This window comes from Providencia sp. PROV122, assembly GCF_028482365.1.
GTDB classification, from domain to species: domain Bacteria; phylum Pseudomonadota; class Gammaproteobacteria; order Enterobacterales; family Enterobacteriaceae; genus Providencia; species Providencia stuartii.
The window spans coordinates 115,344-173,014 of record NZ_JAMPQI010000011.1 but is presented as its reverse complement, the minus strand read 5'-3'; the positions used below and the strand labels follow the sequence as shown (position 1 = coordinate 173,014).

The following is a 57,671-nucleotide window of genomic DNA, read 5'->3' as shown; positions in this document are numbered from 1 at the left end:
TAACTTCTGTTATCTGTTTTTTTAAATGTTCTCTACCTATTTCAGGTGTTAGTTTTTGATGGAATCTATGCTTGTAATTTCCACTTTCGGTTCTAGGCATATCGCTCTTGATTGTTTCAAACACGCCATCAGGTAAAACCTCATAAATATATTTATTCGTAAGTTTTCCTACAAATTGTGGTTTTTTCTTAATATTATTTGGCGTATATGAATAATTCCAAAGTCTGAATATTTCTTTATAAAATTCATCAGTAAAAGTTAATTGCCATTTTAAAATTTCTTCTGAAACATATGCTTTTAGGATTCGTTGAAGCTCATTTCGCTCTCTATCATATTGATAGCCAGTTGCTTCATCTATTAATGATATTATCCCGACTTTCGCAAAAGAACGAATTAGCATTTCACATTGTTCAGCTATTATCGATTGTCTAGGGGATAAATCGATTTCTTTTCTTGCTTGCATGAATGCATCACAGATATCAACGAGTATGCTGGCTTCATAACCGTTTATTTTTTTATCGCCTTCGTAGCATTCAATCGGAGCAAAGTGGTCCTCTGATTTATCCTTATAAAGGAATGGGATAAGTGATTTTTGATTCAAATATCGCTGTAATCTGGTCCCAGCAACTTGATAAGTTTTATCATCATCAACGAGTTTTAATGCTCGTTGCATTTCTCTTCCAGATAAAATACGAGTGCCATCTTTCAATACATAACATGAGATGTCAAAACCCGCTAAGTCTAGTGTACCTCTATATAGTATTTCTTTTGATTTATGCATGGCTTTCTCTTTATAAGTTTTCAGGAAGGGTAATCCGATTACCAAAACCCCCGTGCTGTACTACGGGGGGAATCTAGTTGAAACAACAGCATCTTATAGATTTTCTATCATCTCAATAGCAACATTAGACTGGCTTATATATTACAATTCAAGAGTTAAATTTAACGTAAGGTAAAATTTGAAATAAAGAGGCAAATTATCAAAAGAATCAGTTAAATAATCTGTGGTTTAGTATTTGAGATACTTCATTTGCTATTAAATAACGTATTAACTTATTGATAATACAGTGATACTGTTTATCAATTCAGTATTGACTATCTTATGGTTAACTGATGATTTTTGTTTAGGTGAATAGAAGATGAAAGCGATATCCATAGTTAACCAAGTGGGGCAGAAAATTACATTAGGTGAAAAACGTTAGAAATTAGAAAGTGGCAATCAAACATAGATACAGAAGAATTGTTAATCGTCGAAAATTCACGTTATCTGGAGAGTGATATGGCAGCAGCTTGCACATCATATTATGAATTAGGTTGATTAGCATGGAAGCTAACAGATATCAGAGCAATTGCAGAACCCATAGAAGTCATTGCAAAACAGAAGATTTATGAAGTCGAACTGATTTTAGAACCAAAAAAGAACCAACATGATTAACCAGCCAGAACGCTGGATTTCTTCATTTCACATTTAGGTTCGCATAATGTGTATTATGTTAAATAGAGTATGGGGAGCTAATAACTTTATAAATAGCCTCATTATCACTATCATTACCTCCTGATTTACTATGCGAAATAGCTACTGGTAGTTTAACCAGTGCTCCTAGTATTAGTGTATGCTTATATATATTTTTACTACCCTACCACGTAAATACGTTTGCCGGTAATATTGTTATTGGTGGTGGCGGAATTCATTGCGTAACCATGCAACAACCCGATTTCACAGCATTTATTACGAATAAACAAAGATATGACACAATTTAATACAAAAAGAGCCTCATTAGATACGTTATCTCCCGAAGATATCTGTGCTGTAATGAAATTTGAAGATGGTGACCCGAATGAAAACCCATGGGTTTTAGGAAAACCACCTACACTTAAAATTGAGATCCGTGACTATGATCCTATTTGGGCAACACTTTTTATACAAGAAAAAGCACGTATCCAAGCCGCACTAGGCGAAGCAGCACTACATATTGACCATATTGGCTCAACTGCGGTTCCAAATCTAGCAGCTAAACCTATTATTGATATTGACCTAATCGTTGAGGATCCTACTGCTGAGAACCGTTATATCCCTCAACTAACTGCCTTGGGGTATGTTCATACAATTCGCGAACCAATTTCTTTGTGAAATCTTCCTGCACATTTCCGTCTTTATAACGAAGTTCGACTTCTGAATACAGTACACGGCCATCCGGTGTAACTGGCGGCTCAGTGATCGACATTTTATGAGAAACGTAATCACCTGATGTCATACCATGAATTGTCATAACACCATCTTTAACCGTAATGGTAGTTTTCACCATTACGGACGGAAAAATGTGTTTATTTTTCTGTTCAATTGCAATGTGATTAAATTACTGATTGGCATTCCATATATACCATCAATTTCCATCAGACTATTCAGATGACATTGGTTGTATGAGCCATTGTAATAGTTGGTTAATGAAACATACGGAACTATTTCACCGATATTATCAGTTGTATTAACTTTTGAATGTGATGAAGAGTAATTACCAAATACTCCAACTAAACCACGACCATTAAATACCTTAACGTCCGCAGCTAATGTTGGCAAAGTTATACTTGTCAAAATGATTGCTAATAAAATCTTTTTCATCATATTACCCTAATGTCATAGAAACCGCTATGATCAACTCCTAAGATTATTATCATATCTTTACGCCCTCAATAATCTCTATGTATACTTTTAAAATAAATTGAATCCCATTTTCCAAGTAATCAATTATATAAGATTGATTACTACTGTATTGATATACGTTTAACCACAATGCTACATTATCTTTCAAACGATAATCCGTATGGTTAAATTATGAAAAACTATCGTCGTCTTTTTGTAGATTATCTCAATGCGGCAAAGTCAATATATGCATCTAAGTTACATATATTGACATAAATGGTTTAGCGGATAATTAATACCATCAAGGATTTTATCTCGATATTCAACACACTTTTCTTTAGGATTAATCACAGTATTAAATTTACCGTCATAATTATTGATGAACTATAATTAATTTTAAAATTAACTTACGATAAGCTTAACGCATAATAACCGAAAGTTCTACGGAACCACGTGCTAAACCGGTTATCCCTGCCCCCTTTGAATATAACTCATATTCAAGAGTTTTCGTTATATTGACATTGTTTTCATTTGCTTTAATACGACCAAGCTCGACCATAGTCTGGTCTAAACGTATCGGTAATTTAGCCCCATTGTGGTGAACAAATAATTTTACATACGCAGCAGCTCGATTACTTGAATTAATTAAATTAACGTCGTAATTATTCCCTGAATAGTACTCGGGTTTAACGTTAGCAGATATTCCAATATATGCATCAACTTGATCCTTAAATTGACTACAACTTATGGCTATCGGACGTTGAACAGATGCTAATAGAGTACCTGCTGCTGCATTCGAATCTTGAATACCAAAATTAATTTTATTCGGGGTCTGCAAGCTGCATGTTAGCCCAGAAACAGTGACATTGATGGGATCCGCTTTATCTACTAATTTTACCCATGACCCTTCATTAAGATTACGCCAGTCTTTGATCGAGGTGCCTATATTATCTTTTAAATAATACGTACCACTTTTTTGATTCCCAGTACCATATACTAGCAAGCGACCTGTTAGGAAAACCTCATGTTCGATAATAGTTTCTGGCGTTGTTTGATAAGGTTCAAAAATACAATTCCGATACCATGGAAATTGATTTGTACCTGAACCCCAGCCATTGAAATGCCCTGTTACTATATCGAATGGGGCAGGCCGAGGATAAATTAATCCCTTTCTTCGCTCATCTGTAAAAGTAAACTCAGGCACTAGCATTAGATCATTACTAATTGGTATTCCGTAAATACCATCAATTTGCATTAGAGCGGCTTGATAGCAAAGGTTATATGAACCATTGAAAGAATTGGTTAATGTAACATAGAAATAAGAATCTCCAACGTTACCGTATGTTACCATTTTGTTTTTTGCAGTGTAATTCCCAAACACTCCAACTAAGCCACGCCCATTGAACACCTTAACGTTTGCGGCTAATGATGACATTGTTATACTTGTCAAAATGATTGCGAATAAAATTTTTTTCATCATATTACTCAAATTAGTTATTGGCATGTAACAGTTAAATTACGCAGCGACGAGTAGGTGTTTTCAGTCGACTTACTCATATCAAATGGAACTTGACATTGCTCAGAGTTTGCTCTTCCCCATACTACTGATAATGTCCCTTTTTCAGGTAACCCGCTTATATATACACGACCATTTTCACCAACAATTCCTGATATTAAACTAGAACTATCTTGTTCTGATTGTTGTAGTGATGCTACAGCTCCCATTGGAATAGTTTTTGGACCCGTTAAGGTGAGCATCGCCTGATACCCTTTCAAGGTATTAAACTGAGTTTTAACTAAAGCGCCTTTTGTTGGATACACATTAACGGATGTTTCTTTACTTTCAACATCTGTTGGTAATGTATTAATATCTAGATTAATAATATTTTGGCTGTATTCCATCATATTAGGCACAATAGCGTAACCCCGAGAGTCAATAACGGCCATCCCATTATTGATACTTGTTCCCGCAGCATCTGGCGCATACACTACAGCAGCAGAATTACCAATGAACTGACCCAATGTAACCCCACCAGGGTGAATGACGGCAGCACCATTTCCATTCGCGTAAGTTAGCTGACTTTCGCGACTATAACTGTATCCGCCTCCCACATATCCTTTACTTCCTTGATAACCGACGTTAACCGAACTGGATAATTTTTGGTCTCGGTTATCACCACTTTCGCTTAATTGGTAAGTAAACTTATTATCTAGTAACTGCCCATTAACACCAAGCTGTTGGTAGGTTCTTCCGCTATTGTCGTGGCTTATCTGGAAGCTGCTACTAATATTTTCAATATTTTTATTATTTGAAAACAGACTAAATGGCACGCTAACGTTGAAGCTAATTTGGCGGTTTTCAGGCCAGTTTCCGTCACCTTGTGTACGGCTAATACTGTAATCAATACCATAAGATAAACCTTTATAGAAACCGCTATAACCAATCCCTAAGGTCGTTATCGTATCTTTACGTCCCCAATAATCACTACGCATACCTCTAAAATAAATTGAACCCCATTTACCAAGAGATTGGTTTATATAAGATTGAAAGCTACTACGTTGACGTCCGTTTAACCACGGTGCAACATTATCTTTCAAACGATAACCTGCATGGTTAAAGTCTGAAAAGCTATAATAGTCTTTTGTTGAGTACCTCAACGCGGTCAAGTCAATAGATGTACCAAAATCAGATAAGTTCTTTGAGTAACGAAGTCTGAAGGATTGACCTTGCTTATCTTCATTTCTAATTGTGGCATAGGCATGGGTAGCATCGATTGACATGGCACCAAATGAACCTAATGAGAAACCTGTACCAACAATACCAGTCCAGTAATGATTAGCCCCTAAAAAACCGGTATACAATGTGACCGCTTTGGGTAATCCGTATATGAGTGTCCCCATCAAGAAATTACTTTTTTTATTACCATCGGTTATGCCACCATTGTATTGACCCGCCGCAACTTCATATTTAAATGTTCCAGCTCGTTGCATTACGGGCAATGATGAGAATGCTTGAGTGAATACTCGAACAGAGCCATCTTCCTCATGAATTGAAACCTCCAAGTCCCCAGCTGTACCTGTTGGATAAAGGTCATTAATCACAAATGGTCCTGGTGCAACGTATGTTTGGTATATGGTATTACCATTTTGGCTTATAGTTATGCGGGAATTAGATGATGCAACGCCTCTAATTTGTGGCGCAAATCCCCTATCACCTCGTGCTAACATCTGCTCATTGGATAATAAACGAACCCCTTTTACTGGGACACTGTCAAGTACATCATTGAGTGTGCTCGTTTCACCCATTACAATTTCAGAACTTAAGTGCTGAATATCCCTTGAAACGGTTGTGTTATTAAAATCACTTTGGTGATTACGTACCGTCTTACCGTCAAATTTATTTTCATTTTCAAGGTAAAAATATTGGGAACGTAAACGCCACGCACCAAGATTTAATCCACCTGTAATGTTGGCAAAAATAGAGTTATTTTTTGTTTTACCGCCAATTCCACCCGTAAATTCTTGTCGGCTCCCACTGACTTGATAGTTTAATATCAAGCCAGGTAAACCTTGGTCAAGAAGCTCTATCGGTACAGCACCTCTAGCCTTCTGGTTCATAGAGATTTGCGGGATATTTAAATTTAGTGTTAATTTTGAAACATCGAATTGAACTTGTGCATTTTCTATTACCGATGATAGAGAGGTAATTTTGTGAGTCGCAGGCATTCCTTTCAATATAGAATTACCTTGAATATTTACGCCGAACTCCTCTAACATAGCGGGAGTAAATTCAGGAACAATGTTACCTTCACCATCTTGTGTGAAATATATTTCCTTCTGGCCTATCTCCTCTTTATTTATTTTCATAGTAACTATGTAACGGCCAGGAGCTACTGTATCAGAACGTGCAAATACAGATAAATCGATACTATCTTTATCTGTTCCTGCCGGCAGGTTTAAAAGTGCGGGATCAAAATAAGGCTCAGCACTAGTTACCCCCCCAAACAGACAAAACATAAGCGCTATTGAGATAGGTTTTAAGATAAATATTCTGTTGTTCATAATATACTCTCATCCAATACGCCAGTGCTCAGTTTTGTTATTAATCCATATTCATTTAAAGCTTGCCAAGTAACCTCACCAGAAACAGATTGAGGTAATTCAATTTGGTTTTCACTAAATGGAGGAATACTGTCATCAATTAATTTCATTGGCACTTTATATGAACCAATAGTTAATGAGGTCAATGTTATTGAAAGAGCTGACGGGTTTTTGATCGTCAGTTTATTTTTATTTATAGAAAAACGCATTTTTTCCACTTCCTTGTCAATCCGTAATTCTTCAATTGCTTTAGGTCGATAAAGCATTTTTAAATAGAGTGTTGGAGTAACAATAAACTCCGAGGTGTTCTTATCTGATACTTCTGGAATAATTCTTAATGAAACATAAAATACACTTTCTCTATCTTTTGCTAAATTGCCATCAGCAACCCGTTGTATTTTCCAACTATAGCGAACGCCACTATCTAAACGATGTAATGGCGGTGTGATTAAAAAAATATCTGATTCTTTATTAATCAGTGGCTTCAACGTTTTTTCATTTGCAGCAATGATTTGAGACTGGACGAGTATTGCCTCGCTATTCGCATTCTCCAACATGGTTGAAACACCATTTTTTTCCGATTCTTTATAAACTATACGTTCAGGTGAAAATAACAAACCATTCATGATATCGGTATTTGCGAAAGACGATCCCATATAATAAACAAAAGAAACAATTAAAATAATGATTTTTTTAACTATTGACATGTTTTCCTCTCGCCTAATATTAGTGAAGCCGTATTATCTTCACTATCACCACCATAATCATTAACTGCTTTCCATACTATTTTGCTCGACTGATTTACTTCACCAGTATTGTTTATTAAGTATCTGCTTTTTGGTGGAATTATTACTCCAGATATTTTCGGATACTGTTTATTATTTATTTTTAGAGAGCTTAATGTTATATGATATGGAGATGGATTTTCTATACATACATTCTTTTTATGTAAATAAAACTGTAGCCCTTTAATTGCATCTTCACTTGATTGTGTTAATCCATTGGGGCGATAAAATAGTTTTATAACTAAACGTGTACCTATCGATAACCTTGCCACCTGTTCTTCATTATTGTTAGTTGTAACACCTGGTATACCAATAACACTAAAATAAAATAAGGATTCTTTATCTTTAGGCAGTTGAGTTATCTTTTCTTCAGGCAAAATTTTCATTGCCTGCTGACTATTTGGATTCAATCGATATAGTGGTGGTGTAACTAAAAATACGCCTGATTCTTTCTGCCCAATAGGCGTATCAAACACCCCTGATTGAACTAAATATACACTGTCACTATCGTTTTTTAAGGTAATGGATTCTTGCGTTGAATCACCATTCCAAATAATTCTTGTTTGTTCTAATAGTAGCCCTGCATAAGCATTAGAAGATAAGTCTGTTAATAAAATTAAAGTACCAACCAAACAAAATAATGAAAATATAATTCTACGCATATTATATATCCTAGATTAGCTAGTCAGTGAGTACGGTGAATATCATTGACGCTTTAAAACTACCTTTTGTTATTTGATTCGTATCGTTACATTCACCGCAAGATAATGCTGTTGTCACTGTAAAGGTATCACCGATAGCATTACTAGAGTTAAGCCGGAAAAGAACATCACCATCTGTTTTCGCAATGTTATTAACTAATAACTTAATACCGACACCTTTTGAGGTTCCACTTTCTTTGAATAAAGGTTTTCCATTGAAAATTTCTGTTTGTCCAGATACAAAAATTTTGCTTTTAGATAAATCGCTAACATTTGTACATTTTGCTAGCTTCAAAGTTATATCTCGATTTAACTTTGTGGTTTCACCAGAATCGTTTTTGACAATATCAACTGGTGAAACTTTTTTGTAATCAATCACAGCTTCTGAAACATCAACTTCACAAGTCTTTTTATAAAAAGTCGCTTCAAAATCGACAGCAACAGTATTCACTTGTGCTAATACTGATTGGCAGAATACAATCGATACAAAAGATAAAATTAACCGCAGCACATTGGTATCCTCTTTTTTGAATTATGGCATTACAACGGTTAATAAAATTGATGCTTTTGCAGAACCCGCTGTAACGGTGCTATTGTCTGCTTGACGTACAAATCCGATGGTCATTGGTAAAGAACCTTTTGTACTTCCAGCAGGTAAATAAAAGCTTTCATTATTTTTTAAGGTTTTTCCCTTAGAGTAGAACCCTACCAACTCTGACACTTCGCCATTTTTCAGCATAAAACCAACCCCTTTTGCTCCAGCAGGGTTCTCTGTTAAAAATAGATTAGGGTCATTTGATACATCACCTGTTACCATTACTTCGGGCATCACCGTTGTTTCATAATCTCGACATTGGTATGAAAGTTTTATTGGCGTAATATCTACAGCATCATTTAATCTAAAATCTCCGACAACAGGACGACGAGTCATTTCGATATTTGATGGCGTTACCTCAATGTCACATTCACCAATACTTTGTATATCTGCAAGTATTTCTAGTTTATTTCCTGCAAAAGATTGCATTGTAGAAGCCATTAATAAACATGCGACTAAGGTGGATAATTTATGGTTTCGTATGTTCAACATAGCCCCCTAAATCATTAATAGTTACCCAAGTGATTGGGCCTGTATTCACAGTTGTCGGATAAATTATATTGCTAAAAGGCGCCACCATCGTGTTGTTCTTTTTAGCTGAAATATCTATATGCTTATTACCAACTTTTAAAGATGCTAATGTAATATAATAAGGAGAGTTGTTTGTGACTTGCACACCGCCTTGAACTGCTGAAAACGTCAAACTTTCTTGCGCTTTATCAGAAGTCTGAACTAACCCAGTTGGGCGATAAAATACTTTAATCACATTTTCTATTGCAATTTTTACATCACCTTTCATATTTGAAACATCCAACTCTGAATTTTTTTCACTGCGTGCGATTGCTCTTGCATGTAAGTAATAAATTGATTCACGATCTTTCGGTAAATTCATTGAGCTAGAGGTTTCAGTAATACGAACATCTCGCTGTTGTCCCGGCTTCAAATAGAGCATAGGAGGAAGAATATCAAATACCTTCTCTTGGGTAGAATCACTAGGTGTTTTCGTTAAATATACCTGAACCAGATATTCTTCGTTCTCTGTACTATTGCGAACAGTTACCGGAATAGATTGGCTATTTTGTGGAAAAACAATTCGAGTAGTATTAAGGCCTACCCCAGCAGCTGATAGTCCTGTAATTTCAAGACCAAATATCATCATTCCAATTATTGAGTATCTGATAGTTGACATCAAATTCATAATTTATCTCCAATAGTCATTCTATTAAGTAACAAGTAATAAATGAGATGGCCATTTCTGCCATCTCATTTAAATAATTATTATTCGTAGCTTACAGAGAATGTAATTGGAGCATCAATGCGTTGTGAAGCAGGAGTTCCTACTGTTGAATATAAGCCAACGTTCATTGCGATTGAAGCAGAAGAACCTTGAGCTAATCCAGTCACAGAAGTTAAATCAACACTTGTGTTAGGTTTAACTGGTTTAGAATCAGCAGTTAATTTAACACCAACAGTTGCATTTGCAGTGTTGTTGAAGTAATCACCATTCGCGTCCAATGCAGTTCCTTTAGCAAATAATTGAACTGATGCACCGGTTTGATCTTTGCTACAATTAGTTAATTGTAGAGTGAAGTCTTTTGCACTTGAAGCAATATCACCAGCTGCTGTAATATCCGCAGAAATGTGAGTACCTAAGTCAATATTAGGATTGCTAACACTTAAATCACAGGTTGCAGCTGCGATTTGACCTGAAACATTTACTTGAGCGTTTTGACCTGCAGAAGCAGCACCAGCGAATCCTAAGCCAGCAGCAACACATAGAGCAATCATATTTTTTTGATTAAACATAATAAGACCTTAAATATTTATTAATAATTGGGTGTAAGTTAATATTTATCCTACGATTACAACACCCTTTTTAATCGCAGGACTTAAATAGAAATGAATTGATTTCAACTTAATGAATAGGCTGATCGATTCTTTTCCTGTTTTCTTTTAAAGAAATTTATTTTTAAACTCTAAATTCATGTTTTCCATATACACTCATATTTCCATATTGACATCCACGTTTAATTAATTGAAAAAAACTTAACTTACTTAATTAACGGGATTGGCGAAGATTCTAATCCAAAAAAAATTTTTTTCTAGAGTGAATATTCATGCAGTGAGTAAGCAAATGTAATTGTCTTTTATTTTTAATAATTCAATCGTTAAATATTCTTCATTAAAAATGAGAGTTAAACGTTCAATTGTCCCTATAGTTGTTCTTAACTATAATTTAACACTCACTTAACTTGCTCATATTGTGCGTACCACCACCAATGAACAATAATCATATGAATAAAAAGACATTTTTAATCTTTTAACTTTAAAATGATTTGACTTAAAAAATTATCATCAACAAAAAAACAACACATAATGCATAATAAAAATTGAAACTCATAAACCCCGCTATTAAGGTTTAGTATTGAATTAAAAACAGATTTTTCTTAAAATTTTTTATTGTTTTATTGAAATATATGTTTACATTTATTTACTAACACATAAATATAATAACCTATTTTCTGAGTATTTTTTTAATTTAACTAGAATTTTTTTACTGCCAAATATCAGAATATATCCCTTAAGTATAAAATGATGTGTAAATACTCAATCCGTATCCTTAAATTTAAAAAAATCATATAGTGAAGTAATGTTACTATTATGTAGTGTATCGAAAGCATTTCTAGTTAGATAAGGTATTAGTAATCAGTTGCTAATACTCATGCTGTTGGACATTCCGCCTCAAATGAGTGTTTCGAGCTTTATGGGATATTTAAAAGGGAAAAGTAGCCTAATGCTTTATGAACAGTTCGGCGATTTAAAGTTTAAATATCGTAAAAGAGAATTTTGGTGCGGAGGATACTCTGTTGATACGGTGGATAAGAATACGAAACGAATACAAGAATACATAAAACATCAATTAGAACAGGATAAATTGGGTAAACAATTGTCGACCCCTTATCTATGTACCGTGTTTTGAATCAAGTCATAAACCGGAGCTACGTGGCATTGCAAGATGGCGAGATGTTTTTGGCTGAGAAAAATCTAATACCGTATAAATATCACATACGCATAACTCTCCCGATACGTTTAGCCGCAGTACAATATCTCATCTCGCTTGGTCACTTAATAATTTGAATAATTGTAATGGTTCCACATCCACTTCTTTATCATGTTATCAATTTATACCAACCTAACATATACGTTAATTCATATATATGTGAGTGTTAAATATTAGCGGCGAGTTATCGCCGCTATCAACATTAATACTCAGAGAGATGGATAATCTGTATACCCTTCTGCGCCACCACCATAAAAGCTTTCAGGGCGCTGAGGATTGAGTGCAGCTTTATTTTTAAGGCGAGCGACGAGATCAGGGTTAGCAATAAAATCACGACCAAATGCAACAGCATCAATCAACCCTTTCTCGATTAAATTTTCTGCCTTTTCTGTAGTGTAAGCGCCAGCACCAATGATCACACCGTGGAAGCGTTCACGCACTTTTTGACGGAAATCATCAGTATATGGTTGACCGCCCGCCCAATCAGGTTCAGACAGATGCAAATAGGCAATATGACGTTTGTCTAGCTCTTCAATGAGATACAGGGCATCGTCAACTTCATTCGGCCCATTATCGGTATTTTGAAATGTACCTATAGGTGAGATACGGATCCCAATATGTTCAGACCCCCATTCCGCACAAACGGCATCAACAACATCTAAAAGAAAACGAGCACGATTTTCCCTTGTTCCACCATATTGGTCAGTACGGTGATTCGCGGATGGAGAGAGAAATTGATGCAGTAAATAACCGTGAGCAGCATGCAATTCAGCCATATCAAAACCTGCTTCCCGTGCATTAGCAACCGCTTGACGGAAGTCATTAACGATCGCTGGAATTTCTTCTGTTTCTAATGCACGAGGCATGGATGTATCGACACGGATAGCGCGGCCATTTTCATCGCGTAATGATGTCCGTGTTCCTGCACTTATTGCTGAAGGTGCGACGGGAGCTAACCCATTAGGCTGAAGGCTAACATGAGAAATTCGCCCGGTATGCCACAATTGAACAGCAATACGCCCTCCTGCTTCATGAACCGTTGAAGTGATTTTTTTCCATGCTGCGATTTGCTCGGCGCTATGTAGCCCTGGAGCTCCGGCATAGCCTTTTGATTGTGCAGAAATTTGAGTCGCCTCTGAAATGATCAACCCAGCGGTGGCACGTTGGCGATAATATTCCCCCATTAATGGAGTCGGAATATCGCCGGGTTCAATGCTACGTAAACGGGTTAGTGGTGCCATAAAAATACGATTTGGTGCGGTTAGTGTACCCACTTTAAGAGGTGTAAATAGTTTTTTCTGTGACATAAAAGCTCCAGATTAGACCGGTCGACTAGTAATTGAGTAAATAAAAACGCCTGTTAACTTTCAGGCGCTGCAATCATTTTTTCCACATAGGCCAGTGCGCTTTCCATCGGCTTATTACTACGCGATATTTTTGCCTGTAAATTTGCACCTAACCATAAAGAATAAAGAACCCGTGCGACAGATAGCGACTCCCCTGAAAAATTCAGTGATTTTTCATCACGTCCATTTTCCAGTGTTTGTGCCAGTAGCGCGATGACTTGGCTCACACCTTGATCCATCGCAATGTTCATATCTTCTGATAGATCACATACCTCTGCTGATAACTTCACCGTCAAACAGCCTGTTGTATGATCAAACTGGCAAGTGTTGTTTAACATTTTTCCATAATAGGCAAGTAAACGATCACGATGATTACCTGCTCCATGCTCGAAGTGCTTCACCAACTTTTGTAGATAGCCGGCGTAATAGTGCTCTAACATCGCAACACCAAAAGCTTCTTTAGAGCGGAAATAATGATAAAACGACCCTTTTGGTACTTCTGCCGTTTTTAGCAACTCACTTAGCCCCATTCCAGTAAAACCACGCTGAAGACAAAGGCGCTCACCAGTGACAAGAAGATGTTCCCGGGTATCATGTTCAGTCTTTCTGTTCATATCGACAATGTAATAGACCGATCGGTCTGATGCAAGATTTATTTTGTTTATTATACATGACAAAATTATTAACTCTGAAAATATCACAGGTTTTCAAAGGTAAAATTTTTTATTTGTACTACTCGTGGTAGCATGGGCGTGTATTAAACGCGCCAGTATTTTGAAAATGTAATACTGTAATTACCCAAATCCTCATTCTGCCATATTCTGATTTGTTGATGACTTATTAGTGTATGATCCTGTTGATAAAATTAATAACAAAGACACTAAAACTAATATGAATTTTGAACATATTGATACTAGCATACTGCAACAAGTTAAATCCGCCTGTCAGCTCATTGACAAACACCTTGGCGAGATACTAAATAGTATTTACCTTTATGGCTCCACATTACATGGTGGCCTAAAACCTCTTAGTGATATTGACTTACTCGTTACTGTCGATGCCCCTCTTTCAGAGCAGCAACGTCAACAATTGATGAGCGAACTTTTAACTGTTTCGGCTTGGCCAGGTTCCGATCCAAAACAACGCGCGTTAGAGGTAACAGTCTTACTTAATGAATCAGTTAAGAAATGGCATTACCCTCCTCGCCGTGAATTACAATTTGGCGAGTGGCTTAGAGATGATATTGTTTCAGGGATATTTGAGCCGCCTCAAATCGACCCTGATATCGCTATTTTACTGACTAAAGTTCACCAGCACAGCATTGCAATACTAGGTAACGATGCTACTCACTCTTTTCCACCTATTCCGTTCAGTGATTTATCAAAAGCGCTAAAAGCGACACTAGAACAATGGAACGATCAGGACGACTGGGAACATGATGAATGTAATATTATTCTCGCCTTAGCACGCATTTTGTATACCTTGTCGACACAAAAAATTGCCTCCAAATCAGAGGCTGCGGATTGGTTATTACATAGGATTAATACCCCCTCACACTATCAATTGTTGTCAGCGGCACAACGAACCTATTTAACCGGTGAGACCTTTGATGTTTCAAACTCAAAAGCAATCGAAGATTTTATTCTTACAATAAAATCTCAATGTGAAGAGCGGCTTGCAAAGTAAAAACTCAAAAAAATCATTTCTATGGCGTTTATATGATACAAAAACACAAGGGCTAGCAAAAATACGCCCTCATAGTTGCTGACGGTTATGATTATCAAACCGACTCGTCAGATATTGATGACTGGATTACCTGTGGTGGAAATTATGATGAATGGGATATCGACCCTTTTGCAAAAGCACATCCTGCATTAGCTAATAAAATTTCATATGCCTTCTTTTAGAAACCCCATTAGATATCACTTTATCTCGACGCATTTTACGGAACCGCCAAAACGCAATTCGCCATGAAATTTTTGCAAATATCAGCGAATAGTTTCGCGGCCTTCTTATGTTGCGATGCAGAAAAGAGAAAAAACGACAGTGATTACATTATTGACGGTATGTTACCCTTAGAAGAAATAGTGAAATTGATCTTAGAAAAGATCTCTTAAAATACAAAATAGCATAACAAATGTGACAGCGTCACTAATGTGGCTGGCTGATTGTCTAAGAGCCTACCTTATGATTGCGTGCCTTCATTCCAACATGGGAGTATAGTAGTCGCTTCGATTGGATTGATATCACCGTTTTTATTATGGAATTAACTCCTTTAGTGAAAAATATTCGACAGATCCTAGCCACAGATACACCTATAATTGATGTTCGCGCGCCTATTGAATTTAAACAAGGCTCAATGCCAGCAGCTCATAATTTGCCTTTAATGAATGATGCAGAGCGTGCAGCCGTTGGGACTTGTTACAAACAGCAAGGTTCGAAAAAAGCGGTCGAATTAGGCCACCAATTGGTTAATGGTGCCATTCGCTCAGAACGACTAGCTGCATGGCATAAAGCTTGCCAACAATTTCCCCAAGGCTATATCTGCTGTGCTCGAGGTGGCATGCGTTCACACATTGTTCAGCAATGGCTACGTGAAATCGGTATTGAATACCCATTAATTGTTGGTGGTTATAAAGCCTTACGACAGACAGTTATTGAGTTAACAAAAGAGTTAGTACAACGACCGATTGTCCTTATTGGTGGGTGTACTGGTAGTGGAAAAACAACAATGGTACGTAAACTGCCCGATGGTATTGATCTTGAGGGTATCGCTCATCATAGAGGCTCTTCTTTTGGTCGCACACTACAACAGCAATATTCGCAAGCTACATTTGAAAATCATCTTGCTGTTGAACTGCTGAAAAAATCACAACAATATTCCCGCTGGGTCATCGAAGATGAAGGCCGTGCAATTGGTGCAAATAGCCTCCCTCAACCTTTACGTACCCAAATGGCACAAGCATCATTAGTGGTCGTTGAAGATCCATTTGAATTACGCTTAGAGCGGCTTAAAGCTGAGTATTTTGATCGTATGACTCACGACTTTTTAAGTACTTATGGTGAAGAGCAAGGCTGGGAGGCTTACAGTGAATACTTGCATCATGGCATATCGGCAATTCGTCGTCGTTTAGGTACACAACGCGCGGCAGAACTCAGCACCTTGCTAGATAGCGCATTAATCGAACAACAAAAAAGCGGCTCAACAGAGGCCCATTTTGCTTGGTTATGCCCCCTACTTCATGAATATTACGACCCAATGTACCACTATCAACTCGAGAAAAAACAAGATCGAATTATATATCGTGGTTGCTATGAGGATGTTTTACAGTGGCTTACCGCTAATGCGTTTTAAAAGAAATGAGCCTACTTACAGAGCCAATCTCATCCCTCTGTAAGTAGTAATAAGTTCTATTGGTCAATTCAAGGTAGTACAGTTAACGGAAACCTCGCCGATGGTTATGTGTTGACCAACTGTATGTTTCATCACTAGCAGCTAACTTGTCTTTCCTTTTTTGTGCCCTCGCTTTTTTCGCTGCTAATTCAACTTCCCTTGATATTTCAGCAACAATTTCATTTTTTACCCTACTGTGCTCCGCATTGGTTAATTCACGCCCCAATTTCTTTCTCTCTTGACCGAGCCGCGTATTTACTCTAACCCGTTGAGCATCGGTCATTTCTTGCAGCGTTAACATTTTCATTGGTTCACCTCTGTCATCGCGTAGGAGTTAATAATATAGCACTCAAACTGCTAAAAAGGTGGTCATATAGATCAATTTTACGATATCAATCATTCTTTTTCTGATGGCCTTATTGACCCTAGCTTGATAAATACCCGTGATTTTTTAAAAGCAAACCAATGGGATTTTTATTAATGCCAAACCAAAAAATACTTAAGTGATATTTATTTTTCACCCTCTTTGAGAGTTAAATAAATTTATACTTTAGTAAATGAAAATAAATATACCGCCTAGTTGAGTAAAGGCTATTGATATCGAATTTTATCGGCGTTACGGTTAAGTGATTGATATCACTAGCACAGCATGAGGTTTAATTTAATGCGATATTTAGCAATTTTAATTATAGGTTCAATTACAACCTCTGCTTATGCTGATAATATCTATTTGAAAAATGGAGATTCTCTGTCAGGAATGATAAGTATTATTGATGATAATAAGGTGCTTATTAAAACCAGTTATGCTGGAGAATTAAGGGTCAAACTAAATGATATAAAGACATTTGATATTGATGAACCGGTCGTTATCAAACTGCGTTCTCCAGATAAATGGCAACAAATCGATGCAATTGAAGCGTCAAAAGAAGGCGAAATAATCCTAATTAGTGGTGATAAGCATCAAAAAATGAGAATTAACGATGATTTGGTTTTAAGTAAAAAACTAGATGGTACTTCCCTAAAACAAACAAAAATCACGGGTGGAATAAATGCAGGCGCTACCTATAATAAAGGGGCCTCAAGCAGTGAGAAATATTCATTCGATGCCAATATGCAAATATCGGCGAAAGATTGGCGCCATGGATTAAATGGTGCAATGCTCCGGAATAAAGATGACCATAACGTCAGTAGTTATTACTACAATTTAGGTTATGAATTAGACTATTTTATTAATCCATCTTTCTTCTGGCGTGGCTCACTTAATTATCAACATGATTGGATCGAAGACATAAAATCCAAAGGTGGTGTTGGCACAGGCCCTGGTTGGCAAGTATGGAATACCGAGCTAAGTTCGCTTTCATTTACTGGCCTTCTCAGTTATCAACACATGACATATCGCAATGGGGTCAATGATAATTATATGCAAGGGTCATTGGCTTGGGATTTTAACCAATACCTATTTGCTAAAACAATAAGCATCTACACCAAAGGTCGTATTGGTCGAGGATTTAATAATGATGTGAGCCTCGATTTAAATGCTCGACTTGGCATGATGTATCACTTAACCGATGGACTAAATTTGAATGCCAGTATTATTAGAGAAAAAATCAATGCAGATAAAGGTGATTCTAACAATACCAACTATACCATCGGTGTTGGATATAAATGGTAACTGCTATCATTGTTTATCGTATACATACGATGTTTACACTGAGTGATATTTAGTTAATATCTGTTATGTTGGATCTTAGGCTAATCAACTGATAATTCATAGCTATTGCCATCAGCATCTTCAGCGATAAGTTCGCCATAACCATCCCATTCAACATCAACATCCACTTCTTCACCATCTGAATTAGTTATTATACCTGTTCCGTATTTCCCTTGAATATCAATATTCCCGCTGACACTTTCACCATAATCATCTGTTCCAGAAACATCATAATTATACCCATATGGTGAACCTGTACCATAACGATAATTGTAGAGGTAATCATCAGCATATACGATGCCAGAAAAAAAGAATGTTAATATAAAAAGAAAATAGCCCTTCATTAAATATCCTTACATGGCAACATTAGCCTTGATTAGTTTGATGCATATATTCCCAAGGAATTCAGTAGTTCTGCATCTATAAACACATTAAGCGGTAACCCGTATGTTTGTCGATAACGCGTTATCGCGTTTCTAGTTGCAGGCCCCATCACACCATCTATTACCCCATCAAAATAATTTCTCTCAAAAAGTGCATATTGAACCCGCATCACCAATCTTTTACGTTGTTCTGCTGTTAGTGTTGATTGCCTAATATTTGCTGCATAGTCATTTTTGTTAGCTGAATTTTGTGCATTTCCAGATAAATTACGCTGTTGATTATTTGTCGCTGGAGCCGAATAAGATGGTGTTACAGGAGCCGAACGATAATAACCACCACCCGAGGAAGAACGATGAGAACTGTGGCTACGATGGCTTCGATGTGAACTATGACTTCGATGACCTGCAATATATATTGGCGTTTCAGTATTTAAAGGAGCAAAAATAAGATCATCGGGTTGATAAGATTGTTCATTTTTAAACGTAATCGCAGAGTCTGCAAATACTTGATTATTTAGCACAAGAAACCCAGGTAATAATGCTGCTAAATTCCATTTTTTCATACTATAACTCTCGGTGGTTGGTGGTATTGACCATAAGATGAACTAAAATACCCTCCACATTCGCCCATCATTTTGCAGTGAAGGCAATCATCAGGATAGTAATTCTTCCAATCAGATATTGATTGAACACTATACTGCCATAGATCCTGTGAGATATGACAGAGGGGATAATTAAATAATACAATAGGTAATTGAGATCTTTCTGCGATATCAATCGCTTTTTGTAGTGATTCAAGATAGGTCTCAGGATTTACGTAAAGCGATTTCCAATTTTTACGAGCCCACCCTGTCGCTTCCAAATTCATTACTGAAATTTGATTGATGTTTGAAAAAACACGTCCTGCCATTTCAACAACAGCATATAGATCTGAATAATTATAGTTTGTAGGAATAAATCTTAATTCTATGTTTAATCCACTGTTACCAGCATTGATAATGCCTGATATTGTTTCTTCAAATGCACCATCACTTGATACTAGTTTATTGTGTATACTTGCTGAGGCTGAATATAGCGGGATCCCAAAAGTAATAGGAAGCTCTTTTGCAATATTTGCTACTTGTTTTGTAAACATTAAATCTTTAAATGCTCTGCCATTCGTCAGAATATGTAATGCTGTTTTTGGCGTATTATTTTTAACATGCTCCAAAAACTCAATAAATTCAATACCATAAAGCAAAGGCTCACCGCCACTAATTCCAATAACTCCTTCTAATTTAAATGCAGCTAACGCTTGTGTAGCAACATCTAATAACCAACTATCGGATATATTCTTAGGTGGCTGAGAGCAGAATAAACATAAGTTATTACATCTTTCTGTCAGCAATAGCGTATTATGATTGGCTTTTCTAGAAAGAATAATTCTCATTTTGTTCATTGTTACAGAAGCAATATCACCACTTTCGATTGAATGATATAATGTTTCATCCGCTATAACATGTTTCACTCCAGCAGTATGGTATTCTGCACTCTTTTCCTTAACGACTAGGATATTATCAAAATAAAACTCAGGGCTAGATAGCTGGTCCTTATATAGCTGGTAATATCCAGCAGGAATTGGCTCAAGTAATATAAATTGATCATTTCTTACAACGTTAGGCATAAGACCATTCCTTTAGAATCTTTGCATCTTCATTGTTTTTTATTATTTTAGATAATAAGAGATTAAACATACCTTTATGATATAAACAGAAACGCGATAAGCTTTTATTACCGATAGGCTCACCGAATAGGCTAATATTTTGGCATGGGTCAACGCCACAAAAAGGTTGATACGCACAATTATCACATCCGACATGGAGCATATTCAGTGAGTCAGACAGCAATTGATGGTAGATAGGATTTTGTGAAAATATAAGCTGCTCTATATCTCCAATGGAAAAATCAATATCAGGATGGACTTTTTGTAACATTCTAGTCTCATCACTACCATATAGCTTTCCATCATAATTAAATAGTAAGCTATTGAAAATCAATCCACTAGGTGATTTCAAATCTGCGTATCCAGCAAAATTTGGATTATTTATTCTTTTAATGTGGATTGCAGCAGAATGTTCGACAAATGGAATTCCTTGCTTATTTTTTTCAAGAACAAGCTCTAATAGTTTGGAATAAAAAGCAAGATACTCATCAATAGTGTAATCCTCTTTGTTTTTAGCGAATCCATAAGGACTAATAGGCCGAATAAAAATATCGAATATTTCTAACGATTGATGTGCATCCAGTAGCAAATGTGGGGAGTCAAGTAAAGCTTTTGTCACTGTGGTCACTGTTGCAACATGTGATTTACCAAGCGCTTTCTGTAATTTTTTAATATTATTTTCAACGAGTTGAAATGAATTGCCATTGGGTAAAATTCTATTCTTATTATGGATAGATTCCGTTCCATCAAGAGAAACCGAATAATAGATAGGTTTATTGATAGACCAATCAATCATATCATCGTTAAGCAAAGATAGACTTGATGTAATAACAAATTCAATATTTTCTTCCCCAAGTACTATCACGGCTTCTTGATATATTTTTTTTATTAAATCAAAACGTAGTAGAGGCTCCCCTCCCTGAATTTCTATTTTGTATGGTTTAGATGAAAGCTTTTTTATTAATGATATTATTTTAGGGATTTTTTCTTCTTTAAGATCAAAATTTTTGGCTGATAATGAGGCGCGACTAACTTGGCAATATTTACACGTATGATCGCATCTGAGAGTCGGTACTATCATAAAAATAGGAGAAAATTTGATCTCATTTGTTATTTTTTTTCCAAGTGCTGAAGAAAGCATCTTCTCTGCTAACAAAACATTATTGCTAATAAATAGCTTTTCTATTAGTTCTTTGTTTAGTTGCTCATTCGATGTTGCATGTTCGTTAACTAACTCAAAAAAATTTTCAGACTTTAGCGTGGTCGAATACCCCGCAAGATTACTTATGAAAAAATCTTCTTCACTTATTTTTTCAAAATTAAAAGGTAAAAGATTCATTGAGATAAACGCTCATCAATACTGGCCAATACTTTACTCATAATCGAGCTTCTGATATCTCTTGTCTTTATATCAATCTGTTCTCTTAAAGTATAATCATTCAATAGGCGATTAAATTGAAATAAAGTATCATCATTACAGTCTTTAAAGGACACCTCATACGTAGTGTCTTTTTCTGTCAATGTCCATTCTGTTATTGATGTCATCCAGTATAACGACTGTCTTATGACAGAGATCGAATACTGTTCTTTTTGTAGGGTTAGTCTATTCATTGTACATAACTAGTTATAAAATTAAAAAATATACCTTAAATTTAAGGGGATTTAATTTGGAATTCTCTTAAAGACTAAGGCAAATAATACCAACCAATTTTTCACTTATAGTTAACAATAAAATCCAACATCTTAAATCTATTTAAATTTTGCTCATCTGCCATTCTCAATAGCGTAATAACATCGATGGGTAACTTATACCTTATTGATAGATATTAGAATAAAATTGACTCAAAACGCCCTCGATATTTTATTAATTTGCTTGTATTTTCAAAGTGGCTGGATCCCAAAAAGGAAATGATAGCAATGAAATTAACACAACTTTGGCGTAAGCACCCTTCAAGCGAGCATTTAACTACCCCACGTGTGATGGCTCGTGTTTTCGTGAAGCAAGGTGAATTAGAAAGTAGCATTGCGTTTTATGAACAACTGCAACAAATCACTATAGACGGTTTTTTCCCTTTCCCTGAGCACCAACTGCGTCTTGCCATGGTAGGTGCTTTCTTGATCATTGAAGGGCCAGATGACAAATTGGCCCCCTTTACGAGTACTCATACGACATTCCTCGTTGATGATGTGCAACCTTATTACGATAAATTAGTCGAACAAGGCGCGAAAATTATTTTCCCACTACAAGATGTACCAACCGGAAGAGCTTTTAATGCAGTTCATCCCGATGGCACAGTTATTGAATATGTTCATCACCGCCCAAATCATGAGGGCCAATAACCGCAGTACAAAACACATTGACAACCCAACATCTTAATAGCGTCAGCGCTTAATTTCTCTCGCGCTTATAACTGTTTTACAATAAGCGCTTTGAGACTTTATATCTCATATGCATAAGTTAAATAATGCCCCCTAATATGTACGCCATACACTGATATAAAATTAATCTATTCCCGCCATGAAGCCTACCTCATATTTTATCTTTCTTATTTCTTATTTCTTATAGAGATTTAACTATTAGCGTCAAATTTTGTTATTAAATAAATTTTCAGTGTAATTAATTGTAATTATGCATAAAAATTATTGAGCTTGGTGCTATATCCAAGGTTTATAGTATAAACCTGTTCAACGATGGAGGACTGTATCATGTCATTTCTCAGTTGGTTATTTGGCTTAGGCAAGCATTCTCGATATTCAAAACATGGGCGTTATTCAGGTCATGGCGGTTATTCTAAACATGGTCGCCAACATGACCAATATGAATATCAAAATCGCGATAGCTACTCTGATGTTAATCAGCAATATCAAAATATTATGCGATGTAAACAGTGCAACTCAATCTTAAATAAAGAAGCGAAATTCTGTAGTGAATGTGGTCTACCGGTATAAATAAGAGCCTAAAAAACCCTACTATAGGTACACAATATGAAAATATCTTTTTTTTACCAAATAAATCACTATCCACTTTATATGAAAAATTTTATCGCATCGCCAACTAAGATGGGAACTGTCTTGCCCTCTTCTCGTTGGTTATGTAATACCATGCTCAACAATATTGATTGGAGAAACAGTTATAAAATCGCAGAAATCGGTGCGGGTAACGGTGTTATAACGCAATATATTTTGCAACGAATGTCATCGTTAGCATATTTAGAACTCTATGAAATCAATAATGATTTCATTAAAATTTTGCAGAAGATAGACGATCATCGAACAACAATTCATCATTGCTCAGCAGAATATCTATCGGGTGATTATGATATTGTTATTTCAGGGATCCCTTTTCGTTCACTAAGAAAGAAGATGGGGATGAAAATTCTCAAAAAGGTACAAGAGAGGTTAATAAAAAACAACGGAAGCCTTATATTATTTCAATATACTCAAGGGTGTGAGTCCATGTTCTCACGTTACTTTTCTTTTACCAAAAAGAGGGTTTATCTAAATTTTCCACCAGCTTGGGTGTACACCTGTAAACCAAAATTAGACAGTGACGACTGATCTTCGGATAATAAGAGTACCGTAATGAATATATATGACATGTCACCTTAGAACGGTTTTAACGGCTTTAAGGTGACATCATAAACCCCAACCATTATTGAGTTAATGCTTTCCTACGTTGCAATAACCATTTATCTAGTTCATTTGCAAATTGTTGCCGGTCACGTTGACTTAGGCTTGCAGGTCCCCCTGTTTGTACACCGCTTGCCCTCATCGTATCCATAAAGTCTCTAATTGTTAAACGCTCACGAATGGTCGCTTCACTATAGCGCTCTCCCCTTGGATTTAACGCAATAGCGCCTTTTTCCATCACTTCCGCCGCTAAAGGAATATCAGCAGTAATCACTAAATCACCCAATTGTGCACGACGTACTATTTCATTATCTGCCACATCAAACCCTGCTGGAACTTGCAAGGTACGCAAAAAGGCTGAAGGAGGAACGGTTAACCGTTGATTAGCGACGAACGTTATCTGAACTTTCTCGCGATCTGCCGCGCGGTACAGCACTTCTTTAATCACTTTCGGACAGGCGTCAGCATCTACCCAAATAAACATAAAGTTACCCCGTAACTACAATATTAAAGGCTATCTTACCAAGATATAACAGCAAGGTGAGTTTTATTTTACATAGCACTTTTACTTTTCGTTCACGGTGATGAGGGTATATTGTTTCCATAAGGCAAACACAGTTAATAAACCAAAGAAAAATGGAACCGCTAATGTTAATTCGAGGTAGACCAACCGGTTAATATGCAAATGTGGCTCTTTGGGCACTAAATAGTACGCGAGCGGTGCCGCTAAAAAGGCCGAAATAATAGCAATAACAAAAAGGTTTTTAAGTCTGTGAATATTTTCCCATTGATTTTCTTGGCTTTGTCGATAATGGTACTGCCAGTATTTATAACACAGATACAGTGCGCCGAATAAAGAGCCCGCATGCTGCAATAGCTTATAAATAGCAATCTCTTGGCTATCCGTCATAATATTTAAATTTGATTTAAGAAATGTAAAATGACGAACAACAGCCCCTGTATCATGAGTAAATGAATCCCAAATAATGTGTGTTAGCGCTCCGAGAAAAAATGAAAATATCAGGATGGCGCCATTTTTTGTGCTCCACCGCCAATTTTGGGGAAACTGAAATGGTACCACCTTTGATAACGGAACTCGGAGCCAATAAGTCACAACATAAATAATCAAGCAAATTGGCAGCCCCGTATAAAACCATCCAACGACATGATGGGCTTGTGCCGCTATTTGATACAGCCCAAAAGAATAAAGCAGATCTGGGCTTAAACTCCCCAAAATTAGTGCTGGTAAACTAAGCCATCGACCAAGCTTAGATTGTTTTAATGGAAACACCACTGCTGGGTGAGAAAAAGTCCATGGCATACAAACAATCCCTTACAACAGAAAAACGTTTATTTTGCACTCATGATCCGATTTGTATTATGAGATAAATCGTAAAGCCATTGATATATTAAGCTTATTTCCTATTACGCTATGAGTGCTAAGCTAACAAACTAACTCCATTCGCTCTTATAGCATTAAGCATATCAACCCCAAATTTAATTTCAGGGTTGATAAATTGCCATTAAATTAATGAGTTAAATGTTGAAATAAATCTATCAACATCTTCCTGAGTTGTTGACCAGGAAGTACAAAGGCGCAAACAGCTTTTCCCTGCTTCAGGCTCACAAATCTTACGCAATACGTAATGAGACATCAATTGAGTCGCAAGTTCGTTAGGTAAAACCACAAAAATTTGATTAGATTCTGGTGGCGCAAGGAAACCAAAACCTTTTTCCTCAAAAAGGTTCACTAGCTGTGTCGCTTTATCATTAACATATGCCCCCAATTGAAAAAATAGGTCATCGCTAAACAGTGCATCAAATTGTGCCGCCAACAACCAACCCTTTGCTTGCAAAGCGCCTTTTTGTTTTAGGGTATAGCGGAAATCAGACTTAAGTGCAGGATTTAAAAGCACCAATACTTCTGCTGAAAAAGCGCCTATTTTTGTTCCACCGATATAGAACATATCCGTCATTTGAGCGATTTCTTCGATTGTTAAATCACTCTTGTTCGACATTAATCCAGATGCTAAACGCGCCCCATCCATAAATAGCCACAAACCATATTGATCACAGGCCTCCCTTAGAGCCTGAAGTTCATGTTTACGATATACAGTACCTATTTCTGTTGAGTTACTGATATAGACTAATTTGGGTTGTACTGCATGCTCATCACTATGCTCGGCAAGTACCGCCTGAATATGCTTTGGTTCAAGTTTACCGGAGTCTGAGCTAACGGTGAGGACCTTATGGCCTGTTGCTTCAATAGCCCCTGTTTCATGGGTCGCAATATGCCCAGAATCGACGGCAATTACGGCTTGATGTGGACGCAAAACATGGGAAATGGCTGTTAAATTGGTGATCGTACCACCATTAAAAAAGTGAATATCTGCGTCTGTACGCCCTATTCTAGACTTAATTTTCTCCGCAATTTGTTGAGTATATTTATCTGTTCCATAACCATCAAAACGGCTTCCAACTAAATCATTTAGCGCTTTCATGACTGCGGGGTGTGCTATTTCATTATAATCATTTTGAAAACTGTACATCATTATTCCCAGTGCTGTTTTTGTTAATATTTTTCATAGCACTATTTATATTCGGATACACAGCAATCTTCAATAGCCTGAACGACATCAGTCGTTTTAATGCTGTTTAAACTTTCTCAAGTAGTTTTTAAAATTATTACAACAAAAATTTATGAGCAAAATAAGGGGTTATATTCTTTTTATCTGTATAGACATTATTAGCTTATCAGCGACGTCCTTTTTTACTGGCAACGCCGAAAAGTGATATTGATTCTAAATTCCCCTAAAACCGGATGGCATCCTGCTTTAATGCTACGTACGCCATGGTAATTTAGCCTAGATTTACCCCCCCAAACCACCACATCACCATGCTCTAATAGTAGTGCTGTCTTGGGCGCTTCACGAGTTAAGCCACCAAAATCAAATGTTGCAGGTAGCCCTAGAGAAAAAGAGACGATCGGTTGAGAAAAATCCATTTCATCTTTGTCTTGATGTAGTGATAATTTTGCCCCAACAGAATAACGATTGATTAAGCATGCATCTGGTGAAAAATGATAAAAACCAGCCATTTCAGCGGCCTTCCTTGCTAATTCGATAAAAATTGTCGGCATTTCGGGCCAAGGCTTATTTGTGACAGGGTCACTCTTTTGGTACCGATAACCTTTATGATCAGTTGCCCATCCCCAAGGGCCACAGTTGGTCATCGCCACTGACATACCATATCCACCCGGTGTCACCATATATCGAAAAGGTGATTGCTCTACCACCTCATCAAGTGCTGATATCAATGCCTGCCCATTCCCTAATAAAAAACCTTTTAATAAGAAAGCATCTTCGGCAATTAACAACCTATTGTCTTCATCCGAAAACAGCATATTCACCTCATCCAAATTAACTAAATAACGTTCATAGTATAACCGGTGATGAGTGATCCGCTTCTCACAAAACTACATTATCATTGCTTTTTAATCTGATGGTTCAAAGCGATTAAGCACAGGTATACCAAGCTATTTTCTCGTTTCTTATAGTACTACATCCCGACTTTTCTCCCATTATTGGTAAACAAAAATTAATCATTTCAAACATTCCGGCCGATATTAACAGCAGACATCGACGATTAATGTCACAGTTATTGTTTAATAAGCAATAATTTGATTAGCCAATATATTCAACTTAACGCGATTAATTCGAGTTTTTATCTATACTTAAATCTGATTTTGATTTCTTTTCACTCAAGTTAGAATTTCATTAATCACATTAAAATATTTTATAAAAGTAGAGTTTATAATTAAATGACCAAATACTCCTGCAAAATTACCGTAGCCCTACTATTTATTAGCTCAATCGCTCACGGCATAACGCTAGAAAATACTGATTTTTCTATCGCCATTGAACCCGAAACCTTAAAAATGACTTATCAAGATGAGATCATTAATGAAGGCACTCAGTATACCCCTGTTGAAAAGCTTAACTCGGGTGCAGATAGCGCCAAATGGTATTGGCCAGATAAACAGATGGAAGTGACGGCTCACCTTGAAGGTAAACAACTTCATTTACGCTTTACCACAACACAAACTCAACAACTCTTTTGGTATCAATCTCCTATCACAGTTTCAGCGCTATATATGCCGTTAGGTGAAGGCAGTCACATCCCCACTGACAATCCCATATGGCAACAGTATTTAATCAATGAACAAAATGGGATTGATACTAACTATGACCTTAAGCTCCCATTATGGGGCCAACAGCAAAAACACGTTTATAGCTGGTTAATGGCAAATCCATTTGGTAATCAGATTGATTTTACGACCCAATCTAAACAGCTGAAAATGTCTGCTCGTCATGTCTTTGACCAATTTAATCTAAACCGTCCCTTTGATGTAATACTCTCAATTGGCGATACCCCATTGGATGGCGCTTTCGCTTACCGCCAATATTTAGAATCAAAGGGTGAAATTAAAACATTACGAGAAAAATTCGCGGATATCCCCGATGGACAAAAGCTAATTGGTGCGACTCACATTTATGTATGGGGTAAAGGGTTGCTTGATCAGCAAGATATTAAAGATTGGCAAGGGTTAAGCCAATATTTACAATCTCCGAATGGTCAGTCTATTTGGGATGCACTAGAACAAGAAGCGCAAGAAGCATTCAAAAAGATTAAGCTCTCACCGCCTGAAAAATGGCAGCAACCATACTTAGTTGGAGCTTTGAATGAAGCCTTCAAGCGTATCGTTCCTAATCAAAAAACACCTGACGATAGTGATTTTTTATACTCTCAGAAGCTACAAGCACAAAAAATAAAGCAAGTTGTTACACAGCAGTTAGGGCCATGGTTAATCGCAAGCGAAAACTGGGGGCAAGGTTTATCAATTCCACTGATTAACCAGCTCAACATTAGAGGACTAGATAAACTTTGGTTAGGAGTTGATAATTGGACCGTAACCTTTTATCAGCCTCAAGCAGTTGAACAAGCCATTGAGCTGGGTTATTTAATTGGCAGTTATGACTCCTATGATACCGGGATCCCTGTTGGTACAAATGACCAATGGCTTACCGCTCAAGTCACCAACGAATTACGCGAAAAATGCGCCATTGTGCAGGAAAAAGGCACCAAATTAGCTGGGTTTAGTGGCAAAGGTTACTACCTGAATCCAGGCTGCATGTTAAGTTATTCACAAGATAGGATCAGAAAATTACTTGAGCTTTCATCAACGAATAGTTTATTCCTTGATGTCGATGGTACAGCGATGGTAACAAATGACTATAATCCAGAAAATCGCACAAGTGCAGAGCAAATGACACACGCCCGTAATGCACGTATGCAGTGGATTGAAAAAAACCTTAGAATTCCTTTAGGATCTGAAGATGGCAATGCCTTAACAGCAAAGCATTTAATGTTTGCCCATGGGATGGAAACGTGGGGTTTTGGTTGGGGCGATCCTAGTATCCATAAAGATAAGCATTCTCCTTACTATTTAGGTGCCTGGTGGCCTGAAAGTGAACCAGCGACCTTTTTTAAACAAGCAAAATTAAAACAACCTTATTTAACCGTTGTATTTGATCCCCGTTGGCGTCTCCCAATGTACCAAGCTGTCTTCCATGATACTATTATTAGTACTCATCACTGGACCTTTGATAACCTCAAATTCCCCGAAGTACAGGTAACGAGAGAGTTACTCAGCCAGTTATATAATACCGCGCCTTTATACAATTTAAGCCGTAGCACCCTTCACCAGCGCCTCCCCGCCATGATGAAATCTAACAGTGTTTATCGGCCACTACACGAGGCTTTATGGGATCAAAAAATGGTCGGCTTTCAATGGCTTGATAATCAAGGCGGGGTACAAGAAACTCGCTTCAGTGATGGCTCAATAATCATGGCCAATTTTTCTAAGCAAGTATTTAAAGATTTACCTCCACAATCGTTAAAAGCCATTTTGTCTGACGGACGGGTCATTAAGCAGAACTACGCTCGTTAGCTTCATTATCTTCAAATAACATTAAAGGGTAAGTTTCATATGCAACTTACCCTTTATGCCACATAGATACTACGTCGTTTAGCTAGTTATGCTAGCTGCTGTAATCTACGCTGTGCTAATCGTTTTTCTGATTGTTGGCTTGTCCATACGCTGCCTAATATCACCACCATACCTAAAAGCTGTAATAAACTTAAGCTCTGATCTAATACTACCCAACCTAATATGACAGCACTAACTGGACTTAAAAACCCTAAAGAAGCGACTGAGCTTGGGCCTAGCAAGGCAAGTCCTCTAAACCATAAAGCATAAGTCAATGCGCCACCAATTAAAGTCAGATAGCTTATCCCTATCATATTAATAACCGTTAATGATGGTAATGAAGGCTCTAACCACAGAGCGAATGGCAATAAAACGATCCCGCCAGCAGTTAATTGCCATGCTGTAAATATCAATGGCGTTACTGGTGGCTGCCAACGACGACTCAGCACGGTACCTGCCGCCATTGAAAAAGCGCCGGCGATACCCGCGATCACTCCCGTTAGATCTAGTGCAGCATTAGGGGTCAATAATAATATTGCAACACCCGCAATCCCTGCAAAAGACGAGGCTATAGACAATGCGGAAAGTGGGCTTTTTAATAACCAATAACTTAAGAATAATACAATCAGTGGTTGTATCGCCCCTACTGTTGCCGCCACGCCTCCGGGTAAACGATAGGCAGCAACAAACAAGAGCCACCAAAACAGCGAGAAGTTTAAAATGCCTAATAGCGTTACTCGTAACCACCAAATCCCTTGAGGTAATTTACGCAGCCAAATCAATAATAGCAATCCCGCAGGTAATGCCCTTAATACTGCTAATGTTAGCGGGAAGCCTGATGGTAACATCTCAGTAGTAATCAAATAGGTACTTCCCCAAACAATCGGCGCTAATGCCGTTAATAACAAAACCGTATATCGGTTCATCATAAAACCCTTCCCATTTATCTTGATATCAAGATAGTTTTAAACTAACTTGACGTCAAGATAAATAGTTGTCATGATTGGCCTATGGATCGTATAGATAAAATCATTCAACAATGGGCACGTGAACGCCCTGATTTAGATATCAGCGCGATGGGGCTGATCGGTCGACTAGGTAATATTGTTCTCCACCTCACCCGTGAAATGGAGAAGGTTTTCGCACAATTTGGCCTTAACCGCTCTAGTTTTGATGTATTAGCGACACTACGTCGCGCGGGTCACCCATACACTCTCTCACCAGGTGATATGTTGGCTACACTGATGGTGACATCTGGCACAATGACCAATCGTATTGATCAACTTGAAAAAGCTGGGTTAGTTAAACGCCATCCCAATCCAGAAGATGGACGCGGCTTTTTGGTGTCATTAACCGATGATGGCTTATCCTTAATTAACCAAGCGATTGAAGCACATGTCGCTAATCAAGCAAGATTAGTGGCGGGGTTGACCACTGACGAACAAAACGCATTAAATCAGCTTCTTAAAGTATTTCTAGTATCTTTAGAAAAATAAAAAAACAGCCAAATAACGACTGTTTTCCTTTATTACTCATCTCTGAAATATTTTCAACCTCACTAAAATGAGGCTCGACGGAAAATATCAAAATCAGGGCGTATTAAACTCAACTGTGTGTTCCCCCTATTTTCAGGGTACAACGTCACATAGCCACTCGCACGCTCCAATTGTACTTTCGCTGTTCCTCCCATTAACTTGTCATTACTAATTTTTTGCTGGCCAATATGGCTATTATTTGTATACATACTGCGCGATGTTGAGGGAACCGCACGCGAAGTTGATGCTTGAGCATACTGCTGGCTTGGCTGTAATGAGCCTAAACTTTCTGCACTTAAACGCCTATTAGCTGAAGGGGGGATCATTTCTACTTCTTGGGATGAAGAGGAAACACCCGAGTGGCTAACTCTAGAAAGCCCGCTATCATGAGAGTGTGCACTATCAGATCCGAAAGAGCCTGCTTGAGCACGATTAGAAGATACAGAAGAGCGTCTTGATGACATTGATGAGATACCACTCTCTGCACTTGTTCCCTCCCCCCCAGCGATAGCGCCGCGCCGCCCCATTCTACGTGCAAAAAAGTCGTGATGCTCTACTTCCGAGGCTCTTCTTAATTGAATTTGACCGTTTCCTACAGAATGTGCTCTATAACGCGGTGCTGGCATAGGCATTCTCTCTAGCCGCCATATAAACATGCCACTTGTCGCTATAACGGAAGTCACTCCAAGTGCAATAGAAGCCCATCCCAAATTTGCTGATGTCCGATTCGATGCTTCAGGTGAATCATCATGGGTCGCTATGCTAGCAATTCCGAGTGCCTCGCCTGCCACAGTTAAAAAAGTAGTACCGGCAAACCAAGCAAATGATGAGGTAATATAAGCAAATGCAATATTCGCCGAAGCAGATGCCAAGTTGGCTAGTATTCCAGTTATAGCAGCCGCCGGTGCTCGCCCCGTAGGATCAGTATAATTAATGGGGTCTCCATTACAGTAAACATAGGGATTGATCCCCCCTTCACCAAATGGGCTTAAACTATCAGGGCAGTTAAAACGCATAATCGTTGGATTATAAGCACGATAGCCATTACCTAAATGATAAACGCCAGTCAGTGGATCTTTTCTTTCACCATTAAAAGCCACATAGGTGTTTTCTTTAATTTCACTATCTCCATAGGGCAAAAATGTATGTGTATCCCCTTCTTCCATTTTCGAATGACGAGACCAACACACACTTTCATTATGACCCGCGGCCATAAAGACCAGTTGATTATCATCAACCACCGCGCAGCACTCATGATCTGACTTAATCAGGCGAATATTTTGCTTTTTGCTTGTATTAATTTCATGAACTAGTTCATCATCACGATAATAGAGATAATAGGTGCCATTATCGTGAGTTTCCTGTTTAACGAGTTGATTAGAGGCATTATAACCATACTTAGCACTCACTAAATCATTGACGCTGACATCCATGAGTCGGTTCAGCATATCGTATTTTAATGTTCTTCCTACTTCATCACATATCATTCTACCGCAAGCATCATATGTAAAAACAGTTGCAGGATAATGAGGGTTAGAGTGAGTGATACGTGTTAATTGAGTTGGATCTAACGTATTTTCATAATGGTAAGTACTGATATTTTCTTGTTGCCCCGAAAATACAGACACAACCTGACGCAAGTTATTCAGTGCATCGTATTCAAAAAATTGTTCGATAACATTCGCTCCCGTGCTATCTTTTGGAAGCTCACTGCCTTGCACAAAATAATTTGTTAAACGATTCCTCACATCATATTGATACTGCTCACTGCGGATTAATCGTGTATTTCGAAATGTGTTTTGAGTTGCGAGTAACCCATTTGCTAACCAACTTTTATTGATAATAAAATGCGTACCATTACTATCAATAATTTCCCGTGTCACTTCCTTATTAAACTCATCATAAGCATATTTAATCTCTACATATTCATCTGCTTTAGTGCTTTTCGCTTTACGGATAGCGGTTCGCCCTAATTCATCATATTCAAAAGTGACGATGATATTTGCATCGATTATGGATTCTATTTGCCCGTCTTTTCGCCATATATACCGAGTTTCATTGTTATCAATATCTGTATATTTGGCGACGGTCCCTAAAACAGTGCGTTCGTATTGTGTTTTTCGCACTTGATCATCAATCAAAAAATACTCTTCTATTAAGTCACCTTGTTGATTTAATTTATTTATATTGAGTGTGCTCTCCGATTTTGCAAAGACTATTTTTTGTGTGGCTACATCGTAATCAAATTGCTGTGTCGTTTCACTCGTCATCACTTTTTTTGTCAGACAATCTAATTCAGGAATATATTCGAAGTGAATTTTTTCTCCCGAAGGCAATATGACTACACTGGGTTCCGGATAAACGTTTTCATATTGAAATTGCGTTGTTCTTCCTCCTACAGTTTGACTTACTAGACGCTCTAAGCCATCAAATTGTTGTTCACCAAGTAACCACGTTTGTTGGGAGCGATCAGTAACGGTTATTGCCGTCACCAGTTCATTCTGGGAATGGGGAGCGTATTGTCGATGGATCACTGTGCCATCTTCATATTTTTGAGTCACGATGCGATTAAAACAATCGTAAGTGTTCTCAATACTGTGCCCTAACTCATCGGTTATTTTTAACAGGCGCCCAAGGGAGTCACTTTTATAATATTTGGCGGCAGCGACCTTCCCATCGATACCTAATAAATATTCAGATTCAATTTGCTGATTTTGTTTATTCAGCGTAATTACCGTTTTCCCGTGGCGGGATGCTGAGGCTACTTCTGTATTGATAGGATATGTTGTTTTGGTTAAGGCGATAGGGTCTATCTTTATCATATCCGTAACGCCGATAGATTGTGTTAATGCGGTAACCTCTCCCCAGCCATCATAGTTTGCCGTCGTTTGATAGATAAATTCGGCTGTATTTAAGCCAGATAAATGGTGATCATATTGCAAATGTTTAACTATTTTACCAAATGCATCATATTGGCAAGATTCTATTTTATGCCACTTTTTACTATCATAAGCATCTAATACATCTGTACGAATTTTCCGCCCTAAACCATCAAAATAGTGCTTAAACTGACTCCCACATTTATCTTTTTCAATGGTGATAACCCCCTCCTCTATTTTTAAATATTTCCAAGAAACTGAGGTTTCATAAGGCGTATTTACTGCCGATTTTTTATAAGATGGGCGTCCTAATTTATCATAGGTATAAATTTGAACGACATTAAGCTGATTTATATCTTCAAGTACAACACCTCGTAATATTGACATCGTTTGAGTGGTGGTGGTAATGATATTATCAAAGCTAATATCTGTATTCTTTTTTATAATAGTATCGCCATTTAATTGATAATCAAATTGCTGATAGGATGTGAAATGTTGTGAATTTTCACCCAAAGTATATTGAGTACTTCTAATTAATGATGGCGTACCATATCCTAGGCGTTTAGCATCTTGAAAATAGCTGAAAGAGAGACTCTTAAATAGTATTTCATCTGAATAAAATAGTTGTTTTGCGATTACTGCAATAGAGGTATTCGCCAAATTTTCATATCTATAATAGATTTTATTAATCGGCTCATTATGCTTTCTGTTTAATGGGTAAGTGATTTTTTCTTTCATATACCGAATAAACCCATTAACTTCGGCAGGACAATCCTCCTCCCCTTCGGCTTTATACCATGTTGTGACCACTCGAGTGCCATCGGGTGTTACTTGTAAAGTTTGATTGCCTTGTTCATCAAATTCATATTCGCTAATCTCTTTTCTTTGGTTACCCTCGTTATCAGTGATCGTGATAACCTGTTTTTTCATTAATTGGAACTGTTCAGGCTGAAAATGAATAGGCGTATATTTTTGAGCATAATATTCTATTTCATTTTTTGTTTTACAGCCATCTCGCTCTATTTCCTCACTAATTTGCAGATGATAATTATTAAATACACGAGTGGTTTTAATTTCACTGCTGCCATCAGAAATTGTTTCTGTAGAGCTATAAGTATAGTCTGTTAAAAGTTTATAAATATAATCACTATCACTCGTCCAATCACCAAAGTCGCCATTAAAACCTAAAAAATTATGCTCGCTATATTTGTAGCGTTTAACCGTTTTTTGCTGCCCAAAACCTGGATTAATGATATATGATGTAACAACCGGTAACCGCCCTGTTTTACCCGAGCTACTTGGGAAACGAAAACCAAACAGCTCACTGTACTCGACCTGCTCAGTCAGTCCTGTAGGATAAATAATTTGCGTTAGATAATGCTTATTGCTTTCAGTTAATGCCTCATAGCCAAAACGCCAATAAATAAACGCATTATCTGCATATTCACAAGCAATATAGTTAAGTTGCTCATGATTAATTAATGAAAATTTTATTAAGTACTCATCATTGGTTTCTGGAAAAACACGAATGCTAACATAATGCGAGTAGTTTATTTCACAAAGTGTTTGAAATTCGTCTTTAACCCTTTTTAATAATGGGTATTCACCACTCCATGACCATGATAAGGATAATTCACGGCCTAATTCTGACATAATCTTTGTGGTAACATAATAATCCTCACCGATAAGAGTGAGGCTCTCAGATTTCCCATCCTTCCAAATAACAGTATAACCATCATGACTATTGGTATTATTTGTATATTTTAATATAAAGTGTTTAAGCCTTTTATTTATAACATTTACTGTTCCTGGTGTTATTTTATAACTTTCGCCACTACTTAGCTCTAATGTATTATTACGCAAACAGAGCATCGTTATCCCTATTGAAAACCCTCTTCCAAAACCATAGTTAGCATCTTGCAGTGGCGAATAGGATACAGATAGAGCAAGATCCGGCCCAGAACGCTGATTAGCAATAATATTAACGAAAGGTATGCTGACAAGAAACTGTCCTGTTCTGACATCAACATTTGTCTTTAACTTCCCTAAGAAATTACCCGACTCGCTGCTGAATTGAGTACTCATAGTTCCCCTTTAATAAAAAATAGAAAAGTAGCACTAAATTTAGTTAGAATGATATTTAATGTTTAAAATCAAATAGCAAACATGATAATATCCATTTTCTCTTATCATGATAATCAGCGACTCAATTTAAAGTAAAAAATAAAAAACAACACAAAATATTAATTTTGTCTTGGTGCTATCTTATCTATTTTAAATTCAGACTTAATGCCAGCAATCAATAGGGTTGAATACTTACTAGGGGGAATAGCAAACTTCCTTATTCATCACCTATCGAATAAAGAAGTTTTCATAATAGATCACTAATCAAGAAAAAATAAAAAAGCACGTTTCGCTTTTTTATTATAACCATCCCTGCTTCTGATGCTGTGCGCAAATCGGGCATAAATGCGCGTTGGGCTGCCAAGACAAGAAAGCCAATCGACATTTTTCGCACTGAGCATCATAGTAGTGATATACCGTAGGCTGGTTATTTTTGGCGACTTGGGATTTGACTTCAATTGATTTTGGAAAACACACCACTTGGCAGCTCATGCAGCCAGTACAACGTTTTTCATCAAAGATAAATTGATTTTCTTCAATAAGGATCGCTTGTTCATCGCAAACTTTGGCACACGCACCACATAAAATACAGCTTGAGACATCAAGTTCAATATGGAACCAACTGTCTTGCGGATAGAGTTGTTTGCGGGCATTTAAACCCGTTCTCACTTGCCCTTTATTTAATGGATTCTCATCCAGTTTTTGACGAAAGAATAAGGAGCGACGGCCACTATCAATTTCTGGTGGTTGTGTTACTACCAATTGCCAAATAGGCTCTTGCAACGTTTTTAGCTGAATATTAAGCGCCGCCAGCACCGGCAACCATTTTTCTACCAGTGGCTCCGCAATTTCTACCCCATTTATCTGGTATTGCTTATGCCAAACTAATAACTCTTCCACACTTGCCAAAGGCTCATCGTGGCTAATAACCAGATGATTGTTATGATAAGTACGTTCATGCGGTGAGATATTTTCGATTGCATCGACAGGACATGAAAACAAACAGTTCCCACATTGGTAACAAAGCTGGTTATCGATAGTTGCATTCATCGTCTCAAAAGAGATAGCCCCTACAGGGCAAACTTGTGAACAACTATCACAGACACTATTTTTGAGGCGTTTCCTCACACATTTATCATTGATAATGGGTTCAGGAGGAAGATCCATCCTAATAAAATGCCTCATACAACCAAACTCCATGATGTAACGATAAAATATAAAACGACTGAATACCCTCAGTAACCGAGTTAAAAAATCGCTTTCTTCTCGTAATATGAGCGAATGCGACTTAAGCTGAGGACTTTATTATACCTACTAATCAGAATTTAGGGGAATTATAGTAGGTAAATGATTGATCATGGACAGGTAACAATAACCTCGATTATTGACTATAACCTAACGGTCACCATTTTGTAACCTAATACGATACAAGTAGACTATCAAACTATATACTCATCAATACTAACGTTTACTTATTGAACATATAAATGCTTAGGCTCTACCATTTTTGCACTATAAGAACAGCCATTATATATCCTAAATTTATCCCTATCGCCCTGAATGACAGGTTAATCACTAAGTAGCGCTCGACTAGCCAATAAACCTATTTGCTGCAAAATATCATCAAGCAATGACTGAGTAATTTGGGATTGATTAAGTCTTTTTAATAACGGTTTTTTAGCGACGACAAAACCCAATACCTGCCCAATAAGTGCATGTGCACGAATAATTGCGGTTTGTTCATCAACTTGATTGATAAACTGAATCAAACTTGATAAATGCATATGGAAAGGCTCGATGAAATCACGATAAATAATTTCGTAATTTTCTGTCGGCTCAAGCTGTTCTCTTAAGATCAATACAGAGTAATAATTGTGTTCTGGGAGCAGCAGAGCATGCCCAAGGCCCCCCATTAACATATGAAGTAATGTTTTAGCCCGTTCCGTCTGTATAGGACGTTGCGCCGTCAGCTCTGCAAAAGTACGGTCAAATTCATGAGTATTGCTAGCGGCCGCGAGGTCATTGGCAATTTTTTGAATAACAGCGGAATAGACGCCCAGCTTTCCTCCCATATGATAAGGAATGGCTGATTGGTTGACCCCGGCATTATCTGCTAATTGTCGGGTTCTCACTCCAGCAATTCCATGAAGAGCAAATAATTTGATCCCTTCGTTTATCAATTTTTCTTTTGTTGACTCAGATGAAAGCGTGTTTTTATTGGTCTCTGTCATATCCCGCTGTGGCCCTATGGGTTAAATATCGGCTCGCATCAAATAGGTGGAATTTTTGTTCAATTCGATCCCTTTTTCTTTGCCAACGACAACTGTTCCGCCTAGATTACATAAATGATAACCAAACGCACAATTAGGTTCAAACGCAAACGTCATACCTGCTTTTAGCACTAACTCTCTGCCTGGGTTGGGTAATCTCTCCAATTGACGATATTTTTGTGCAATCGGCAATGATTCAATACCGGGTGCAGTACCAAAACCAATTGGCCCGTAAGGGTTAATACTGTGGATCAGAGGATGCACATGCCAACCTTTTGATCTTAATAATGGTTGCTCCATTTTATCGACAACTTCGCCGAAGGTGACCCCTTCTTTTAGATATTCGACGCCAATTTCATAACATTCCCGTGAAATTTCAGCCGCTTTTTCAATATTTGGATGTACCTTACCTACTGCGACAGCAGCTTGGTGCTGTGTCTCATACATACCATATAATGCAAATATCTCAGTTAATACAATATCACCTTCTTGAATTTCACGAGGCTTTTGCGAACGGTATTGCCACCCAGGTTGCCCCCAACCGATATATTCAGGACCTGAGCCCATTAATATTTCCGCGGTGAATCCTCCCATAGACAAACATGTAGAGGTTACTGCCGCAGCGATATCGGCTTCCGTATTACCTGGAATAGCGGTTGCTCGCATGGCCTCGCTCATAGCTTCACCGATCATGGCCGCATGCTTAATATGCTCAAGTTCTTCTTCACTTTTAACGGAAGCGAGCTGGAAAAACTGTTTATATACCGGAACAAAATTGACATTTGGCAATCTTTTTTTAATTCCTGTTAAGGTGTTAAACGGCATTGCACCATCAAAATAAAAAGGGGGATATGGTTCCAAACCGATTACGCCTATATTTGCACGAGAAGATACACCTAAATCAATTAATACTTGTGCAATGTTATGCCCTGTTTTGCCAACAACGATTTGTTCAGGCGCAATCCACTGCATATCACCACGCATGGCAGCTTGCATATGATCAGCAACCATCATAGGTGCAAACGTGACAACGACAGGCGCTTTATCAAGGTGGAATAAAACCACCGACCCTAATCGGTCATTGGTAAAGTAATGATCGATGCAAAATGGGGCTGGTGCAGCAGACTCTCTGTCACCATATACCATTAATACTTCTAGATCATTGGCTTGCATAATTTGGCGCGCAAGCCCCCACCTTCTATCACGCTCATTAATTGTAAATGCGTTTGGGATCACTCTATTTTTCATAATAACCTCATTTAATTCATTTGAATGAATTAAATATAGATCGAAATTTGCTCTCCTGTCAAAAATATTTTCACCATCTTATACAATGAACGAGATAAATGACTCTAACTTTCTGTTTAAACTAACTTAAATTAACATTTAAAAATGTGTTATTTTTGAGTTTAAACTGACTGTCGACAACCTCCGTTTCGCATATTCAAAACTTGGCCGCCTGATCGTGGGTAACTCTTTTTCCCATAACGGGTTAGTTTTAATGTGATACCCCTCCGCTTTAGACGTTGTTATCAACTCAACTAATTCTTCTTTATTCGTTATGATGCATAACTCATCAAAACGCCCTATCTTTTTGGGTAAAGCAAACGTTGCTGGAAAATTAGCATCTAAATCCGTCACTGGACTTGTTGCATCAACACTGTGATGCACGACTTTCTCTGCCTCACCCACTAATGCGCGATTAATTAAAGAAATCATCTCTCTCACTCGTGGTGATGCATTACCAATTTCACTGTCTTCATTTTGATAAAAATGGTTTTCATCTCTATAAGCTTGGCTCAAATTTGCATCTGTTGGTAAGCGTTGATACTTTTCAACACGTTGGCGATATACCGAATGGGCAACATCGGGTACAGGGAGCATATCTTGATGACCAAAATCTCTCATGTGTGGGCCAATTAACAATAAATCATAATCAGCAGCGATAGGTAGGCAACTATCAATAGGTGCTAATACTTGAAGATATTTTTTCTCAAAATAAATTCGGTACTTTTGTTGCTGAGGCTCCCATTTGGCCTCAAATTGATAACTTTTCAAACTAGGCCCTTTCGCGGTAAATTGTTTGACCCCTTGTGAATTTTCTAAACTAAGGTTATCAATCGCTCCCATTTGCAGTAAGGTGTGTAATCGCTCCTCTGTTATTTCAAGAGGAATCGGCCGAGCATGACCTTTTTCAATACAACGACGAATAAAACCGTTATATTTATCAATGAGATCTTCAGATTTGTTTTCTAATTTACTAAAACGCTGATCGACACAAATCAACCCTGCCTGAGCCCCCCATGAAGCACTTTTACCTTTGATATGAAAGTTTTTTGTCGGGTAGCCCGCCGCAATTAAATCTGTCGCAAAGCGGTCTACAGGCCGAACGCCTATAATGCTATCTTGCTCCTTAGCAACTTGTTGCAATGGGAGCAAATGGCTTGATACCAATCCAGTATTTTGGCTAATACACTCGGTTAACTGCGCTATAGAATGCGTTGTTTTTTGCTCGGTAGACTCATTTGCAGCTTGAAGAGGCTCATAACCGATTTTGTTGTAGCTCTTATGTGTTTGTATCATTACTTTTCCTTACTTATTTATTCCTAATTCCCTCCCTTCTATCAAACTTTTCACCTCATTTCTTTAATAAAACAATGCTTGACATTTGATTTCAAAATCAATTATTTAATTGTTTAAAATGACATATAGAGATAATACAAAGCCAAATTATGCATGTATAATATAGTTATGTTAGTTAATGTATTCTCATTATCTCGTCGTCCTTTACCGCGCTTGTCAGCACCATATGACAAGCAAAGAACGTCTCTTTCAATTCTGAAATAAGGTCTATATATGAACAATTTCGAATTTTATAACCCAACATGTATTGTATTTGGTAAAGGGAAAATTGCTGAATTGAATAGATTGGTCCCCAAAGAGGCTAAAGTTCTAATTCTTTTTGGTGGTGAAAGCGCACGTAAAACAGGAACATTAGACGAAGTAGAACAAGCATTGGGTGAGCGTGAAGTTGGTCTATTCGGCGGTATTGAGGCGAACCCTCGCTATGAAACTTTAATCAAAGCGGTAGATAAAATTCACCAAGAAGGCTACAACTATCTGCTCGCAGTTGGTGGTGGCTCAGTCATTGATGGCACCAAATTTGTTGCTGCGGCAGTTAATTTTGAGGGTGACCTCTGGGAAATTTTGACCAGTGGTGGAACCAAAGTAACATCCGCCTTACCCTTTGGCACCGTATTGACGCTCCCTGCCACAGGCTCCGAAATGAATAAAGGCTCAGTGATCACCCGTGAAGCGACGCAATCTAAACGCGCCTTTATGCATGACAGCCTCTATCCACAATTTTCTATTTTAGATCCTGTAAAAACCTTTACGCTGCCACCACGTCAAATCAGCAATGGTGTTGTTGACGCGTTTGTTCATGTAATGGAACAATATTTAACTTATCCTACTCATGCTTATGTACAAGATGCATTTGCAGAAGGTTTATTAAAAACGCTAATTGATATTGGGCCAAAAGCGTTAGCTACTCCGCATGACTATGATTTACGTGCAAGCTTAATGTGGACCGCCACTTTGGCACTAAATGGCCTTATCGGCGCGGGTGTACCACAAGACTGGTCGACACATATGTTAGGCCATGAGATTACAGCGCTATACGGCTTAGATCATGCTCAAACGCTAGCGATAGTCTTACCTTCTATGTTGAAGGAAAAATTACCGCAGAAACAAGCTAAACTGGTTCAATATGCTCAGCAAGTATGGGGGATCAACGAAGGGTCTGAGGAGCAAAAAGCTCTGCAAGCTATTGAGCTAACAAGAGCGTTTTTTGAGCGCATGGATGTCAAAACGCGTTTTAGCGATTATAACCTCAATGAAGACGTGATTGATCCTCTTATCGAAAGTTTGACCCAAAATGGAATGACGGCACTGGGTGAGCATCATGATATTACGCCTGAAGTCAGTCGCCGAGTTTATGTAGCATCTCTATAATAAACCCCGCTCCCACCCTTGTGGTGGGATCACTAACTGGAGGTAAAAATGGATAATTCAACTTATACCCCACCGAAAGTCTGGCAATGGGAACAAGGTAATGGTGGACAGTTTGCAAATATCAATCGACCAGTATCAGGTGCGACGCATGAAAAAGAGCTACCGATTGGTAAACATCCCCTACAGCTTTACTCTTTAGGAACACCTAACGGGCAAAAAGTCACCATCATGTTAGAGGAATTACTCGAGCTGGGTATAAAAGAAGCCGAATATGATGCTTGGCTGATCAATATCAGAGAAGGTGATCAATTTAGCTCAGGTTTTGTCGAAATTAACCCTAACTCTAAAATTCCAGCATTAGTTGACCGAAGTGGCGAAAAACCTATCCGTGTTTTTGAGTCCGGTTCAATTTTGACTTATTTAGCTGAAAAATTTTCAGCATTCCTACCAACCACCCAACCGGAAAGAGCAGAAACCCTCTCTTGGCTCTTTTGGCAAATGGGTTCAGCGCCTTTTGTTGGCGGTGGATTTGGTCATTTTTACACCTATGCACCAGAAAAATTTGAATACCCCATCAATCGATTTGCGATGGAAACCAAGCGTCAACTTGATGTATTAGACCAGCGTTTAGCCAATAACCACTATATTGCAGGCGAACACTACTCTATTGCGGATATGGCAATCTGGCCATGGTATGGCGCGTTAGTCAAAGGTTGGTTATATGATGCTGATGAATTCCTCAGTACTCACGAATATCAACACCTAAACCGTTGGGCTGACGAAATTTATGCACGCCCAGCGGTACAACGAGGGCGTCGAGTTAACCGTTTACATGGCGACCCCGCACAACAAGTCCGCGAACGCCATGATGCAAGTGATCTTCGATAGCGCGCTTTAACCTGTATGACTTTATTAAGAGCCTTATGCGATTTGTATAAGGCTCTTTTATTTATATGCAGGATGAAATGGTCAGCGTGGGCGTTCGGCGAGTGATCATTAGCAATAAAATTGCAGAGCATATCGCCATGCAAAAGTTAAAACCTAACCCGAAACTGACCGCATTTTTAAGTTGTTCAAAGGGAAATTGAGCCGAAAAGTGAGTTAATCCGTACTGCATCATCACAGAAACCATAGTGGCACCTATCGCGGCTCCGACTTGCTGCAATGTTGCAGTAAAGCCTGAAGCTTGCCCCGCTATCTGAACACTCACTTTAGCAAGAACTAAATTTAGCATCGGTGTCATGATCATACCTTGTGTAAACCCCACAAGGAATAAAACCGGCGTCAACCATAGTGCTGAGCTATTCGATGAAAACCAATATAGCATCACAAGTAACAGCATATAGCTTAAGCCATAAAATAGCGCGCCCCAAAATATTGTTCTTTCACCATAGCGATTAACCCAAAGAGGGGTGATTACCGATGAAATTACAAATCCAATGCTAGAAGGTACAAAAATCATACCTGACAAAAACGCGCTTAAGCCGATCCCTTTTTGCAGTAATAGAGATAACATTAAAGGGAAAGCGGAAGATGTTGCATAAACACTCATTACTACCAGTAATCCAATAACAAAGGGGCGATTACGCAGAATTTGCATACTGAATAATGGCGCTTTTCCTTGTTTCTCTAATCGGATTTCATAATAAGCAAAGATGGCCAACAGTAAGACCCCACTGCTGAGTAATAGGCTACTTGTATTTAACCAACCCCATACGGGTAACATAAGCAATGGCAATAAAACACAGCAGATCCCTAAACCTGATAATATGACGCCACACCAATCAAGATTAATGCGGCATTTTTCTCCTTCGAGTAAAAAACGCGATAATGCGATAGCCAGTATGCCTATCGGTAAATTCACTAAAAAAATTGTCCGCCAACTCAAGTTAAATAGATCTAACGTGATCAGCCACCCTCCTAAAGCTTGCCCAGCAATAGCAGCGAGTCCTAAGCTCATTCCCAAATAGCCAAATGCTTTTTTCGCCTGTAACGGATTAAAATTGACACGGAGACTGGCATACACTTGGGGAAACAGTAATGCAGCAGATAGCCCTTGAAAAAATCTTGCGACCACCAGCAAGGTTGCTGTCGGTGCGAATGCACAAAATAAAGATGTGAGCGTAAAGCATGCCATACCCACGCGGTATAAGCATTTTTTACCGTAAATGTCTCCTAACCGACCTCCTGTAATGAGTAATAAACCAAAGGCTAATTCATAACCGACTATAATTAATGTTAGCTCAGTCAAATTGGCATTTAACGAATGCTGAATAGTCACAATGGCAACATTAACCACAAATAGATCAAAAATTGTTACGAACCCCGCCAATATTAATACAAAAAGAGCGATATGCTGATGTCGATTCATGATGTTCTCATTTATCTAGCCGAATAAAATGAGGACTATAAAGAATCCGTTATCATGGTACAATTTAACCATTTATACTATTACTAAAGGCAATAGGCTATGAAAGCGATGCAACGAATGCGCCCTGAGCTGGCTGAGTTTTTAAAGCAAAAACGGGAAAGTATTTCACCAGAAGAAGTCGGCCTACCGCGAACGACAAGGCGCAGGACTCCGGGGCTTCGTCGTGAAGAAGTTGCTGCTTTAGCTGGGGTTGGTTTGACTTGGTACACATGGCTTGAACAAGGTCGTGATATTGGTGTTTCGACGCAATTCCTTGATAATTTATCAGCCGCGTTACATTTAAATAGCGCTGAGCGTCAACACCTTTATTTGTTAACCCATAACCGCGAGCCGATAGCAACAGGTAATACCGAGCATCGTGTTCCTTCGGCTATTTCCCGCATGATCAGCGATTTTCCTGATCATTATCTCTGCTATGTGCTCAACTTGCACTGGGATGTGCTTGCTTATAATACTCGTGCCGATCACTATTTTCATTTTTCGGATGCGCAACCGTATTATTGCAATTTCCTCTATCTTCTATTTATGGATCCTCGCTACCAAGAACGCTTCGTTAATTGGCAACTTGTTGCCCAACAACTACTGGCCAGTTTTCGCCGTGATTATGCTCGCACCAAGAATAACCCCAATATTAAAAAAATGATTAACGCCCTGCTGGAACAATCAACTTTATTTAGCCAACTTTGGCATAAGCATGAAATTTACCAACCTTGTACAGGTATTCGTGAAATTGCTTATCAAGGTAAAGTGGAAAATTATGATTACTCTTCTTTGACATTTGATATTGAAAAAGGTAATCGGTTATTAGTCTACATTCCGAAATAACCTGATTGTTGTGAAATTATTGAAGCCGCTTTTCTGTATCATGTCAGTGATGACGCTGGGCGATACTGTAACATAGGCTTAAAGCCAAAAATAATAGTGTAATCCTCTATAAAGGTACTGCTATTCCTTCTATTGCCTATTTAAAAAACCCTAATCCTAGATAAGAGTTATCCAATATCTTGTTTTTATCTTTTTCAGCCTTTGTACTGACTCAGCCATTCCCTGTTATCACAAAATTCGGTAATTTATCTATTTAACAGAGAGTGCTACAACTCAATAACAATTATAACGTTAGGTCGTGGGTCATGTTGTCTAAATCAAATATTTCAAATAGCGCTTTACTCTGCTCTTCATTGCTATTAACCATTGGACGTGGAGCAACCTTGCCATTTATGGCGATTTACCTGACACGAGAATACCAAATGGCTATTGATATTGTGGGGATTGCAATGTCTCTTGCCTTAACTATCGGTGTCTTATTTAGTATGGGCTTTGGTATTTTGGCAGATAAAGTCGATAAGAAACGCTGTATGCTAATCGCTATTATTGCGTTTATTTTGGGCTTTATTGCAATTCCACTCTCAAGTCATGCCGTGCTTGTGGTTATTTTCTTCTCGTTAATAAATTGCTCTTATTCCGTCTTTTCAACCGTACTAAAAGGTTATTTTTCAGATACTCTTCCTCTTTCTATTAAAGCAAAGGTATTTTCCCTTAATTACACATTTTTGAATATCGGTTGGATCATCGGCCCGCCTCTTGGAACATGGTTATTGATGTATAACATCAATCTGCCATTTTGGTTAGCGGCAATTTCAGCGTCAATACCCGTTTTCTTTATTCAACACTTTGTACAAAGTGTGAAACCTGCTCCCCACCAAGAAGGCCAAAAGCGCTTATGGAACCCCGCTGCGATGCTACATGACAGAGCATTAGCATGGTTTATTTTGTCCACTTTTCTTGGCTCGCTGGTATTTGGCACCTTCACAACGTGGATATCTCAATATGTTATTACTGTATCCAACAGCGAGTTTGCACAAGCCGTCATCGGGGTCGTGCTTCCCATGAATGCAGTGGTTGTGGTTACTTTGCAATATATGGTAGGTAAACGCCTTACACCAGATAACCTTAAGCGTTATATGACGTTAGGTACTCTCTTTTTTGTCGGTGGCCTTGCCACATTTATGGAAGCTGACGAAAACTTATACTTATGGGCGCTAGGATCCTTTATTTTTACTCTCGGTGAGCTGATCTATGCGCCCGGTGAGTACATGTTGATTGATAATATTGCGCCGGAAGGCATGAAATCGAGCTATTTTTCGGCTCAAGCCCTTGGCTTGCTTGGCGGTGCATTCAACCCGATGCTTACAGGGGTCGTGCTCACAGAGCTTCCCCCTAAAGCCATTTTTATTATTTTAATGTTCTTCACGGTATTAGCTTGGATGAGCATGCTCAAAGGTATGAACGTCAGCAAACAACGACAAATCTTACAAACTCAGTAGGTACGAAGGGGGAAGCCAACTCGCGCTTCCCCATTATTGACTCGACCGAATATCTAATACACTCAACACAATGGCAATGGTCAGCATTAGCATAATGATCACACTCATGGTAACTAGCCCATGGTAGCTCAATACCCATGATAAAAGTGGCAGCATAGAAAACAGTACAATGTTATTAAAACTTTCCGAAACGGCTAATACTTGACCTTTGTTTTCGCCACTGCGCATCGCAACCATGGTGGTACTCAATGGCGCAGCCATCCCCAAAAAACCGCCCCAAATAACTAAACATGCTGTGTGTACCACCAGTGGAACATACGCTAAAACAAATGTGAGTACCGCCACTGCCATCAGAGAGATGACTAATAACAATCGTTGGCTATCATTTGATAAAAAATGATTGAGCCGACCAACTAATAGATTTCCGATAAATAACCCCACTCCAAACGCAGCAACGACAACACCGATTAGCGCGCTATCAATTGAAAATTTCAGTCTAAGTACTTCTCCTGACAATAAGAAAACACTGACCGCAGTGCCATTCCATATTACTTTAGCACTAATAAAACGAACTATTTTTATATCCTGTAGCCACTGGAATCCCCCTTGTTTTCTCACGTCTTGATGAGGCTTTGAAGGTGGCAATATTTTACAGACACAAAACCATACGATAAGACTTCCTACTGTTGTCATAATAAAGGGCGCGTACCATGTTAAATACTCTGTTAATACGCCTGCTAACACAGGCCCTGATACGATCCCTATCGTCATACCAACCATCACCATCCCCATCGCTGTAGATTGCTGACGCGCTGGGAAGATATCTGCAATTAAAGCAAAAATGGTGGGTACTATCGCCGCCGACGCTAAGCCACCACAAATACGGAAGAACATTGCGATAGTGAAGTTCGGAGAAACAATGATAGCCAGGCTATCTATCGCAAATAGAAACATGGCTACTAACAATAACTTTCGCCGATCGATGCGATCAGAAAAAAAACCTATCACTGGTGCTGTAACCGCATAAGTCAGCGCATAAGCTGAAATTAGCCATGATGCTTGTGCGCTACTGACCGAAAAAACCTCAGCCAGCGGTGTTAATGTTGCAGATAACATAAATTCAGTAGTACCCACTAGGTAAACCGCCGTAGCAAGTACCCATAATAAGTAACGATATGGTTGCATAATAATTCTCTTGAATAATAGACAGCCCTTCCGTAAACACAAGGTCACAGATAGGTGTTAAGGGCGATGGGGAATAAAATTAAAATGGGTTAAAACAAGAAGTTAAAAAGTGGTATCAGGAAATAAGATATGAATGTTTGAAGCTAACTAGATGTTTAGATCTTATAAAACATCGATGCGCTCGTCAAGAGGCATTATGGTGCCCTTTCATCAATAAAAACACCATAATACCTTTAATTATAAACGGGTTAATTTTAATGTTTCCCCCAATATCTTTATTCCATTAAGACGCCTTGGGATCAACGGCAATGCGTAGTTAATACGTAAATGATGTGTAAAGCATCCATCAGATGAAAAGTGCTCTCCTGTTAGCACAATCACTTTATTGCGCTGTAAAACATCCATTAATTTACGGTTATCCACCGGAGGATGCTCAACCCATAATGAAAAGCCCCCTTGTGGTCGAGAAATCCGTGTCATTGGCGGAAAGTGACTTTCCACTAGTTCTCGATACTGGCATTGCAGCTCACTATAATGTTGGCGCATAGCGCGTAGATGTGGGAAATAGTGCCCATCACGTAAAAAGTTAGCCATAACTTGCTGCATAAATATTTCTCCCGAACAGTGAGACAAATATTTTAAGTGCATGACTTTTTCTTTATATTTTCCGGGTATCACCCATCCTGTTCGCACCCCTGGGGCGATTGTTTTAGAAAATGAACTACAAAGGATCACCTGCCCATCACTATCCAATGATTGGATCGTCGATGGGCGCGGATATTCATACGCTAATCCCGCAAGAATGTCATTTTCAATGATCGTCACGCCATATTGAGTTGCCAGTTGCAATAGCTGCTGCTTATGTGTTTCAGGCATGGAGCAGCCCATAGGGTTATTGCAAGTCGGTGTTACCACAATAGCTTTTACTGACCAACGATGAAAAGCCTCTTGTACCCGTTCTAATTTGATCCCTGTCTGTGGATCTGTTGGGATTTCAATAATTCTTCTGCCTAATCCATACAGTGTCTGCAATAAACCAGGAAATGTCGGTGATTCTACCGCTATCACATCATCGCCTTGCGTCGATGCTTGAATAGACAGCGATAATGCTTGATGACCACTTGTCGTCGTCACGATATCGTCAGGCGTAAACAGGGTTTTATGATCAGAAATATGATGAATTTGCTCACGCAATGCTGGCAATCCTTGTAAGCAATCATACTCTAACATTAAGCGATTTTTACGACGGCTGAGCATATTCATTTCTTGCCACAGCGGCTCTAATGTTTTGTTATCGATATTCGGAACCGCGCAAGATAATGAAGTGATATTATCGCGCTCTTCTACGCGTAAAAAATCAATAGTTGGGTTCCATTGAGCGATATGTACTGGTTTTTGTATGTAGTTTACCGCCTTAGGCAGTAGAGCCTCGGTTTTGTTTGGAATAACAAAATAGCCTGATTTAGGTACCGCATAGATCAGTTGCATTTTTTCTAGCTCACGATAAGCAAGTTGCGCTGTTGTTAAGCTGACCTCATGTTCACGCCCTATCTCCCTCACTGAAGGAAGTTTTTCACCACTTAAAAAGTCTCCTCGATGAATTTTTTCCTGTAATGTCTGCGCGATCTGTTTGTACAGTAACATCATTCAGCCCTTAACCGTTTGCATATCGCATTAATGTAATACAAAACTACCCATATTTGATCTGTATTATGCAAAAAACGCTATCTGTCACTTTTTTATGATTATTCTCTATGCAAACCTAATTATAAATTTAAAGGTACAAGGGGGTTATATGGAATATGAACATAACAAAGGTGGTAAACCTTATTCTAAATTAATTTTAATAGAGCCTATCGTTTGGATATTGAAAAAATTAACCAATCCAATAAAAGCGATTTATTATCACTTTAAAACCAGAAAGAAATTTGAAAAATATAAAAACCAAAAAATATAAAAATCAATAATTATCAATAGGGTAAACAAAAAAGCATTTTCATATTAATGTTATCTATAAAAGTTTATTGATTCTTAATTATAGTTAACCCTAAGTGTAAAAAGCTTAAATTATTTTTATTTTTCCTATACTCGATAAATAAAACGAGCGATTACGCTATGTTATAAGAAGCTATCCTTTTAATTCATGATGTTATTTTCAGTCATGAAATAGTGATAGCTTTCCTTAATTAACGCGGAGCTAATAAAATGATGTGGCCTTCTTGCTGTATAATACCTTGTTCTTTCAACTTAAATAAAACTTTATCCAAATGGCGACGTGAAGTACCTAAAATTGCGGCTAACGTCTCTCTCGGTAAACGAATTTGGTGGCTCGATAGTTGCGTTAAAATGTACAGCAAGTTCTTTTCAATGGAATCAACGGCGGTCATCAATCGTTGTTCTCCATTAATTAATGAGCGTTTCGCCAATTGTCGATTTAAAAGAATGGATAAGCGGTGGTCTTGAGATAACCAAACTAAAAAACTATCAGATGGGATACGGATCACTCGTGCGTCCGTTAATGCAATCACATCATAGCGATAATGTTTTTGCTGGCACAATGCTTCCATCTCACCAAGAAATTCACCTTTATAACAGAATGTTAAAGCGAGCTCTTTACCGCTATCAGCGAGTTTGTTCACCACAAACTCACCTTCAATGATAATATAGGTGTATTGGTTTTCTGTGCCTTGATGGATCAGTTTGTACCCTTCTTGTAAATGAATGGTACAAAAGGTATTTTTGACTGAGGGTGGCGCATGACGAAATAACCAATCAACATCGGGAAGTAGCTCTTGTTCACTGAACTTTAGCCACAACTCGCGAAAAGGAGTTTCATCCATCATACCTGCCACCCATCACTATGATTAACCTAAAATTAGCCCTGCTATAGCACCGTTCATTAAGTTCGCCAAAATAGCCGCACCAAATGCTTTGAATGCAATACTCGTCAATTCACCACGACGTTCAGGACACATCGCACCGATGCCACCTATCGCAATCCCTATTGTACCTATGTTAGTAAAACCACACAGAGCAAACGAGAGGATCACTTGTGTCTTAACGCTCAATGCTTCGCCTGTCGCTGGCAAAATAGAACCATCTAAATAAGGCTGTAGATTAGCATATGCAATAAATTCATTGAATAATACTTTCTGGCCTAATAACTGCCCTGCGAACTGAGCTTCATTCCAATCAACGCCTAACAGCCATGCTATCGGTGAAAATAGCCAACCAATCAACTGGGTGAGCGAAATTTCATAACCAGTAAAGCTAGTTGCCCACATCATTATGCCATCGAACATTGCAATAATAGCTAACAAAGCCAAGAGCATACCCGCAATATTCAGCGCCATACTAACCCCGACGCTAGCCCCCTGAGTTACCGCATCAATGCTATTACGGTATTCAGATTTTTCGCCTTTCATGGAGCTGACCGTTGTATATTTATCACTGTTCTCTTTAGTTTCAGGGTAAAACAATTTCGCAAACAGTAATCCTGCTGGAGCCGACATAAAGGAAGCCGCCAGTAAATACTCAATTTTCACGCCATACTGGGCGTAACCAAGTAACACTGTTCCCGCAATTGAGGCTATTCCCCCAACCAAAATGGTGAAAAATTCTGAAGAGGATAAATATTTTAAATAAGGGCGGATCACTAACGGCGCTTCCGTCACCCCTAAAAAAATATTTGCAGCTGAAGACATTGATTCCGCTCGTGATGTTCCAAGCAAACGGTGTAATGCTCCACCAATCAAGATGATCAGTTTCTGCATAATACCTACATGAAACAGTAAGGCCGATAGTGCAGATAAAAACACCAGTACAGGTAGTACTTTAAATACAAAAATAAACCCATCGGCACCAAGCAGATCAAACATTTTGTCAGTGGCTAAGCCCCCTAACAAAAATTGTGTGCCTGTTTGTGTATAGTCTAATAATGCGGTGACTTTATCCGCCATCCACATCATAACGCGCTTGCCAGCTGGCAGATATAACATACAAAATGCAAAAGTAAATTGCATTAATAGTGCGATGGAAACGAGCCGTAGGCTTATCCTACGGCGGTTGTTAGAACAAAGGTATGCAACCAATAATATGACAGCAATACCTAAAAGGCTATTCAGTATCGACATCAGCGTCCTCCGCCTACTTTTAACTTTTATTTCAGTTCAAAGGCATTTAAATACTGGTACTGCCTATCACTGAGAGTATCGAAGGAAACACCCATATCTTGTAATTTTAATCGCGCCACTTCACTGTCGATTTCATCGGAAACAGCATACACTTTTTTATCCAGCGCATGTTTGAGTAGATATTCTGCGCCTAAGGCTTGTAAAGCGAAACTCATATCCATAATTTCTGCTGGATGACCATCGGCACAAGCGATATTGACCAGTGCTCCACGCCCCAACAAATAAACGGTACGACCATTTTTCAAGCAGTAGGCTTCAATATTTTGACGTGCTTCATAGGTACTCACACACAATTCTTGCAACGCATTAAGGTTAATTTCGTCTTCAAAATGTCCGGTATTACTAATGATCGCCCCTTCTTTCATTAAACTGAAATGCACCTCAGTCAGCACATCACAGCAACCCGTTGCGGTCACAAAAATATCACCTAGTGGTGCTGCGGCTTCCATCGTCATGACTTCAAAACCATCCATCTTCGCTTCAAGCGCTTTGATTGGGTCGATTTCAGTAATAATGACTTCAGCACCAAGGCCTTTTGCACGCATCGCACAGCCTTTACCACACCAGCCATAACCCGCAACAACCACTTTTTTACCCGCAATCACTAGGTTAGTTGTGCGCATAATGCCATCAAACGTAGATTGCCCTGTACCATAACGGTTATCAAAGAGATGCTTAGACTGCGCCCCATTAATGGAGATCACCGGGAAATTTAGCTCATGGCTTTTTTCACGAGCCATCGCCCTTAACACGCCAGTAGTTGTTTCTTCACAAGCGCCAATAACATGACCTGCATATTCAGGATAAACACTGTGTAATTCATGCACTAAATCGCCACCATCATCGATAACAATATGAGGCTCACATGCCAGTGTCTCTTTTACAAATTGTTGGTATTCTTCGGCGCTAGCACCATGAATTGCAAATGTATTGATACCACTTTTCACTAATGCCGCTACGATATCGTCCTTAGTCGACATAGGATTACTGCCAGTCACCGATACTTTCGCACCGCCAGCGGCAAAAACTTGAGCAAGATAAGCGGTTTTCGCTTCTAAATGGATAGATAATGCAATGCGTTTGCCCGCAAAAGGCTTCTCTTTACTAAAGCGAGCTTCTAAAGCACGCAATAGCGGCATATGAGCACGCACCCAAGCAATTTTTTGTTCGCCAGCCGGCGCTAGAGATAAATCTTTATAGATACTTGTGACCATCTTAAATTCCTTTCAATATGTTGCTTAGAATGAAGCAAAACATACAAAACGAACGATAGTCACAATAGGTCATTTGCCCATATTAGGTTGAAAAAGTGTTAACGAGATATAATTATGGCAAACAATTTTGCGTTGTGATTATTTGTTAAACGAATCATTTACTCACCGCTTCTTTATCCAACAACTGACGTTTACGTGCAATACCCCAGCGATAACCGGACAAAGCACCATCATTTCGCACCACTCGATGGCAAGGAATTGCCACAGCCAGCATATTTGCCGCACAAGCGCCGGCAACCGCTCTTACTGCTTTTGGATGACCTATCTGTTTAGCAATATCACTGTAACTGACCGTTGTGCCAACAGGGATAGTGCGCAATGCTTGCCAAACACGTTGCTGAAATGCTGTACCGCGAATATCTAAAGGTAAATTTAATCCAATTTCGGGGGCTTCAACAAAACCGATTACTTGTGCAACCAACGTTTCAAACTCACTATCTCCCCCGATTAATTCAGCATGAGGAAACTTATCTTGTAAGTCTTTGAGCAGTTTTTCAGGATCGTCGCCCAACAAAATAGCACAGACCCCGACTGAACTTTGCGCCACTAAAATATCGCCTAATGAGCACATGGCTAATGCAAAGTAGATTTTTGCTCCCTCGCCACCAGTTTTCCATGCTGTTGGCGTCATGCCTAAGCGCTCCGCCGAGGTTTCATAAAAACGGCTATCTGAACTAAATCCAGCATCATAAATCGCATCAGTAATACGCGATTGCTGCTGTAATTGCTGACGCAGCTTCCCATGCCGGTAAGCATCAGCATAAGCTTTTGGGGTAAGCCCTGTTTGAGCTTTGAATAAGCGATGAAAGTGATAGCGACTGATCCCCACAAAAGCGGCAATATCATCGATTTTCACTGACGTACCGCTTTGTTCTATATAGCGGCAGGCTTGTGCAATTTTTTCTTGGTAAAATTGTTCAAGTTGAGCAGCCTCTTTCGTGCTACGTTTACCGGGCCGGTAGCCTTTATCTAACGCCTGTTGTTCGTTATCAAAAAACTCGATATTCTCTCGTTTCGGTAAACGCCCCGCGGCTGACGGATGGCAGTAAATGCGTGAAGTACGGACACCATAAACAAAATGACCATCCGCGGCTTTATCGCGGGCAACAATCGCTTGCCAACGTGCTTCATCACTTAACCATTTGTTTACTGTTGTCATAGTCATACTCCATTTCTATCGTGTGTTGCCGCCATTATTCGTTAAATAAGGCAGCAACAAACTCCATCTCTTGCTTTTTAGTCGCATTAGTCACAGATGCAGACCGCTGGCTGAGTACTTTCTTTTCGTAAGTTTTTACGTACTTTCAACCATAAAACCACAATACCTAATAATGCGACTAACGTTCCCATATAACTCACCGTTGAGTAACTGTAGCCAAATGATAATACGCTAGCCCCAATCGCTGCACCAATCGCATTACCGAGGTTAAAAGCGCCTACATTCACCGAAGATGCTAACGCTTGCGCCCCAACCGCGGCTTTCATGACTAAAATTTGCAAAGGGGGAACAATGCCAAAACTAAAAATACTCCACAGGGCTAACCCTAGTCCGGCACCTATTGCTGTCGTACCTATCATTGGGAAAATAACCATACTTAAGGCCAACATGCCAAAGAACACAAACAATGTTCCATATAAAGTGCGATCCGCAAATCGCCCACCAAGATAGTTACCGATAGAAAAACCGACACCGATAATCACCAGCATTAGTGTGATCATTGAGTCAGAAGCATCAATAAATTGCATTAACATCGGTGCGACATAAGTATACAAGGTAAACATCGCACTAGCTCCTAACACCGTACTTAACATGCCTAACATCACTTGGGGTTTTCGTAAAATACGCAATTCAGCCCGAACGTTGACAACTTGACCCTTTAAATGGCGAGGCAACGCCAAGACTAAACTAATGAGTGTGATAACGCCTAACCCTGAAATGACCAAAAAAGCCTGTCGCCACCCTATGACTTGGGTCAGTTTTGTCATCAAAGGTACTCCACCTATATTGGCGATCGTTAACCCCATAAACATCGCAGCGATTGCACTAGCTTGCTTACCAGGAGGAACAACACTCGCGGCAACCATTGCCCCTAACCCGAAAAATGCACCATGATTTAAGCTAGTCACCAATCGAGAAAGTGACAGCGTCACTAAATCAGGTGACATCGCAGATAATAAATTGCCTATGGTAAATATAGACATAAGTAAGATCAGTGCGTATTTAGGGCGATATTTGACTAATACCAATGTCATTATAGGAGCACCAATCATGACACCTAACGCGTAAATAATCACAATTGATCCGACAGAAGGAATAGCCACATCCAAATTGCTGGCAATATAAGGCAACATCCCCATCGGGGAAAATTCAGTTACGCCGATAGCGAATGCACCTATCGATAATGCAAAAAGTGCGACATTGATTCTCATAAATAGACCTTGCTAATAAATACTTATTTTTTATTGAGTACACTAAAGTGGCGTGATCTTTTCATATTGATGTGTCATGAAAAAGCCGTTAAGGTGAGAAAAACTTTTGCCGGAATTGCAAAAATGAAAATGACCTTTGAAGAGTTGCAAGTATTTATTAGCGTGGTTGACTGCGGCTCTATTACCGCAGCGGCAGAACAGTTGAATATGACAATATCAACAGTTAGTCGTACCCTTCTTAGGCTTGAAGAAAAAATACAAACAACCCTGATTTATCGCACAACACGTAAAATTAAACTCAGTGATGAAGGGGGAGCATTTTTGCAAAAGGCGCGAGAGATAGTCCAGCTTGCTCAAGAAGCCGAAGAGATGTTATCAGCACGTCAAACCATTCCATCTGGGAAGTTGCGTATTGATGCGTCGACGCCTTTTTTAACCCGTGTAATAGCACCTTTGCTCCCATTATTTAGTGAGCAGTACCCACAAATTGAGTTAGAAATTACTAATTTTGAAGGGTTTACTAACCTATTAGAGAAAAAAACAGATGTCGCCTTTCGGATCGGCTCTCTAAAAGATTCATCATTAAATGCAACATTAATTGGTTATAGTCAAAAGCGGCTACTTGCTAGCCCTGCTTATCTCAAAAAATATGGTGTTCCCAGCAGCGTTGATGATTTAATTCACCATCGTTTGCTAGGTTTTACTGCTCCGGAAACATTAAATATTTGGCCGATAAAAATGGCAGATGGTACACCACTTAAAATAACGCCAGATATTGCCGCAGCCAGCGGTGAAGTGTTATTCCACTTAGCGGTTCAAGGCTGTGGGATCTTACTTTCTTCTGATTTCGTTAGCTATGAGGCACTCGCAAATGGCCAATTAGTGCAGGTTCTAACTGAACAGACCGATGAGG

The 57,671-nt window shown here is 38.5% G+C and carries 51 protein-coding genes and 2 pseudogenes (2 of these 53 cut by a window edge); 16 read left to right on the top strand and 37 right to left on the bottom strand.

Going from position 1 to position 57,671, the window contains the following annotated elements; all coding sequences use genetic code 11:
• Window positions 1–781, bottom strand: partial view of a P63C domain-containing protein gene (locus tag PSE69_RS10120; protein ID WP_053110185.1) — the 5' portion only. The gene continues 164 nt to the left of window position 1, outside the view; 781 of the gene's 945 nt are visible here — the first part of the coding sequence; the start codon lies at window positions 779–781; its stop codon lies off the left edge, out of view.
• Between the two features lie 966 nt (window positions 782–1,747).
• Here PSE69_RS10120 and PSE69_RS10115 point away from each other — a divergent pair.
• Complete coding sequence (locus tag PSE69_RS10115; RefSeq protein WP_121874648.1) at window positions 1,748–2,131, top strand: GrpB family protein; 384 nt, start codon at window positions 1,748–1,750, stop codon at window positions 2,129–2,131.
• Between the two features lie 174 nt (window positions 2,132–2,305).
• Here the strand turns inward: PSE69_RS10115 and PSE69_RS10110 are convergent, their stop codons facing one another.
• The 9 genes from PSE69_RS10110 to PSE69_RS10070 form a co-directional block, all read right to left on the bottom strand.
• The gene (locus PSE69_RS10110; RefSeq protein WP_272675216.1) at window positions 2,306–2,620 is read right to left on the bottom strand and encodes a hypothetical protein; all 315 of its coding nucleotides are present in this window, start codon (window positions 2,618–2,620) and stop codon (window positions 2,306–2,308) included.
• A 439-nt stretch (window positions 2,621–3,059) separates the two neighbouring features.
• Window positions 3,060–4,121: a hypothetical protein gene (locus PSE69_RS10105; protein WP_223854778.1), complete on the bottom strand. Its 1,062-nt coding sequence runs from the start codon at window positions 4,119–4,121 to the stop codon at window positions 3,060–3,062.
• 14 nt (window positions 4,122–4,135) lie between these two features.
• Window positions 4,136–6,703, bottom strand: a complete 2,568-nt coding sequence (locus PSE69_RS10100; RefSeq protein WP_061064026.1) for a fimbria/pilus outer membrane usher protein — start codon at window positions 6,701–6,703, stop codon at window positions 4,136–4,138.
• The gene (locus tag PSE69_RS10095; protein ID WP_004919958.1) at window positions 6,700–7,449 is read right to left on the bottom strand and encodes a fimbrial biogenesis chaperone; all 750 of its coding nucleotides are present in this window, start codon (window positions 7,447–7,449) and stop codon (window positions 6,700–6,702) included. The genes PSE69_RS10100 and PSE69_RS10095 overlap by 4 nt, the downstream gene beginning before the upstream one ends.
• On the bottom strand, window positions 7,440–8,189 hold the full coding sequence (locus PSE69_RS10090) for a fimbrial biogenesis chaperone (protein WP_121874649.1): 750 nt from the start codon (window positions 8,187–8,189) through the stop codon (window positions 7,440–7,442). Before PSE69_RS10090 ends, PSE69_RS10095 begins: the two co-directional genes overlap by 10 nt.
• 19 nt (window positions 8,190–8,208) lie before the next feature.
• Window positions 8,209–8,739, bottom strand: coding sequence for a fimbrial protein (locus PSE69_RS10085; protein ID WP_014658389.1), 531 nt, complete (start codon window positions 8,737–8,739; stop codon window positions 8,209–8,211).
• Window positions 8,740–8,760: 21 nt separating this feature from the next.
• The gene (locus PSE69_RS10080; protein ID WP_014658388.1) at window positions 8,761–9,315 is read right to left on the bottom strand and encodes a fimbrial protein; all 555 of its coding nucleotides are present in this window, start codon (window positions 9,313–9,315) and stop codon (window positions 8,761–8,763) included.
• Window positions 9,293–10,021: a fimbrial biogenesis chaperone gene (locus tag PSE69_RS10075; protein WP_004919944.1), complete on the bottom strand. Its 729-nt coding sequence runs from the start codon at window positions 10,019–10,021 to the stop codon at window positions 9,293–9,295. The genes PSE69_RS10080 and PSE69_RS10075 overlap by 23 nt, the downstream gene beginning before the upstream one ends.
• Before the next feature lie 80 nt (window positions 10,022–10,101).
• A complete protein-coding gene (locus PSE69_RS10070) occupies window positions 10,102–10,629 on the bottom strand; it encodes a fimbrial protein (RefSeq protein ID WP_004919941.1) in 528 nt (175 codons plus the stop codon).
• A 910-nt stretch (window positions 10,630–11,539) separates the two neighbouring features.
• On the opposite strand from PSE69_RS10070, the pseudogene tnpA reads away from it, so the two are divergent.
• A pseudogene (gene tnpA, locus PSE69_RS10065) lies at window positions 11,540–11,803 on the top strand (IS200/IS605 family transposase); the annotation flags it as partial.
• Window positions 11,804–11,812: 9 nt separating this feature from the next.
• Here tnpA and PSE69_RS10060 read toward each other — a convergent pair.
• From PSE69_RS10060 to PSE69_RS10050, 3 genes and pseudogenes are all read right to left on the bottom strand, one after another.
• Window positions 11,813–11,929 (bottom strand): annotated as a pseudogene (locus PSE69_RS10060) (ArsR family transcriptional regulator); the annotation flags it as partial.
• Window positions 11,930–12,093: 164 nt separating this feature from the next.
• The gene (locus tag PSE69_RS10055) at window positions 12,094–13,191 is read right to left on the bottom strand and encodes an alkene reductase (RefSeq protein ID WP_014658386.1); all 1,098 of its coding nucleotides are present in this window, start codon (window positions 13,189–13,191) and stop codon (window positions 12,094–12,096) included.
• A gap of 53 nt (window positions 13,192–13,244) precedes the next feature.
• On the bottom strand, window positions 13,245–13,844 hold the full coding sequence (locus PSE69_RS10050; protein ID WP_036940301.1) for a TetR/AcrR family transcriptional regulator: 600 nt from the start codon (window positions 13,842–13,844) through the stop codon (window positions 13,245–13,247).
• Between the two features lie 277 nt (window positions 13,845–14,121).
• Here PSE69_RS10050 and aadA36 point away from each other — a divergent pair, with 277 nt between their 5' ends.
• Both aadA36 and mnmH read left to right on the top strand, forming a co-directional pair.
• Window positions 14,122–14,916, top strand: a complete 795-nt coding sequence (aadA36, locus tag PSE69_RS10045; protein WP_154610284.1) for an ANT(3'')-I family aminoglycoside nucleotidyltransferase AadA36 — start codon at window positions 14,122–14,124, stop codon at window positions 14,914–14,916.
• 574 nt (window positions 14,917–15,490) lie between these two features.
• Window positions 15,491–16,585: a tRNA 2-selenouridine(34) synthase MnmH gene (mnmH, locus tag PSE69_RS10040; protein WP_004919920.1), complete on the top strand. Its 1,095-nt coding sequence runs from the start codon at window positions 15,491–15,493 to the stop codon at window positions 16,583–16,585.
• Between the two features lie 82 nt (window positions 16,586–16,667).
• Here the strand turns inward: mnmH and PSE69_RS10035 are convergent, their stop codons facing one another.
• Window positions 16,668–16,931 (bottom strand): DUF3811 domain-containing protein, encoded by a 264-nt coding sequence (locus PSE69_RS10035; RefSeq protein ID WP_014658383.1) that lies wholly within the window; start codon window positions 16,929–16,931, stop codon window positions 16,668–16,670.
• A gap of 357 nt (window positions 16,932–17,288) precedes the next feature.
• Here PSE69_RS10035 and PSE69_RS10030 point away from each other — a divergent pair, with 357 nt between their 5' ends.
• Window positions 17,289–18,296: a DUF481 domain-containing protein gene (locus PSE69_RS10030; RefSeq protein ID WP_230088961.1), complete on the top strand. Its 1,008-nt coding sequence runs from the start codon at window positions 17,289–17,291 to the stop codon at window positions 18,294–18,296.
• A gap of 80 nt (window positions 18,297–18,376) precedes the next feature.
• Here the strand turns inward: PSE69_RS10030 and PSE69_RS10025 are convergent, their stop codons facing one another.
• Genes PSE69_RS10025 through hxsD form a run of 5 tightly spaced genes read right to left on the bottom strand, consistent with a single transcriptional unit; the run spans window position 18,377 to window position 22,031 of the window.
• Complete coding sequence (locus tag PSE69_RS10025; protein WP_004919911.1) at window positions 18,377–18,679, bottom strand: hypothetical protein; 303 nt, start codon at window positions 18,677–18,679, stop codon at window positions 18,377–18,379.
• A gap of 32 nt (window positions 18,680–18,711) precedes the next feature.
• Window positions 18,712–19,281, bottom strand: coding sequence for a His-Xaa-Ser repeat protein HxsA (gene hxsA, locus PSE69_RS10020; protein ID WP_004919908.1), 570 nt, complete (start codon window positions 19,279–19,281; stop codon window positions 18,712–18,714).
• The gene (hxsC, locus tag PSE69_RS10015) at window positions 19,278–20,381 is read right to left on the bottom strand and encodes a His-Xaa-Ser system radical SAM maturase HxsC (protein ID WP_014658381.1); all 1,104 of its coding nucleotides are present in this window, start codon (window positions 20,379–20,381) and stop codon (window positions 19,278–19,280) included. The genes hxsA and hxsC overlap by 4 nt, the downstream gene beginning before the upstream one ends.
• Window positions 20,374–21,759 carry a His-Xaa-Ser system radical SAM maturase HxsB gene (gene hxsB, locus PSE69_RS10010; protein ID WP_072502266.1) on the bottom strand — a complete coding sequence of 462 codons (1,386 nt, stop codon included), beginning with the start codon at window positions 21,757–21,759 and terminating at the stop codon, window positions 20,374–20,376. The genes hxsC and hxsB overlap by 8 nt, the downstream gene beginning before the upstream one ends.
• The gene (gene hxsD / locus PSE69_RS10005; protein WP_004919898.1) at window positions 21,756–22,031 is read right to left on the bottom strand and encodes a His-Xaa-Ser system protein HxsD; all 276 of its coding nucleotides are present in this window, start codon (window positions 22,029–22,031) and stop codon (window positions 21,756–21,758) included. Before hxsD ends, hxsB begins: the two co-directional genes overlap by 4 nt.
• Window positions 22,032–22,337: 306 nt before the next feature.
• Between hxsD and PSE69_RS10000 the strand changes: the two genes are divergently transcribed.
• From PSE69_RS10000 to PSE69_RS09990, 3 genes are all read left to right on the top strand, one after another.
• Complete coding sequence (locus PSE69_RS10000) at window positions 22,338–22,760, top strand: VOC family protein (protein WP_040133141.1); 423 nt, start codon at window positions 22,338–22,340, stop codon at window positions 22,758–22,760.
• Window positions 22,761–23,126: 366 nt separating this feature from the next.
• Window positions 23,127–23,369, top strand: coding sequence for a zinc ribbon domain-containing protein (locus PSE69_RS09995; RefSeq protein ID WP_004919892.1), 243 nt, complete (start codon window positions 23,127–23,129; stop codon window positions 23,367–23,369).
• A 36-nt stretch (window positions 23,370–23,405) separates the two neighbouring features.
• The gene (locus tag PSE69_RS09990; protein WP_004919889.1) at window positions 23,406–23,978 is read left to right on the top strand and encodes a class I SAM-dependent methyltransferase; all 573 of its coding nucleotides are present in this window, start codon (window positions 23,406–23,408) and stop codon (window positions 23,976–23,978) included.
• A gap of 94 nt (window positions 23,979–24,072) precedes the next feature.
• Here the strand turns inward: PSE69_RS09990 and PSE69_RS09985 are convergent, their stop codons facing one another.
• The 4 genes from PSE69_RS09985 to alkB all read right to left on the bottom strand — a co-directional run bounded on the left by PSE69_RS09985 (window position 24,073) and on the right by alkB (window position 27,453).
• Window positions 24,073–24,534, bottom strand: a complete 462-nt coding sequence (locus PSE69_RS09985) for a YaiI/YqxD family protein (protein WP_004919887.1) — start codon at window positions 24,532–24,534, stop codon at window positions 24,073–24,075.
• An 81-nt stretch (window positions 24,535–24,615) separates the two neighbouring features.
• Window positions 24,616–25,371, bottom strand: coding sequence for a DUF4184 family protein (locus PSE69_RS09980; RefSeq protein ID WP_060561022.1), 756 nt, complete (start codon window positions 25,369–25,371; stop codon window positions 24,616–24,618).
• A 202-nt stretch (window positions 25,372–25,573) separates the two neighbouring features.
• Window positions 25,574–26,599: a threonine aldolase family protein gene (locus PSE69_RS09975; protein WP_102780548.1), complete on the bottom strand. Its 1,026-nt coding sequence runs from the start codon at window positions 26,597–26,599 to the stop codon at window positions 25,574–25,576.
• Between the two features lie 221 nt (window positions 26,600–26,820).
• Complete coding sequence (gene alkB / locus PSE69_RS09970) at window positions 26,821–27,453, bottom strand: DNA oxidative demethylase AlkB (RefSeq protein ID WP_121875095.1); 633 nt, start codon at window positions 27,451–27,453, stop codon at window positions 26,821–26,823.
• A gap of 417 nt (window positions 27,454–27,870) precedes the next feature.
• Here alkB and PSE69_RS09965 point away from each other — a divergent pair, with 417 nt between their 5' ends.
• Window positions 27,871–30,060: a glycoside hydrolase gene (locus PSE69_RS09965; protein WP_121875094.1), complete on the top strand. Its 2,190-nt coding sequence runs from the start codon at window positions 27,871–27,873 to the stop codon at window positions 30,058–30,060.
• 86 nt (window positions 30,061–30,146) lie between these two features.
• Here the strand turns inward: PSE69_RS09965 and PSE69_RS09960 are convergent, their stop codons facing one another.
• A complete protein-coding gene (locus tag PSE69_RS09960; protein ID WP_121875093.1) occupies window positions 30,147–31,025 on the bottom strand; it encodes an EamA family transporter in 879 nt (292 codons plus the stop codon).
• Between the two features lie 84 nt (window positions 31,026–31,109).
• Here PSE69_RS09960 and PSE69_RS09955 point away from each other — a divergent pair, with 84 nt between their 5' ends.
• Entirely contained in the window at window positions 31,110–31,595 is a 486-nt protein-coding gene (locus PSE69_RS09955; RefSeq protein ID WP_004919869.1) for a MarR family winged helix-turn-helix transcriptional regulator, read from the top strand.
• A 62-nt stretch (window positions 31,596–31,657) separates the two neighbouring features.
• Here the strand turns inward: PSE69_RS09955 and PSE69_RS09950 are convergent, their stop codons facing one another.
• The 5 genes from PSE69_RS09950 to PSE69_RS09930 form a co-directional block, all read right to left on the bottom strand.
• The gene (locus PSE69_RS09950; protein WP_121875092.1) at window positions 31,658–36,598 is read right to left on the bottom strand and encodes an RHS repeat-associated core domain-containing protein; all 4,941 of its coding nucleotides are present in this window, start codon (window positions 36,596–36,598) and stop codon (window positions 31,658–31,660) included.
• Window positions 36,599–36,937: 339 nt separating this feature from the next.
• The gene (locus tag PSE69_RS09945) at window positions 36,938–37,822 is read right to left on the bottom strand and encodes a 4Fe-4S binding protein (protein WP_040133138.1); all 885 of its coding nucleotides are present in this window, start codon (window positions 37,820–37,822) and stop codon (window positions 36,938–36,940) included.
• Between the two features lie 383 nt (window positions 37,823–38,205).
• Window positions 38,206–38,868: a CerR family C-terminal domain-containing protein gene (locus PSE69_RS09940; protein WP_121875091.1), complete on the bottom strand. Its 663-nt coding sequence runs from the start codon at window positions 38,866–38,868 to the stop codon at window positions 38,206–38,208.
• 21 nt (window positions 38,869–38,889) lie between these two features.
• Window positions 38,890–40,155 carry a M24 family metallopeptidase gene (locus PSE69_RS09935; protein WP_121875090.1) on the bottom strand — a complete coding sequence of 422 codons (1,266 nt, stop codon included), beginning with the start codon at window positions 40,153–40,155 and terminating at the stop codon, window positions 38,890–38,892.
• A gap of 138 nt (window positions 40,156–40,293) precedes the next feature.
• A complete protein-coding gene (locus PSE69_RS09930) occupies window positions 40,294–41,490 on the bottom strand; it encodes an anthrax toxin-like adenylyl cyclase domain-containing protein (protein WP_121875089.1) in 1,197 nt (398 codons plus the stop codon).
• A gap of 273 nt (window positions 41,491–41,763) precedes the next feature.
• Between PSE69_RS09930 and PSE69_RS09925 the strand changes: the two genes are divergently transcribed.
• Both PSE69_RS09925 and yghU read left to right on the top strand, forming a co-directional pair.
• A complete protein-coding gene (locus PSE69_RS09925; RefSeq protein WP_014658368.1) occupies window positions 41,764–42,921 on the top strand; it encodes an iron-containing alcohol dehydrogenase in 1,158 nt (385 codons plus the stop codon).
• Window positions 42,922–42,969: 48 nt separating this feature from the next.
• Entirely contained in the window at window positions 42,970–43,809 is an 840-nt protein-coding gene (gene yghU / locus PSE69_RS09920; protein ID WP_004919841.1) for a glutathione-dependent disulfide-bond oxidoreductase, read from the top strand.
• Window positions 43,810–43,870: 61 nt separating this feature from the next.
• On the opposite strand, the gene PSE69_RS09915 is transcribed toward yghU, so the two are convergent.
• Window positions 43,871–45,292 carry an MFS transporter gene (locus tag PSE69_RS09915; RefSeq protein ID WP_004919838.1) on the bottom strand — a complete coding sequence of 474 codons (1,422 nt, stop codon included), beginning with the start codon at window positions 45,290–45,292 and terminating at the stop codon, window positions 43,871–43,873.
• A gap of 99 nt (window positions 45,293–45,391) precedes the next feature.
• Between PSE69_RS09915 and PSE69_RS09910 the strand changes: the two genes are divergently transcribed.
• Together PSE69_RS09910 and ydeE are read left to right on the top strand one after the other, a co-directional pair.
• Window positions 45,392–46,177 carry a helix-turn-helix transcriptional regulator gene (locus PSE69_RS09910; protein ID WP_014658367.1) on the top strand — a complete coding sequence of 262 codons (786 nt, stop codon included), beginning with the start codon at window positions 45,392–45,394 and terminating at the stop codon, window positions 46,175–46,177.
• 305 nt (window positions 46,178–46,482) lie between these two features.
• Window positions 46,483–47,676, top strand: coding sequence for an efflux MFS transporter YdeE (gene ydeE, locus PSE69_RS09905; protein ID WP_272675215.1), 1,194 nt, complete (start codon window positions 46,483–46,485; stop codon window positions 47,674–47,676).
• 33 nt (window positions 47,677–47,709) lie between these two features.
• Here ydeE and PSE69_RS09900 read toward each other — a convergent pair whose 3' ends face one another.
• The gene (locus tag PSE69_RS09900; RefSeq protein WP_272675214.1) at window positions 47,710–48,861 is read right to left on the bottom strand and encodes an MFS transporter; all 1,152 of its coding nucleotides are present in this window, start codon (window positions 48,859–48,861) and stop codon (window positions 47,710–47,712) included.
• Between the two features lie 237 nt (window positions 48,862–49,098).
• Window positions 49,099–50,505, bottom strand: a complete 1,407-nt coding sequence (locus PSE69_RS09895) for an aminotransferase-like domain-containing protein (protein ID WP_036940254.1) — start codon at window positions 50,503–50,505, stop codon at window positions 49,099–49,101.
• A gap of 151 nt (window positions 50,506–50,656) precedes the next feature.
• Between PSE69_RS09895 and PSE69_RS09890 the strand changes: the two genes are divergently transcribed.
• Window positions 50,657–50,818, top strand: coding sequence for a hypothetical protein (locus PSE69_RS09890; protein ID WP_154598661.1), 162 nt, complete (start codon window positions 50,657–50,659; stop codon window positions 50,816–50,818).
• Between the two features lie 229 nt (window positions 50,819–51,047).
• On the opposite strand, the gene PSE69_RS09885 is transcribed toward PSE69_RS09890, so the two are convergent.
• From PSE69_RS09885 to PSE69_RS09865, 5 genes are all read right to left on the bottom strand, one after another.
• Window positions 51,048–51,704, bottom strand: coding sequence for a Crp/Fnr family transcriptional regulator (locus PSE69_RS09885; RefSeq protein WP_036940251.1), 657 nt, complete (start codon window positions 51,702–51,704; stop codon window positions 51,048–51,050).
• Between the two features lie 21 nt (window positions 51,705–51,725).
• Entirely contained in the window at window positions 51,726–52,994 is a 1,269-nt protein-coding gene (locus PSE69_RS09880; protein WP_014658360.1) for a NupC/NupG family nucleoside CNT transporter, read from the bottom strand.
• Window positions 52,995–53,020: 26 nt separating this feature from the next.
• Complete coding sequence (locus PSE69_RS09875) at window positions 53,021–54,268, bottom strand: adenosylhomocysteinase (protein WP_004919812.1); 1,248 nt, start codon at window positions 54,266–54,268, stop codon at window positions 53,021–53,023.
• A 154-nt stretch (window positions 54,269–54,422) separates the two neighbouring features.
• Window positions 54,423–55,487 (bottom strand): bifunctional DNA-binding transcriptional regulator/O6-methylguanine-DNA methyltransferase Ada, encoded by a 1,065-nt coding sequence (gene ada / locus PSE69_RS09870; protein WP_121874988.1) that lies wholly within the window; start codon window positions 55,485–55,487, stop codon window positions 54,423–54,425.
• An 86-nt stretch (window positions 55,488–55,573) separates the two neighbouring features.
• Window positions 55,574–56,758: an MFS transporter gene (locus PSE69_RS09865; protein ID WP_121874987.1), complete on the bottom strand. Its 1,185-nt coding sequence runs from the start codon at window positions 56,756–56,758 to the stop codon at window positions 55,574–55,576.
• A 123-nt stretch (window positions 56,759–56,881) separates the two neighbouring features.
• Between PSE69_RS09865 and PSE69_RS09860 the strand changes: the two genes are divergently transcribed.
• Window positions 56,882–57,671 carry the 5' portion of a LysR family transcriptional regulator gene (locus PSE69_RS09860; RefSeq protein ID WP_172955140.1) on the top strand. 110 nt of this gene lie beyond the right edge of the window, so only the first 790 of its 900 coding nucleotides appear in the window; it begins with the start codon at window positions 56,882–56,884; its stop codon lies off the right edge, out of view.

Excerpts from the sequence above, each read along its gene's own strand:
- PSE69_RS09940 (WP_121875091.1), bottom strand. The coding sequence starts at position 38,868 with ATGACAGAGACCAATAAAAACACGCTTTCATCTGAGTCAACAAAAGAA.
- yghU (WP_004919841.1), top strand. The coding sequence starts at position 42,970 with ATGGATAATTCAACTTATACCCCACCGAAAGTCTGGCAATGGGAACAA.
- PSE69_RS09965 (WP_121875094.1), top strand. The coding sequence starts at position 27,871 with ATGACCAAATACTCCTGCAAAATTACCGTAGCCCTACTATTTATTAGC.
- ada (WP_121874988.1), bottom strand. The coding sequence starts at position 55,487 with ATGACAACAGTAAACAAATGGTTAAGTGATGAAGCACGTTGGCAAGCG.
- ydeE (WP_272675215.1), top strand. The coding sequence starts at position 46,483 with ATGTTGTCTAAATCAAATATTTCAAATAGCGCTTTACTCTGCTCTTCA.
- PSE69_RS10050 (WP_036940301.1), bottom strand. The coding sequence starts at position 13,844 with ATGAACAGAAAGACTGAACATGATACCCGGGAACATCTTCTTGTCACT.
- PSE69_RS09915 (WP_004919838.1), bottom strand. The coding sequence starts at position 45,292 with ATGAATCGACATCAGCATATCGCTCTTTTTGTATTAATATTGGCGGGG.
- PSE69_RS10095 (WP_004919958.1), bottom strand. The coding sequence starts at position 7,449 with ATGTCAATAGTTAAAAAAATCATTATTTTAATTGTTTCTTTTGTTTAT.
- aadA36 (WP_154610284.1), top strand. The coding sequence starts at position 14,122 with ATGAATTTTGAACATATTGATACTAGCATACTGCAACAAGTTAAATCC.
- PSE69_RS10090 (WP_121874649.1), bottom strand. The coding sequence starts at position 8,189 with ATGCGTAGAATTATATTTTCATTATTTTGTTTGGTTGGTACTTTAATT.
- PSE69_RS09990 (WP_004919889.1), top strand. The coding sequence starts at position 23,406 with ATGAAAATATCTTTTTTTTACCAAATAAATCACTATCCACTTTATATG.
- PSE69_RS10055 (WP_014658386.1), bottom strand. The coding sequence starts at position 13,191 with ATGTCACAGAAAAAACTATTTACACCTCTTAAAGTGGGTACACTAACC.
- PSE69_RS10110 (WP_272675216.1), bottom strand. The coding sequence starts at position 2,620 with ATGAAAAAGATTTTATTAGCAATCATTTTGACAAGTATAACTTTGCCA.
- PSE69_RS09885 (WP_036940251.1), bottom strand. The coding sequence starts at position 51,704 with ATGATGGATGAAACTCCTTTTCGCGAGTTGTGGCTAAAGTTCAGTGAA.
- PSE69_RS09950 (WP_121875092.1), bottom strand. The coding sequence starts at position 36,598 with ATGAGTACTCAATTCAGCAGCGAGTCGGGTAATTTCTTAGGGAAGTTA.
- hxsC (WP_014658381.1), bottom strand. The coding sequence starts at position 20,381 with ATGCCTAACGTTGTAAGAAATGATCAATTTATATTACTTGAGCCAATT.
- PSE69_RS09995 (WP_004919892.1), top strand. The coding sequence starts at position 23,127 with ATGTCATTTCTCAGTTGGTTATTTGGCTTAGGCAAGCATTCTCGATAT.
- PSE69_RS09910 (WP_014658367.1), top strand. The coding sequence starts at position 45,392 with ATGAAAGCGATGCAACGAATGCGCCCTGAGCTGGCTGAGTTTTTAAAG.
- PSE69_RS09980 (WP_060561022.1), bottom strand. The coding sequence starts at position 25,371 with ATGCCATGGACTTTTTCTCACCCAGCAGTGGTGTTTCCATTAAAACAA.
- PSE69_RS10100 (WP_061064026.1), bottom strand. The coding sequence starts at position 6,703 with ATGAACAACAGAATATTTATCTTAAAACCTATCTCAATAGCGCTTATG.
- PSE69_RS10075 (WP_004919944.1), bottom strand. The coding sequence starts at position 10,021 with ATGAATTTGATGTCAACTATCAGATACTCAATAATTGGAATGATGATA.
- PSE69_RS09875 (WP_004919812.1), bottom strand. The coding sequence starts at position 54,268 with ATGGTCACAAGTATCTATAAAGATTTATCTCTAGCGCCGGCTGGCGAA.
- PSE69_RS09895 (WP_036940254.1), bottom strand. The coding sequence starts at position 50,505 with ATGTTACTGTACAAACAGATCGCGCAGACATTACAGGAAAAAATTCAT.
- PSE69_RS09955 (WP_004919869.1), top strand. The coding sequence starts at position 31,110 with ATGGATCGTATAGATAAAATCATTCAACAATGGGCACGTGAACGCCCT.
- PSE69_RS09960 (WP_121875093.1), bottom strand. The coding sequence starts at position 31,025 with ATGAACCGATATACGGTTTTGTTATTAACGGCATTAGCGCCGATTGTT.
- PSE69_RS09985 (WP_004919887.1), bottom strand. The coding sequence starts at position 24,534 with ATGTTTATTTGGGTAGATGCTGACGCCTGTCCGAAAGTGATTAAAGAA.
- PSE69_RS09890 (WP_154598661.1), top strand. The coding sequence starts at position 50,657 with ATGGAATATGAACATAACAAAGGTGGTAAACCTTATTCTAAATTAATT.
- PSE69_RS09930 (WP_121875089.1), bottom strand. The coding sequence starts at position 41,490 with ATGATACAAACACATAAGAGCTACAACAAAATCGGTTATGAGCCTCTT.
- PSE69_RS10035 (WP_014658383.1), bottom strand. The coding sequence starts at position 16,931 with ATGAAAATGTTAACGCTGCAAGAAATGACCGATGCTCAACGGGTTAGA.
- alkB (WP_121875095.1), bottom strand. The coding sequence starts at position 27,453 with ATGCTGTTTTCGGATGAAGACAATAGGTTGTTAATTGCCGAAGATGCT.
- mnmH (WP_004919920.1), top strand. The coding sequence starts at position 15,491 with ATGGAATTAACTCCTTTAGTGAAAAATATTCGACAGATCCTAGCCACA.
- PSE69_RS10030 (WP_230088961.1), top strand. The coding sequence starts at position 17,289 with ATGCGATATTTAGCAATTTTAATTATAGGTTCAATTACAACCTCTGCT.
- hxsA (WP_004919908.1), bottom strand. The coding sequence starts at position 19,281 with ATGAAAAAATGGAATTTAGCAGCATTATTACCTGGGTTTCTTGTGCTA.
- PSE69_RS09880 (WP_014658360.1), bottom strand. The coding sequence starts at position 52,994 with ATGTCGATACTGAATAGCCTTTTAGGTATTGCTGTCATATTATTGGTT.
- PSE69_RS09900 (WP_272675214.1), bottom strand. The coding sequence starts at position 48,861 with ATGCAACCATATCGTTACTTATTATGGGTACTTGCTACGGCGGTTTAC.
- PSE69_RS09935 (WP_121875090.1), bottom strand. The coding sequence starts at position 40,155 with ATGAAAAATAGAGTGATCCCAAACGCATTTACAATTAATGAGCGTGAT.
- PSE69_RS10105 (WP_223854778.1), bottom strand. The coding sequence starts at position 4,121 with ATGATGAAAAAAATTTTATTCGCAATCATTTTGACAAGTATAACAATG.
- PSE69_RS10000 (WP_040133141.1), top strand. The coding sequence starts at position 22,338 with ATGAAATTAACACAACTTTGGCGTAAGCACCCTTCAAGCGAGCATTTA.
- PSE69_RS09975 (WP_102780548.1), bottom strand. The coding sequence starts at position 26,599 with ATGTACAGTTTTCAAAATGATTATAATGAAATAGCACACCCCGCAGTC.
- PSE69_RS09925 (WP_014658368.1), top strand. The coding sequence starts at position 41,764 with ATGAACAATTTCGAATTTTATAACCCAACATGTATTGTATTTGGTAAA.
- hxsB (WP_072502266.1), bottom strand. The coding sequence starts at position 21,759 with ATGAATCTTTTACCTTTTAATTTTGAAAAAATAAGTGAAGAAGATTTT.
- PSE69_RS09865 (WP_121874987.1), bottom strand. The coding sequence starts at position 56,758 with ATGAGAATCAATGTCGCACTTTTTGCATTATCGATAGGTGCATTCGCT.
- PSE69_RS10070 (WP_004919941.1), bottom strand. The coding sequence starts at position 10,629 with ATGTTTAATCAAAAAAATATGATTGCTCTATGTGTTGCTGCTGGCTTA.
- PSE69_RS10025 (WP_004919911.1), bottom strand. The coding sequence starts at position 18,679 with ATGAAGGGCTATTTTCTTTTTATATTAACATTCTTTTTTTCTGGCATC.
- PSE69_RS10115 (WP_121874648.1), top strand. The coding sequence starts at position 1,748 with ATGACACAATTTAATACAAAAAGAGCCTCATTAGATACGTTATCTCCC.
- hxsD (WP_004919898.1), bottom strand. The coding sequence starts at position 22,031 with ATGAATAGACTAACCCTACAAAAAGAACAGTATTCGATCTCTGTCATA.
- PSE69_RS10080 (WP_014658388.1), bottom strand. The coding sequence starts at position 9,315 with ATGTTGAACATACGAAACCATAAATTATCCACCTTAGTCGCATGTTTA.
- PSE69_RS09945 (WP_040133138.1), bottom strand. The coding sequence starts at position 37,822 with ATGAGGCATTTTATTAGGATGGATCTTCCTCCTGAACCCATTATCAAT.